Annotated in this window: 43 protein-coding genes and 2 pseudogenes; 27 read left to right on the forward strand and 18 right to left on the reverse strand. The window is 71.4% G+C overall.

Going from position 1 to position 46,117, the window contains the following annotated elements; all coding sequences use genetic code 11:
* Positions 1–66 precede the first annotated feature (66 nt).
* Together mmsA and chvE are read right to left on the reverse strand one after the other, a co-directional pair.
* Positions 67–1,599 carry a multiple monosaccharide ABC transporter ATP-binding protein gene (gene mmsA / locus HF577_RS15700; protein WP_169396602.1) on the reverse strand — a complete coding sequence of 511 codons (1,533 nt, stop codon included), beginning with the start codon at positions 1,597–1,599 and terminating at the stop codon, positions 67–69.
* Between the two features lie 2 nt (positions 1,600–1,601).
* On the reverse strand, positions 1,602–2,729 hold the full coding sequence (gene chvE / locus HF577_RS15705) for a multiple monosaccharide ABC transporter substrate-binding protein (protein ID WP_169396603.1): 1,128 nt from the start codon (positions 2,727–2,729) through the stop codon (positions 1,602–1,604).
* A gap of 737 nt (positions 2,730–3,466) precedes the next feature.
* Here chvE and HF577_RS15710 point away from each other — a divergent pair.
* The 4 genes from HF577_RS15710 (at position 3,467) to HF577_RS15725 (ending at position 6,737) form a co-directional block, all read left to right on the forward strand.
* Complete coding sequence (locus HF577_RS15710; protein WP_312859159.1) at positions 3,467–4,267, forward strand: ABC transporter ATP-binding protein; 801 nt, start codon at positions 3,467–3,469, stop codon at positions 4,265–4,267.
* 24 nt (positions 4,268–4,291) lie between these two features.
* Positions 4,292–5,332 carry an aliphatic sulfonate ABC transporter substrate-binding protein gene (locus HF577_RS15715; protein ID WP_169396604.1) on the forward strand — a complete coding sequence of 347 codons (1,041 nt, stop codon included), beginning with the start codon at positions 4,292–4,294 and terminating at the stop codon, positions 5,330–5,332.
* A complete protein-coding gene (locus HF577_RS38345) occupies positions 5,329–6,168 on the forward strand; it encodes an ABC transporter permease (RefSeq protein ID WP_169396605.1) in 840 nt (279 codons plus the stop codon). The genes HF577_RS15715 and HF577_RS38345 overlap by 4 nt, the downstream gene beginning before the upstream one ends.
* 221 nt (positions 6,169–6,389) lie before the next feature.
* Positions 6,390–6,737: a histone-like nucleoid-structuring protein Lsr2 gene (locus tag HF577_RS15725; RefSeq protein ID WP_169396642.1), complete on the forward strand. Its 348-nt coding sequence runs from the start codon at positions 6,390–6,392 to the stop codon at positions 6,735–6,737.
* On the opposite strand, the gene HF577_RS15730 is transcribed toward HF577_RS15725, so the two are convergent.
* A complete protein-coding gene (locus HF577_RS15730; protein WP_169396606.1) occupies positions 6,738–7,514 on the reverse strand; it encodes an alpha/beta fold hydrolase in 777 nt (258 codons plus the stop codon).
* 718 nt (positions 7,515–8,232) lie between these two features.
* On the opposite strand from HF577_RS15730, the gene HF577_RS15735 reads away from it, so the two are divergent.
* Positions 8,233–8,835: a TetR/AcrR family transcriptional regulator gene (locus HF577_RS15735; protein WP_169396607.1), complete on the forward strand. Its 603-nt coding sequence runs from the start codon at positions 8,233–8,235 to the stop codon at positions 8,833–8,835.
* A gap of 241 nt (positions 8,836–9,076) precedes the next feature.
* Here HF577_RS15735 and HF577_RS15740 read toward each other — a convergent pair whose 3' ends face one another.
* Complete coding sequence (locus HF577_RS15740) at positions 9,077–10,720, reverse strand: L-lactate permease (protein WP_312859160.1); 1,644 nt, start codon at positions 10,718–10,720, stop codon at positions 9,077–9,079.
* A 422-nt stretch (positions 10,721–11,142) separates the two neighbouring features.
* On the opposite strand from HF577_RS15740, the gene HF577_RS15745 reads away from it, so the two are divergent.
* From HF577_RS15745 to HF577_RS15755, 3 genes are all read left to right on the forward strand, one after another.
* Complete coding sequence (locus HF577_RS15745) at positions 11,143–12,588, forward strand: APC family permease (protein ID WP_169396608.1); 1,446 nt, start codon at positions 11,143–11,145, stop codon at positions 12,586–12,588.
* Positions 12,585–13,895: a D-arabinono-1,4-lactone oxidase gene (locus HF577_RS15750; RefSeq protein ID WP_169396609.1), complete on the forward strand. Its 1,311-nt coding sequence runs from the start codon at positions 12,585–12,587 to the stop codon at positions 13,893–13,895. The genes HF577_RS15745 and HF577_RS15750 overlap by 4 nt, the downstream gene beginning before the upstream one ends.
* A 143-nt stretch (positions 13,896–14,038) precedes the next feature.
* On the forward strand, positions 14,039–14,233 hold the full coding sequence (locus HF577_RS15755; protein ID WP_169396610.1) for a hypothetical protein: 195 nt from the start codon (positions 14,039–14,041) through the stop codon (positions 14,231–14,233).
* 6 nt (positions 14,234–14,239) lie between these two features.
* Here the strand turns inward: HF577_RS15755 and ppk2 are convergent, their stop codons facing one another.
* Positions 14,240–15,223: a polyphosphate kinase 2 gene (ppk2, locus tag HF577_RS15760; protein WP_407692210.1), complete on the reverse strand. Its 984-nt coding sequence runs from the start codon at positions 15,221–15,223 to the stop codon at positions 14,240–14,242.
* A gap of 237 nt (positions 15,224–15,460) precedes the next feature.
* On the opposite strand from ppk2, the gene HF577_RS15765 reads away from it, so the two are divergent.
* The 3 genes from HF577_RS15765 to HF577_RS15775 all read left to right on the forward strand — a co-directional run bounded on the left by HF577_RS15765 (position 15,461) and on the right by HF577_RS15775 (position 17,222).
* Complete coding sequence (locus HF577_RS15765) at positions 15,461–16,078, forward strand: CBS domain-containing protein (protein ID WP_169396612.1); 618 nt, start codon at positions 15,461–15,463, stop codon at positions 16,076–16,078.
* 100 nt (positions 16,079–16,178) lie between these two features.
* Positions 16,179–16,637 carry a universal stress protein gene (locus tag HF577_RS15770; RefSeq protein WP_169396613.1) on the forward strand — a complete coding sequence of 153 codons (459 nt, stop codon included), beginning with the start codon at positions 16,179–16,181 and terminating at the stop codon, positions 16,635–16,637.
* A gap of 99 nt (positions 16,638–16,736) precedes the next feature.
* Positions 16,737–17,222: an SRPBCC domain-containing protein gene (locus tag HF577_RS15775; protein WP_169396614.1), complete on the forward strand. Its 486-nt coding sequence runs from the start codon at positions 16,737–16,739 to the stop codon at positions 17,220–17,222.
* A 59-nt stretch (positions 17,223–17,281) separates the two neighbouring features.
* Here HF577_RS15775 and HF577_RS38350 read toward each other — a convergent pair whose 3' ends face one another.
* Positions 17,282–17,965, reverse strand: a complete 684-nt coding sequence (locus HF577_RS38350) for a TetR/AcrR family transcriptional regulator C-terminal domain-containing protein (RefSeq protein ID WP_169396615.1) — start codon at positions 17,963–17,965, stop codon at positions 17,282–17,284.
* A 67-nt stretch (positions 17,966–18,032) separates the two neighbouring features.
* Here HF577_RS38350 and HF577_RS15785 point away from each other — a divergent pair, with 67 nt between their 5' ends.
* On the forward strand, positions 18,033–19,292 hold the full coding sequence (locus HF577_RS15785) for an NADH:flavin oxidoreductase/NADH oxidase family protein (protein WP_169396616.1): 1,260 nt from the start codon (positions 18,033–18,035) through the stop codon (positions 19,290–19,292).
* A 65-nt stretch (positions 19,293–19,357) separates the two neighbouring features.
* On the opposite strand, the gene HF577_RS15790 is transcribed toward HF577_RS15785, so the two are convergent.
* Positions 19,358–20,107 (reverse strand): PDC sensor domain-containing protein, encoded by a 750-nt coding sequence (locus tag HF577_RS15790; protein WP_169396617.1) that lies wholly within the window; start codon positions 20,105–20,107, stop codon positions 19,358–19,360.
* Positions 20,108–20,136: 29 nt separating this feature from the next.
* Complete coding sequence (locus HF577_RS15795; protein WP_211174344.1) at positions 20,137–20,946, reverse strand: FadR/GntR family transcriptional regulator; 810 nt, start codon at positions 20,944–20,946, stop codon at positions 20,137–20,139.
* 147 nt (positions 20,947–21,093) lie between these two features.
* Between HF577_RS15795 and HF577_RS15800 the strand changes: the two genes are divergently transcribed.
* The 6 genes and pseudogenes from HF577_RS15800 to HF577_RS15825 all read left to right on the forward strand — a co-directional run.
* The gene (locus HF577_RS15800) at positions 21,094–22,506 is read left to right on the forward strand and encodes a (Fe-S)-binding protein (RefSeq protein ID WP_211174345.1); all 1,413 of its coding nucleotides are present in this window, start codon (positions 21,094–21,096) and stop codon (positions 22,504–22,506) included.
* A complete protein-coding gene (locus tag HF577_RS15805) occupies positions 22,503–24,059 on the forward strand; it encodes an FAD-binding oxidoreductase (protein WP_169396618.1) in 1,557 nt (518 codons plus the stop codon). The genes HF577_RS15800 and HF577_RS15805 overlap by 4 nt, the downstream gene beginning before the upstream one ends.
* Entirely contained in the window at positions 24,056–24,343 is a 288-nt protein-coding gene (locus HF577_RS15810; RefSeq protein WP_169396619.1) for a hypothetical protein, read from the forward strand. The genes HF577_RS15805 and HF577_RS15810 overlap by 4 nt, the downstream gene beginning before the upstream one ends.
* A gap of 22 nt (positions 24,344–24,365) precedes the next feature.
* A complete protein-coding gene (locus HF577_RS15815; protein ID WP_169396620.1) occupies positions 24,366–25,412 on the forward strand; it encodes an LLM class flavin-dependent oxidoreductase in 1,047 nt (348 codons plus the stop codon).
* A 262-nt stretch (positions 25,413–25,674) separates the two neighbouring features.
* Positions 25,675–26,574 (forward strand): DMT family transporter, encoded by a 900-nt coding sequence (locus HF577_RS15820; protein ID WP_169396621.1) that lies wholly within the window; start codon positions 25,675–25,677, stop codon positions 26,572–26,574.
* Positions 26,575–27,139: 565 nt separating this feature from the next.
* Positions 27,140–27,472, forward strand: a pseudogene (locus HF577_RS15825) (histone-like nucleoid-structuring protein Lsr2); the annotation flags it as partial.
* Between the two features lie 175 nt (positions 27,473–27,647).
* Here HF577_RS15825 and HF577_RS15830 read toward each other — a convergent pair.
* Positions 27,648–28,775 (reverse strand): phospholipase D-like domain-containing protein, encoded by a 1,128-nt coding sequence (locus HF577_RS15830; protein WP_169396623.1) that lies wholly within the window; start codon positions 28,773–28,775, stop codon positions 27,648–27,650.
* A 120-nt stretch (positions 28,776–28,895) separates the two neighbouring features.
* Positions 28,896–30,185: an MFS transporter gene (locus tag HF577_RS15835; protein ID WP_169396624.1), complete on the reverse strand. Its 1,290-nt coding sequence runs from the start codon at positions 30,183–30,185 to the stop codon at positions 28,896–28,898.
* A 102-nt stretch (positions 30,186–30,287) separates the two neighbouring features.
* Here HF577_RS15835 and HF577_RS15840 point away from each other — a divergent pair, with 102 nt between their 5' ends.
* Positions 30,288–31,160, forward strand: coding sequence for a LysR family transcriptional regulator (locus tag HF577_RS15840; RefSeq protein ID WP_169396625.1), 873 nt, complete (start codon positions 30,288–30,290; stop codon positions 31,158–31,160).
* Between the two features lie 2 nt (positions 31,161–31,162).
* On the opposite strand, the gene HF577_RS15845 is transcribed toward HF577_RS15840, so the two are convergent.
* Positions 31,163–32,728, reverse strand: coding sequence for an FAD-dependent monooxygenase (locus HF577_RS15845; protein WP_169396626.1), 1,566 nt, complete (start codon positions 32,726–32,728; stop codon positions 31,163–31,165).
* Positions 32,729–32,763: 35 nt separating this feature from the next.
* Between HF577_RS15845 and HF577_RS15850 the strand changes: the two genes are divergently transcribed.
* Positions 32,764–33,501 (forward strand): TetR/AcrR family transcriptional regulator, encoded by a 738-nt coding sequence (locus tag HF577_RS15850; protein ID WP_211174346.1) that lies wholly within the window; start codon positions 32,764–32,766, stop codon positions 33,499–33,501.
* Between the two features lie 139 nt (positions 33,502–33,640).
* Here the strand turns inward: HF577_RS15850 and HF577_RS15855 are convergent, their stop codons facing one another.
* Positions 33,641–33,994, reverse strand: a complete 354-nt coding sequence (locus HF577_RS15855; protein WP_169396628.1) for a YybH family protein — start codon at positions 33,992–33,994, stop codon at positions 33,641–33,643.
* Positions 33,995–34,054: 60 nt separating this feature from the next.
* On the opposite strand from HF577_RS15855, the gene HF577_RS15860 reads away from it, so the two are divergent.
* The 3 genes from HF577_RS15860 (at position 34,055) to HF577_RS15870 (ending at position 37,321) form a co-directional block, all read left to right on the forward strand.
* Positions 34,055–35,035 (forward strand): helix-turn-helix transcriptional regulator, encoded by a 981-nt coding sequence (locus tag HF577_RS15860; RefSeq protein WP_169396629.1) that lies wholly within the window; start codon positions 34,055–34,057, stop codon positions 35,033–35,035.
* 212 nt (positions 35,036–35,247) lie between these two features.
* Positions 35,248–36,414 (forward strand): glycoside hydrolase family 16 protein, encoded by a 1,167-nt coding sequence (locus HF577_RS15865; protein ID WP_169396630.1) that lies wholly within the window; start codon positions 35,248–35,250, stop codon positions 36,412–36,414.
* An 82-nt stretch (positions 36,415–36,496) separates the two neighbouring features.
* Complete coding sequence (locus tag HF577_RS15870) at positions 36,497–37,321, forward strand: enoyl-CoA hydratase/isomerase family protein (RefSeq protein WP_169396631.1); 825 nt, start codon at positions 36,497–36,499, stop codon at positions 37,319–37,321.
* 29 nt (positions 37,322–37,350) lie between these two features.
* Here the strand turns inward: HF577_RS15870 and HF577_RS15875 are convergent, their stop codons facing one another.
* The 6 genes and pseudogenes from HF577_RS15875 to HF577_RS15895 form a co-directional block, all read right to left on the reverse strand.
* Complete coding sequence (locus HF577_RS15875) at positions 37,351–38,346, reverse strand: Acg family FMN-binding oxidoreductase (protein WP_169396632.1); 996 nt, start codon at positions 38,344–38,346, stop codon at positions 37,351–37,353.
* A gap of 391 nt (positions 38,347–38,737) precedes the next feature.
* Complete coding sequence (locus HF577_RS15880) at positions 38,738–39,817, reverse strand: acetamidase/formamidase family protein (RefSeq protein ID WP_169396633.1); 1,080 nt, start codon at positions 39,815–39,817, stop codon at positions 38,738–38,740.
* Positions 39,814–40,284 carry a RidA family protein gene (locus HF577_RS15885; RefSeq protein ID WP_169396634.1) on the reverse strand — a complete coding sequence of 157 codons (471 nt, stop codon included), beginning with the start codon at positions 40,282–40,284 and terminating at the stop codon, positions 39,814–39,816. Before HF577_RS15885 ends, HF577_RS15880 begins: the two co-directional genes overlap by 4 nt.
* A 2-nt stretch (positions 40,285–40,286) precedes the next feature.
* Complete coding sequence (locus HF577_RS38360) at positions 40,287–41,069, reverse strand: amino acid ABC transporter ATP-binding protein (protein WP_407692211.1); 783 nt, start codon at positions 41,067–41,069, stop codon at positions 40,287–40,289.
* 168 nt (positions 41,070–41,237) lie between these two features.
* Positions 41,238–41,855: pseudogene (locus tag HF577_RS38365) on the reverse strand (amino acid ABC transporter permease); the annotation flags it as partial.
* Positions 41,855–42,775: an ABC transporter substrate-binding protein gene (locus HF577_RS15895; protein ID WP_169396636.1), complete on the reverse strand. Its 921-nt coding sequence runs from the start codon at positions 42,773–42,775 to the stop codon at positions 41,855–41,857. The gene HF577_RS15895 and the pseudogene HF577_RS38365, both read right to left, overlap by 1 nt.
* Positions 42,776–43,003: 228 nt before the next feature.
* Here HF577_RS15895 and HF577_RS15900 point away from each other — a divergent pair, with 228 nt between their 5' ends.
* From HF577_RS15900 to HF577_RS15915, 4 genes are all read left to right on the forward strand, one after another.
* Complete coding sequence (locus HF577_RS15900; RefSeq protein WP_169396637.1) at positions 43,004–43,684, forward strand: FadR/GntR family transcriptional regulator; 681 nt, start codon at positions 43,004–43,006, stop codon at positions 43,682–43,684.
* A gap of 84 nt (positions 43,685–43,768) precedes the next feature.
* Positions 43,769–44,932 (forward strand): NAD(P)/FAD-dependent oxidoreductase, encoded by a 1,164-nt coding sequence (locus tag HF577_RS15905; RefSeq protein WP_169396638.1) that lies wholly within the window; start codon positions 43,769–43,771, stop codon positions 44,930–44,932.
* Positions 44,929–45,207 carry a (2Fe-2S)-binding protein gene (locus HF577_RS15910; RefSeq protein WP_169396639.1) on the forward strand — a complete coding sequence of 93 codons (279 nt, stop codon included), beginning with the start codon at positions 44,929–44,931 and terminating at the stop codon, positions 45,205–45,207. The genes HF577_RS15905 and HF577_RS15910 overlap by 4 nt, the downstream gene beginning before the upstream one ends.
* Positions 45,188–46,117: NAD(P)/FAD-dependent oxidoreductase (locus HF577_RS15915; protein ID WP_169396640.1), on the forward strand; the 930-nt coding region annotated here is incomplete at its 3' end. The genes HF577_RS15910 and HF577_RS15915, both read left to right, overlap by 20 nt.

Genomic DNA, 46,117 nt, shown 5'->3' on the forward strand with positions numbered 1-46,117 from the left:
GCGGGGGAGTCCCGCCCTCCGCGGTGGCCCCGACGTCTGCGGAGGTGGTGGTGGACATGGGGTCGCCTACTCCTGTTCCGTGGTCATGTAGTGCATGAGCCGCTCCTGGGTGGCCTCCTCGCGGCTCACCTCACCGGTGATCCGGCCGCTCGACAGCGCGTAGATGCGGTCGCAGAGGCCCAGCAGCTCCGGCAGCTCCGACGAGATGACCAGCACGGCCTTTCCCTCGGCGGCGAGCGCGTTGATGATCGTGTAGATCTCGTACTTCGCGCCGACGTCGATGCCGCGGGTCGGCTCGTCGAGAATGAGCACGTCCGGGTCGGAGAAGATCCACTTCGCCAGCACGACCTTCTGCTGGTTCCCGCCGCTGAGCTTTCCCGTCACGCTGAGGACGGTCGGCGCCTTGATGTTCAGGCTGCGCCGGTACCCCTCGGCGACCTTGTACTCCTCGTTGTCGTCCACCCAGCCCCGGCGGGCGAGCTTGCCCAACCGGGCCGCGGAGACGTTGCGCTTGATGTCCTCGATGAGGTTGAGGCCGTAGCGCTTGCGGTCCTCCGTGACGTAGGCGATCCGGTGACGGATCGCGTCCTGCACGGAACGCACCTGGATCTCCCGGCCGTCCTTGACCAGCCGCCCGGAGATGTTGGTGCCGTAGGACCGGCCGAACACGCTCATCGCCAGCTCGGTGCGGCCCGCGCCCATCAGGCCGGCCAACCCGACGATCTCGCCGCGGCGCAGGGTCAGGTTGGCGCCCGAGACCACGGCCCGGTCGGGCTGGGTGGGGCTGTGCACCGTCCAGTCCTCGATCCGCAGCACCTCCTCGCCCACGTGCGGCTCGTGGGGCGGGAAGCGGTTCTCGAGGTCGCGGCCCACCATCAGCGAGATGATCCGGTCCTCGGTCACCTCGTCGGTGCGCATGTTCAGCGTCTCGATCGACCGGCCGTCACGGATGATCGTGATCGAGTCGGCGATGGCCGCGATCTCGTTGAGCTTGTGAGAGATGATCACCGACGTGATGCCCTCCTCCCGCAGCCCGCGGAGCAGGTCGAGGAGGTGCGCGGAGTCGTCGTCGTTGAGCGCCGCGGTCGGCTCGTCGAGGATGAGCAGCCGCACCTCCTTCGACAGCGCCTTCGCGATCTCCACCAGCTGCTGCTTGCCGACCCCCAGGTCGAGCACCTGCGTCACGGGGTTCTCCGCGAGCCCGACCCGGGCCAGGAGAGCCGCCGCCGCGTGGTTGGTGCGGTTCCAGTCGATCAGGCCGCGGGTCGCCTGCTCGTTGCCGAGGAAGACGTTCTCGGCGATGGAGAGCTGGGGGCACAGCGCCAGCTCCTGATGGATGATCACGATCCCGCGCTGCTCGCTGTCGCGGATGCTCGAGAAGGTGCAGAGCTCGCCGTCGAAGTGGATCTCGCCCTCGTAGGAGCCGTGCGGGTACACCCCGGACAGCACCTTCATGAGCGTCGACTTCCCGGCGCCGTTCTCACCGCAGATGGCGTGGATCTCCCCGCGGCGGACCGACAGGTTGACGTCCTCCAGCGCTTTCACGCCGGGGAACGTCTTGGTGATGCCCCGCATCCGCAGGATCTCGTCGGCGGTCATCACTACCTCAGCTGGTCGGCGGTGTAGTAGCCGGAGTCGACCAGCACCTTCTGGTAGTTGTTCTTGTCGACGACCACCGGCTGCAGCAGGAACGAGGGCACGACCTTGTTGCCGTTGTCGTAGTCGGTGGTGTTGTTCACCTCGGGCTTGGCGCCCTTCAGCACGGCGTCGGCCATCTTGACGGTGACGTCGGCGAGCTGGCGGGTGTCCTTGTAGACGGTGGAGTACTGCTCACCGGCGATGATCGACTTCACCGAGGCGACCTCGGCGTCCTGGCCCGTCACGATGGGGTAGGGCTGACCCGCGGTGCCGTAGCCGTTGCTCTTCAGCGCCGACAGGATGCCGATCGACAGGCCGTCGTAGGGGGAGAGCACGCCCTGGACCTTGGCACCGCTGTAGGTGGAGGTGAGCAGGTCCTCCATGCGCCGCTGGGCCGTGGCCGGGTCCCACCGCAGGATCGCCACGGTGGTGAAGTCGGTCTGCCCGCTCTTCACGACCAGGGTGCCCTTGTCGATGTAGGGCTTGAGCACCGACATCGCACCGTTGAAGAAGAAGGTGGCGTTGTTGTCGTCGGGCGAGCCGGCGAACAGCTCGATGTTGAACTGGCCGGTGGCCGTGCCGTCCGTGCCGTCGGCGTTCTTGAGCCCCAGGCCGGTGAGCAGCGAGTTCGCCTGGTCCACGCCCACGGTGAAGTTGTCGAAGGTGGCGTAGTAGTCGACGTTCGGGCTGTTGCGGATCAGGCGGTCGTAGGAGATCACCGGGATCTTGTTGTCGGCGGCCTCCTGCAGCTGCGTGGTGAGCGCCGTGCCGTCGATCGAGGCGACCACCAGCAGCTTCGCACCCTTGCTGATCTGGTTCTCGATCTGGTTGACCTGCGTCGGGATGTCGTTCTCCGCGTACTGCAGGTCGACCGAGTACCCGAGCTTCTCCAGCGCGCTCTTGATGTTGTCGCCGTCGTGGATCCAGCGCTCGGACGACTTCGTCGGCATGGTGACGCCGACCAGGCTCCCGGCGGCCGGGGTCGCCGCACCGGCGTTCTGGTCGACGGTCTTCTCACTCGAACCACAGGCCGCGAGTGCCGTGGCGAGCACGATGCTCCCGGCCACTGCGGCCAGCCGTGCCAGCTTCATCTTCTCTCCAGTGAATAGATGGGTCCGTGAGCCGGCATCGCGTACACGTCGAGAAACCCTGAGGTCAGGGCGTGCAGTCGGTGCCGGTACCGATCACGCGGGGGGATGTCCGCCGGGCACCCGGCGCCGCAGGAAGCGGACAGCCGTGCTCGGCGGGGCGGGACTTCGCTGGTCGTCGGCGCGCGGCCGATCACACCACGGGCGTGCCGGGTGACGACGCAGCGGGTGACGGCGCAGCCGGACGTCGTCCCTGCGGCGGCGCGGCCACCCGTGTGCGGTCCGGACAGCCACCCGAGGTCCACGCTCACGGTGGCCGTGAGGTGCTGGGTGAATCGATGCCATGGGACACCTTCGTCCGGGAGCAGGCGGAGCCGTGAAGACCCGCGGCGGCGAATGTTAGCGCTCACATCTTGGCGGGGGCAAGCGCTGCGCCGCAGCGGGCCGGCCCGGTCGAGCCGGGCAGCCCGACCCGCGGGCGTCGTGGCCGTCCGAGTGTCCACACGGGCCTGGCGCTCACCAGGCGCGTCGTGCCCCGGCGGCGGTTCCGGACCCGGGCCGGTCGCCTTGCGCGAGCCGGTGGGCGCCCCATAGCGTTGGCCCGTGGCGCAGACGGATCACGGTATCGGCGACGAGCTCGCCGAGCGGCTGTGGCTGGATCTGGGCTACGCCGCCAGCGCCGCCTGTCGGGCCTGAGGAACGCCGCCGCACCCTCCGCGCCGCCCGACAAGGACATATTCGTGCAGACCACCGCCACGCGAGTGGCCGCTGTCCCCGTGACGCTCCGAGACGTCGACCGGGTGTTCGGCACCGGCGACGGCGCCCATGTCGTCCTGCGCGGGATCGACCTCGACGTCGCGGCGGGCGAGGTGGTGGCGTTGCTCGGGGCGTCGGGCTGCGGGAAGTCCACCTTGCTCCGCCTCGTCGCGGGCCTCGACCGGCCCACCGGCGGCGAGGTGGCGATCGACGGTGCCCGGGTCGACGGGATCGAGCCGAGGGCCGCGGTCGTGTTCCAGGAACCGCGCCTGCTGCCATGGCGCACCCTGGCCGAGAACGTCGCCTTCGGCCTGCCGGACGGCGCAGCGCGGAGCACGCGGCGCTCCGCGGTGGCGCACGCGCTCGACACCGTGGGGCTCGCGCCGTTCGCGGCCTACCGCCCGCGTGCCGTCTCCGGCGGAATGGCCCAGCGCACCGCACTCGCGCGGGCGCTGGTGCGACGACCCGGTGTGCTCCTGCTGGACGAGCCGTTCGCGGCGCTCGACGCGCTCACCCGCCTGCGCATGCAGGATCTCGTCGACGACCTGCAGCGTTCCTCCGGGGCCACCGTCCTGCTGGTCACCCACGACGTCGACGAGGCACTCCAGCTGGCCGACCGCGTCGTCGTGCTCGCCCCCCGCGCGGACCGTGGCGCCGGGTCCGGGATCGCGCACGTGCTCGACGTGCCCGGCGCGCGCCCGCGGGACCGCGCCGACCCCGTGCTCGCCGCGCTGCGTGTCGAGCTGCTCGACCGCCTCGGCGTGCCCCGCCACCGCCCCGCCTGACCCACCTCGTTCCAGGAGACCGTGATGCCCCCTGCCCTGTCCGCCGTCGCCCGGATCGGTGCGCTCGCCGCCCTCGTGGGTGTGCTCGCCGGCTGCGTCTCGGGCGAGAACGCCGACGGCTCCGTCGGTGCGCCCGCGGCCTCGGGCGTCCAGGTGCGCCTGGACTACGCCTACTACAACCCCGAGAGCCTGGTGATCAAGGAACAGGGCTGGCTCGAGCAGGAGCTCGGCCCCGGCTCCGTCCAGTGGGTCCTGTCGCAGGGCAGCAACAAGGCCAACGAGAACCTGCGGGCCGACGCGATCGACATCGGCTCCACCGCCGGCACTCCGGCGCTGCTGGCCAGGGCGAACGGTTCCCCGATCCGCGCGATCGACGTCTTCAGCCGTCCCGAGTGGTCGGCGATCGTCGTCGCGAAGGACTCGCCGATCAGCGACCCCGCGCAGCTGCGCGGGCAGAAGATCGCGGCCACCCAGGGCACCGACCCGTACTTCTTCCTGCTGCAGACCCTGTCGGCCGCCGGCCTCTCCGCGTCCGACGTCGAGATCGTCAACCTCCAGCACTCCGACGGGAAGATCGCGCTCGAACGCGGGGACGTCGCAGCATGGGCCGGGCTGGACCCGTTCATGGCCCAGACCGAGCTGGAGGCGGGCTCGCGCCTGATCTACCGCAACCTCGACTTCAACTCCTACGGCCTGCTCAACGCCAACGAGGAGTTCCTCGAGCAGAAGCCGCAGGTCGCCCAGACCGTCGTCACGGCGTACGAGCGGGCCCGCGCCTGGATCACCGAGAACCCCGACGCCGCCGTCCAGACCCTCGCGGCCGCCGCGAGCATCAAGCCCGAGATCGCGCGCCAGCAGCTGCTGACGCGCACGGATCTGGGCATCGACCCGGTGCCCGGCGAGCCGCAGCGCGCGGTCCTGTCACGGCTGGTGCCGTTGCTCGTGTCCGACGGGCTGGTGCGCTCGGAGCCGGAGGCCACCACCGCGCTCGCCACCCTGTTCGAGCCACGGTTCGCCGAGCAGGCCAAGGGCACCACGTCCGCTGGCCGAGCGGCCGGGTCGTGACGGTCACCGATCCCGACACCGAGGCCCGGGCGGACCCGACCTCGCCCGCCCGGCGCCCCGGCCCGCGGCGGCTCGGCGGTGTCCGGCGGCTCGGCGGTGCGGTGCTGCTCGGGCTGCTCGTCCCGGTGCTCTTCGTGCTGGGGTGGCAGCTGCTGGCGACGTCGGGGGAGTTCTCGCCGTCCCAGCTGCCCACCCCGGGAGCGGTGCTGGCCGCGCTGGTGGAGCTGGTGACGCGCGGCGAGCTCTGGCAGCACATCGGCATCAGCACCCAGCGGGTGCTCCTCGGCTTCGCCGCGGGTGCCGGCTCCGGTCTCGTGCTCGGCGGTGTGATCGGGCTGTCCCGTCCGGCGCGGGCGCTGCTGGCGCCGTCGATCCAGGCGCTGCGGGCGGTGCCGTCGCTGGCCTGGGTGCCGCTGTTGCTGCTCTGGCTCGGCATCGGCGAGACCCCGAAGATCACGCTGGTCGCGATCGGGGCGTTCTTCCCCGTCTACACCACCGTGTCGGCCGCGCTCGCCCACGTCGACCGCCACCTCGTCGAGGTCGGCCGGGCCTACGGCCGCACGGGCGTGCGGCTGTTCGTCCAGGTCCAGTTGCCGGCGATCGCCCCTGCTGCATTGTCGGGACTGCGCCTCGGTCTGGCCCAGGGATGGCTGTTCCTGGTGGCCGCCGAACTCATCGCCTCGTCGATCGGACTCGGGTTCCTCCTGATCGACAGCCAGAACACCGGACGCACGGACATTCTGCTTCTCGCGATCGTGCTGCTCGCGGTACTGGGGAAGATCACCGACGGCATCCTCGGCCTCGCCGAGCGCCGGCTGCTGCGCAGATGGAACTGACACTCCAGAACGCATTACCGGGTGGGTGACACGCCGCACGTGGCCGAGAAATCTGTGGTTCCTTCCGCGGAGATCGCCCCCTGTCAACAGGACGAATCGTTCTCGGCGGCCGGCCATCCGGAAGTTCCCGTGTCTCTCTCCGGCGGGCCAACTTGACGTTCACGGTGTTTTTTGGAGAGTATCGGCCGGCCCGCCGAGAACTCATCGAATGGAAGTGCACTGTGGCCCAGCAAGTTCAAACCCGGCTCGTCGACGACCTGGACGGTTCGGAAGCCGACGAGACGGTGACGTTTGCTCTCGCCGGACGCCAGTACGAGATCGACCTGTCGGGCGAGAACGCCGCGCGACTCCGGGACTCCCTGGCTTCTTTCGTCGCCGCGGCCCGTCGGGGCGGTAGCGGTCGCCAGTCCTCGGCCACCGCCCGTTCCGCACGTCCGGCCGCGAGCGACCGGGAACACACCGCAGCGGTGCGGGAGTGGGCCCGGCAGAACGGGCACGAGATCTCCGACCGCGGACGCATCCCCCACTCCGTTCTCGAGGCCTACGCGCAGCGCGGTTCGGCTTCCTAGCTAGCTTCTTTCCGGATCCGGCAGCTCTGCCCAGAAGTTCGTCAGAGCCTCAGCAACCGGCGCCGGTGTCTCCTCGGGCCACCAGTGGCCCACGCCCTCAAGATGCGCCATCCTCGCGCCCGATTGCCGCGCTGCCCACTCGTGCTGCACCAGCGTCCCGCTAGCTCGCTCGAAGTCGTCAACGGCGATGAGAGCGAGCCCCGGACTTTCTGCGGCGCTCGGCAGCAGCCGTCCCGCTTCGGCCATCGCCGGCTGTCGTGCCGACCGCAACAGCGTGAGGACGGCGCGTCCCATCTCGGGATCCATGCCTGCCGCGACCCGCTCCGCCATGCGCCCGGTCATACCGAGGGCCGACGTCACCGCGAGTCGCTGCTCCAGATCGCCTCCCCACAACTCCTGCACCGAGGCTTCCCCTGGACCCTCCTGCTGCCACACCTGTGCCCGCGGATGCCAGACGTAGTCGGGCGCGAACACGCCGAGTGCATCGGAGGCCCAGCTGCGAATCAGATCCGGACGGCTCATGGCCAGCGCCGCGACGTGGATTCCGCCCCAGTCGTGACCCACGATGTCGACCGGAGTGCGGAACAGCTCCAGCTGGGACGCCAGCCAGTCTCTATAGGCCGTCGTCGACGAGTTGAAGCTGCGGGGCGCGGGGACGCCGAACCCGGGCGGGGACAGGACTACCGCGTCGGCCCGATCGAGCTCCCCGATGAGCGGTCCCCAGATGGCCGCTGTCTCGGGGTTGCCGTGGACGAGGACGAGTGGAGTGTGCGGCACAAGGCCACCTCTCAGATACTTGTTGGTTGCAATAACGTGACAGTTCGTTCCACCCGGGCCGCTCGCCCGGCTCGCCCCGCGTGTCGTCGACGGGACTGACGCGCAGAACCGGCGGACCACATCGCCGTGCCGAAAAGGCCCTGTCCGCAGTGGTCGCCACCTGTTCGGTGCGCTCGTGGGCACGACAGCGGTCGTCGCTGATCCGGTGCAGGCAGCGAGCCGAGCGATGCTCTTTGCGTGGCAGGGAAAGGCTGCGGCGGCGGTTCGTGCCGGGCGAGGCAACTGCGTCCTTCACGAGATCGCCACCACGCAGTGGCAGGTACCGGCTACGTGGGTGACCTGGACAGGATCGGCCGCCGAAATCTCTCTGTGGCCCTCGCCCTCGAAATCTATCCGCCGGATCGAGCTCGTCGAAGACCAGGACGCGGTCGCCCTGGGCGAAATGGTTCCGGTAGCTGCCCTCGAGGGTGCTCCCGCCGGTTGTGAGCTCCTGCTGAACCGACGCGAAGTCCGCCCCCAGCGCCGCCGCCAACCGCAGTAGAACGGTCTTCGACGGGGGCATCACCACCGACCGCCCGGGTCGTCGACCAGAGGGCGTCACGCTCGCGGTCGTCGATTTCGATCATCAGGAAACCTCCCGGAGCCGGCGCTTGTTACGCCACTCACTCTACACATACTTGTTGGTCAACACGCAAGTATCATTGCTAGACTCCGACGCATGGCCAGCACCCGCCGCACCCAGCAGGAACGCCGAGACCAGGCCGAAGCCGCGCTGCTGACGGCCGCCGCCGAACTGGTCGTCGAGCAGGGGGTTCGTTCCCTGACCCTGGCGCGAGTCGGGCAACGAGCCGGCTACAGCCGCGGCATCGTCACTCACCACTTCGGCGGCAAGCAGGCGCTGGTGGAACGGCTCGCACGGGCGACGCAGGCCGCGTTCGTGCCGGGCCGAAACGATCTGCCGCCTGGGCTGGACCGCCTTCTGCGACTGGTCGACGGTTACCTCGGTGAACTTGCTCGCCTCGGCGTGTTCAACCAAGCCTTTCTGCTCCTGTGGGCCGAGGCCGCCACGCAACCCGACCTGGCCCCGATCTTCCGCGAGCGCGACGAAGCCTTCCGTGCTGACCTGCGCGACGACATCAAGGCCGGCATCGCGGACGGTGTCGTCGACCCCGGTCTCAAGCCCGACGATGTCGCGATCGCCATCGTCGGACAGCTACGCGGGATCGCCCTCCAACTGCTGTTGGACCCGCGTGGTGTCGACGTCGAGCAGGTGCGCCGCAGTGTCACCGGCTACTGGCGCCGGGTTCTCGCCCCGACATGAGGACTGCCGCCTCTGGACGTCTCCGGCCTGGCCGCCCGAACGATTCCGAGGGTGCCGCAGCATGGGGGGAGATCGGCGGATCGTCAACCGCTCAGGAAAGCGGTCACCTCGCCATCATCGGGGGCCCGAGCCGGTCGGGCAGGGCCGGCTCGTTCCCGCACAGCAATCAGAATCCGCAACGAATACGCGAGGGCGCCGCGATCGCCCCAGGAGTGGGAGTGACCGACTCCGGTACCGGCGGTCAGGGCAGCATCCAGCCCAGCACCGGGGTGGCCTGCAGCGCGATGAGGACGGCAAGCACGAGCAACATCCCCAGGCTCCAGCCGATCACCTTGCGCAGGAGCACGCCCTCCTGGCCCTCGAGCTTCACCGCGACGGCGGCGATCGTGAGGTTCTGCGGGGAGAGCATCTTGCCGAGCACACCGCCCGAGGAGTTGGCCGCCGCGAGCAGCTCGGGAGGCAGTCCGGTGCTGCGCGCCGCGGTGACCTGCAAGGCCCCGAACAATGCGTTCGACGACGTGTCCGAACCCGTGACGGCCACGCCGAGCCAACCGAGCACGGGGGAGAAGAAGGCGAGCGCACCGCCCGCGGAGGCGATGATGAGAGCGATCGCCGTGGTCTGCGCCGACGCGTTCATGACGTACGCCAGCGCGAGCACCGAGGCAACCGTGAGGATCGCCCAGCGGAGATCGACGATCGTGCGCACCCACGTGCTGGCGGCGCGCTTCGCCCCCACACCGAGCAGCGGCGCCACGATCAGCCCGGCGACGACCATCAGCGTGCCCGCCGTGGAGAACCAGGTCAGGGAGTACTGCGTGGTGCTGGACATCAGGGGCTTGCCGTTGGTCCCGATGATGTCGAGGAACGGCCAGTTGAACGCGAGCTTGAGGGAGTCGAGCACCGGCTTGAGGCCGGGCAGCTGGTCCAGCGCGAACACGATCACGATGATCACGTACGGCGCGTAGGCCTTGCGGACGTCAGCGGGCGAGTCCGGCGTCGCCACCGTGCCGGGGCCACCGGAGGCCGCCAGCGCGGGCTCCCGCGCTGCCCAGACCGCGTCGGGCCGGGCGCGCGCGAGCAGGATCACCGCGACCGCGGCGAGCAGCGACGCGAGGATGTCGGTGAGCGGCACCGACACGTAGTTCGACACGGCGAACTGGGTGATCGCGAAGACCACCCCGCACCCGATGGCCGGCACCCAGGCCTCGCGCAGACCCCGCCTGCCGTCGACGAGGAACACGAGCACGAGCGGGACGAACACCGCGAGCACCGGGGTCTGCCTGCCGATCGTGGACGCCACCTGGGTCAGTGGCAGGCCGGCGACGCCGGCCAGGGTGATGACCGGGACGCCCATGGCCCCGAACGCCACCGGCGCCGTGTTGGCCACGAGAGCGACCACGGCGGCCTTCATCGGCCGGAACCCCAGCGCCACCAGCATCACCGAGGTGATGGCGACGGGGGCGCCGAACCCGGCCAGTGCCTCCAGCAGGGCGCCGAAGCAGAACGCCACCAGGATCGCCTGGGTGCGCTGGTCGGTCGACAGCGCGCCGAAGCTGCGGCGCAGGATGTCGAAATGGCCGGTGGCCACGGTCATGTTGAACACCCACAGCGCGCTCACGACGATCCACATGATCGGCAGGAGCCCGTAGAACGCCCCGTGCGCCGCCACCGAGAGCGCCATTCCGGTGGGCATCCCGAACCCGAGTATCGCGACGAGCAACGCCGCCGCGAGACCGGCGAGAGCGGCCCACTGGGCCCGGACCCGCAGCACTCCGAGGAGCACGAGTACGACCGCGAGCGGGACCACGGAGGCCAGCGCGGACAGGCCGAGGGAATGGCCGACGGCTTCGGGATTCTGACGATAGGCGGCGAGGACGAAGGTCACCGGACGGGACGGTTCCAACGGCACCGGCAATGCTGACGCGGACCACATGATCGCGAATTTTGCCATCGCCGCACCCGTTATCGGAGTAGGCCGTTCGAGCAGCCGCACCCGATTGTCGGGCAGTGCGTCCGGAATGTCCGGGAGGCCGCGATCGCGCATAGTTCGACCGATGGGGCCCGACTCGATACCCATGCCTGCCGAATCGGACGATTACCGGTCGCACCGCACCCGAGTTGAACGGTGCCGGATCATGGTTTCTCCGCCAATGCGGCGTGGTGCACATCACTACAGATGCCGGTCGCCCCGCGCGGGTGTCCGTCCGTTTTGCGCAGCTCGTCCGGTGCGGGGCAGCCCGTCGCCCTGACGATTGACAGGCGTGATCGCCCGTCGCAGTCTGTGATCCACCTGACACAGGGGGCGCGATGGGCGAGTTCGGGTACGCGGCGCAGTTCCCGCGGGTGCTCCGCCGGTTCGCCCTCTTCGCGATCGCGTTCTCGATCGTCTCCATCACCACGGGGATCTTCGTCAACTACGCCTACGGGCTCACCCAGCTCGGCCCGGCGGCGATCTGGCTCTGGCCGGTCGCCGCGGTCGGGCAGTTCCTCGTGGTGCTCGTCCTCGCCGAGCTGGCGGGGTATTTCCCGCTCGCCGGCGCCAACTACCAGTGGACGGCCCGGCTGGTCGGATCCCGCTTCGGCTACGTGGTGGGGTCCCTCGGCGTGCTCTACGGCGCCGTCGGCCTGCCCGGGATCGCACTGATCGGGCTCGCGCCGCTGACGGCCACCGTCCTCGGGCTCGACGCGGGGAACGTCCGGCTGCTGCTGTTCATCGCGGTGCTGGCGCTCGTGGTCGCCTACCTCGTCAACATCGTGCGGGTGCAGCTGGCCGCGCGGGTCAACAACGTCGCGGTGTTCGCCGAGATCATCGGCACCGTCGTGCTCAGCGTCGTGGTGTTCCTGGCGTGGGTGCGGGGCGGGGCGGACGTCCCCGGCGGCGGCCACGGGTTCGGCTTCCTGTTCACCACCGCCACCGACGCGCCGCTGGCCGACGCCCTCGTCGGCGGTGCACTGATCGGGATCTTCACCCTTGTCGGCTTCGAGGCGGCGGCCGACATGGCCGAGGAGGCCGTCGACGCCCGGCGCGCGGTGCCCCGGGCGATGATCCTGTCCGTCGTGGTCTCCGGCGTGCTGGGGATGTTCGCGCTGGTCGGGTTCACCCTCGCCATCCCCGACCTGGCCGCGGTCCAGGCGTCGCCGGTGCCGCTGGCCGCGATCGCGCAGTACTGGCTCGGCCCGGTGCTCACGAAGGTCTTCCTCGCGATCGTCGTGTTCTCGATGTTCGCCCTGATCGTGGTGGCGGCCGCGTCGAACTCCCGGCTGATCTTCGCGATGGCGCGCGACGCGATGCTGCCGTTCTCCACCGCGCTGGCGCGGGTGCACCCCCGTACCGGCACGCCCGTCACCGCGCTGGTCGTGTCGCTGGTGGTCTGCCTGGTGCTGCTCGCCTACGGGACGGCCGACGGCAACGCCTTCGCGGTGCTGGTGGGGGCGACGGCGCTCGTGCCCTACCTCGTCTACCTGCTCACCATCGGTGGGTACCTCGGGCGGCGGCGGTCCCTGGTCGACGCGGGGGAGGGCGGCTTCCGGCTCGGGGCCGCCGCCCTGCCCGTGGCGGGGCTCGCCGTGCTGTGGCTCGTCGCGGTGGTGGCGGCGCTGACGCTGCCCGAGGCGTTCCGCTCCGCCGACTACGTCGTGCTCGCCGCGCTGGCGCTGGCAGGGCTCTGGTACGTCGCCGTGCTCCGGCGCCGGCTCCGGGACGGCACCGCCGGGCTGGGATCCACCCGGACCGACCCCGTGGAGATTCGATGACCTGGCGGAACTGGGCGGGCAACCAGCGCACGGACCCGAGGCGCACCGTCGTCGCGCGGGACGCGGGCGACGTCGTCGAGGCGGTGAAGGGTGCCGAACGCGACGGGCTGCGGGTCAAGGCGCTCGGCTCGGGGCACTCGTTCACCGCCATCGCCGTGCCCGAGGACATCGCGTTGCGGCCGCCCGCCGACCCGGGCCTGCTGCTCACCGACAGCACGACGGGGCTGGTCACGGCCCCCGCCGGGTTGCCGCTGCACCGGCTCAACGCGCTGCTGTGGGAGCGTGGGCTCGCCCTGCCCAACCTCGGTGACATCGAGGCCCAGACGGTGGCGGGCGCGATCTCCACCGGCACCCACGGCACCGGTGCCACCCACCGCGGGCTCGCCGCCCAGGTGCGGGCGCTGGAGATCGTGCTGGCCGACGGGTCGCTGATCACCTGCTCGGCCACCGAGCACCCCGAGGTCTTCGCCGCCGCACGGATCGGGCTCGGTGCGCTGGGAGTGCTCACCCATGTGACGCTGCAGGCCGTCCCGGCGTTCCGGCTGCACGCGGTCGAGACCGCGATGCCGCTTCCCGACGTGCTCGCCGGCCTCGACGAGCTGGTCGCCGCCCACGAGCACTTCGAGTTCTACTGGTTCCCGCACACCGACATCGCCGCCACCAAGAGCAACAACCGCACCGAGGCGACGGGCCCGACCCGCGGCCGTGTCGCCGAGTGGGTGGGCGACGACCTGCTCGGCAACGGCGCCTTCGGCCTCGCCTGCCGGCTCGGCGCGGCGGCGCCCCGGCTCGTGCCGCCGATCAACCGGCGGATGGCCGCGCAGATGGCCGCCGCCGAGTACGTCGACCGGTCCTACCGGGTGTTCACCAGCCCGCGGCGGGTGCGGTTCCTGGAGATGGAGTACGGCGTCCCGCGGGAGGCGATCCACGAGGCGCTCGCCGGGCTGCGCGCCGCCGCCGCGCGCCACGCCCGCGCGGTGACGTTCCCGGTGGAGGTGCGCTTCGCCGCCGCCGACGACATCCCGCTCTCGACCGCCGCCGGCCGCGACAGCGCCTACATCGCCGTGCACGTGTACCGCGGGCAACCGCACGAGGCGTACTTCGGAGCCGTCGAGACGGTCCTGGCCGGGCTGGGCGGCCGGCCGCACTGGGGCAAGCTGCACACACAGACGGCGGCGACGCTGCGCGAGCGCTACCCGGCGTTCGACGGCTTCGTGGCGGTGCGCGACCGGCTCGACCCGCAGGGCCGGTTCACCAACGCCTACCTCGACCGCGTGCTCGGGGCACCGGGCAGCTCCGCGCGCTGACCTGCCCGTCGCGCCGACATACCAGAGCAGGCGCCCGGCGTCGCCGGCCGGGAAAGCTTCGTCACACCGTGCAACGGACGCCCCGGCGGTGCCGATCAACCGGTTGCGTCCACATCAGCACGTGGACCGACGACGTGGAGGCGATGGTGCGACCCCTGGTTGCGACGCGGTTGCTGCAGAACCCGCTGGGCATGCCGGCGGAACCCGGGACCAGGGGCGACATGGTCCGGGTCAGCGACGGGCGGGCCTCGGTCTACCTGCTTCCGCACGAGTACGACGCCGCCGACGAGCGGAAGCTGCGCTGGCTGCTGGCGAAGGCGTCGGTCCCGGTGTCCTGACGGGGATCAGTGCCGTTCGCTCGCCTCGTAGACCCGGGCGGGCGGGCCGACGATGAGCGGGTCGGGTGTGCCGATGACGTCCGCGTCCTTCGTCGGGTAGTCCAGAGTGGACAGCACCCAGCTGAGCGCGGCGATCCGGCCCCGCTTCTTGTCGTTGCTCTTCACGACGGTCCACGGGGCGGTCGGGCTGTCGGTCCGGGCGAACATCTGTTCCTTCGCCCGGGTGTAGTCGTCCCAGCGTCCCAGCGCGGCCAGGTCCACCGGGCTGAGCTTCCACTGCCGCAGCGGGTCGATGACCCGGACGGTGAACCGGGTGCGCTGTTCGGCCCGCGACACCGAGAACCACAGCTTCACCAGGTGGATGCCGCTGTCGACCAGCGCCGACTCGAGCCCGGGGGCCTGCGCCATGAACTCCTGGTACTCGTGGTCGGTGCAGAAGCCCATCACGGGCTCGACCACGGCCCGGTTGTACCAGGACCGGTCGAACAGGATGATCTCCCCGGCCGCGGGGAGCTGGCTGAAGTAGCGCTGGAAGTACCACTGGGTCTGCTCGCGTGACGTCGGTTTCTCCAGCGCGACGACCCGGGCGCCGCGTGGGTTGAGATGCTCCATGAAGCGCTTGATCGTGCCGCCCTTGCCCGCGGCGTCGCGGCCCTCGAACAGCACGACGACCCGTTGCCCGGTGTCCTTGACCCACGACTGCATCTTCAGCAGCTCGATCTGCAGAGCCCGCTTGCGGGTCTCGTACTCGTCGCGGCTCATCCGCTCGTCGTAGGGGTAGTCCTGCTGCCAGGTGGAGATCTCGTGCCCGTCCGGGCCCAGCAGGAGCGTCTCGTCGTCGTCGAGCTCCTGAACCGTCATCCCGTCGAGGCCGTCGAGGAGGTCCGCGGATGCCAACGCCTCACGCAGTTCCCGGCGGGTGCGCTCCGAATGGCCTACGCCGCGTGGAGTTCGCCGGAACGAGCTCACGACCTGGTCGACAGAAGTCATCTCGATACCCGTCTCTGCATGCATTCACCCGGTGACGCTCACCGGCCCGTCTCGCGTTCAGTGCCATTCGTACCCCGTGCCGGTGCCCGGCCGGGGCCACGGGGCCGGGTCGGGGGCGAATGTTCAGACTCCGGATTCGGGTCCTTGGTCCGTGCGGGAGGAGCCCGATGCCTCCAGATGACCCGGGGCGGCGTGCCTAGCGTCGACGGGGAGCTGCATCACCAGGAGGAAGAGACCATGCGGATCCACGAGATCATGTCCAGTCCTGCGGTCACCGTCGCGCCGCAGCTGCCGGTGAAGGACGCCGCTGCCGTGCTCGACACCCACGGGTTCACGTGTCTTCCCGTGGTCACGGGGGACGGCCGGTTGGTCGGCGTGGTCGGTGAGAAGGAGCTCGTGGCCGACCGCTTCCCGCCGGACCCGCGCCTCCCCCTCGCCGAGCGCGTGACCCGGAGTCCCGGCAGGCTCGTGGCGGACGTGATGGACCGGGACGTGCTCCTCGCCCATCCACAGGAGAGCGTGGCGGACCTTCTGACCGTGATGCGCTCGGCGGAGACCAGGTCGCTCCCCGTGGTGGAGGACGACGAGGTGGTCGGGATGGTGACCTATCGGGACCTCGTGCATGCCCTCGCCCGTGACGACGCTCTGGTCGAGGCCGATGTCCGGCGCCGGCTCAACCTGTACGGAGGGGTCGGGCGATGGATGGTGAGCGTGCGGGACGGCGAGGTGACCCTCCGCGACGACCGCGACGACCCCGTCGAGCGGACCACCGCCGTCCGGCTGGCCGAAGCGGTCATCGGGGTCACGGGATGCCAGGTGGTCGAGGCGACCTCATCGGCGACGTGGCCAGGCTGACCGAGCTGGTCGGCGGATCCGGCCGGCGAGGGGAGACTCGAGCTCGTCAGGGCGTCCGCCGGATCGTGCGGGGGCGCCGGCCGGAGCGAGGAGGAGACGCATGAGCACAGGGACCGGTTCGGAGCGCGGCGCCGTCGCCGTCGGGGTCGACGGGTCGCCGTCGTCGGTGCAGGCGTTGCGGTGGGCTCTCGGGCAGGCCCGGCTCACGGGCGCGGCCGTGCGTGCCGTCACCACCTGGGACTTCCCGGCCTCGTACGGGTGGGCCGTGTCCGTCGACGACGTCGACTGGGAGGGCACCGCGCGGACGGTGCTGGAACGCGCGGTCAAGGAGGCGGTCGGGGCCGACACCACCGTCCCGGTCGAGCAGGTCGTGGTGCGCGGACACCCGGCGCAGGTGCTGGTGGAGGTGGCGGCCGGAGCCGACCTGCTCGTGGTCGGGAGCAGGGGGCACGGCGGGTTCGCCGGCCTGCTGCTCGGCTCGGTCAGCCAGCACGTCGTGGCACACGCCTCGGGCCCCGTCGTCGTCGTACACGACGCGCCGGAGCCGACCGCCGGCTGACCGTACCGTCGCAGGCCGGTTCGGCTCCTCGCAGACGACGGCGGCCCCGCGAGGCGTGTTCGAGAGGGACCTGAGGCCCCCGCACTAAGGTCGCCGGACATGTACTCGACGCAGGTCTCCCGCCACGTGAGGGCGCCTCGCTCCGAGGTCTATCGGGCGCTCCTGGACGCGGACGCGATCGCGAGGTGGCGCGTCCCGACCGGGATGAGTAGCCAGGTCCACGACTTCGACGCCCGCGAAGGCGGCTCGTTCCGCGTGTCACTCACCTACGACGCACCGGGTGGAGCAGGCAAGTCGGACCCGGACACCGACACCTATCACGGGCACTTCGCCAAGCTGGTGCCGGATGAGCAGGTTGTCGAGGTGTTCGAGTTCGAGACCGCGGATCCGGCGCTCGGCGGGACCATGACCATGACCATGACGACCACCCTCCGCGATGCCGACGGCGGAACCGAGGTCACCATCGTGCACGAGGGGATCCCCGACAGCGTGCCCGCCGCCGACAACGAGACGGGCACGCGGATGGCGCTGGAGAAACTCGCAGAGCTCGTCGAGGAGAGGAAGGCTGCGCCTCGGGGGCGTTGACCTCGGCGTCGGACACTGCCGACGCCCTGAACCGTGGGGGGTGTGGGTGTCTCGCCCCCTCACCCCTTGCCGGGGTGCAGTCCTTGCACACCGGCGATGAGCAGGTCCAGCCCGCGCGAGAAGTAGGCGTCGTCGTCCGCGCAGGAGGCGAGCGCGTCGGCGGCGGCGACCACGTGCGGGTAGTCGTGCGGCGCCAGCGAGAGCAGGGTGGCCCGCTGGGCGCGTACCGCGGCGTCGCGGACCTCGGGGTCGGGACCGTGTCCTGCGCCGGGTTCGGCGGTCACCAGTGTCACGACGGCGGCGACGAGGTAGCCGCCGACCTCGGCGGCCTCCTCGGTGCCGAACCCGGCCTCGTCGAGCAGGCCCAGTGCGCGCTCGGCGAGGGCGAGCCCTGCATGGCTGGAGAGGATCCGGGTGCGGGTCAGGGCGGCGACCGCCGGGTGCGGCCGTAGCGCCCCCATGAGCGCGGCGAGGGTCGCGCGCAACTGCTCGGCCCACCCTCCCTCCTGGGCGTCCGGCAGTCGCACCGATCGGAAGAGATGCTCCGCGAGGGCGTCGAGCAGCTCGTCCTTGTCGCGGAAATGCCAGTAGAGGGCCATCGGCGTGACGTCGAGGTCGGCGGCGAGGCGGCGGATGGTCAGGGCGTCGAGGCCCTCCGCGTCGGCCACTGCCAGTGCCCGGCCCACGACGACCTCGCGGTCCAGCCGTGCCCGGCGCCCGCTCCCCGCCCTGCTGCGTTCCACATCACGACTCTACGACGTACAAGTGACTGTACCTTGTACTTGTACACCGTATAGCGAAAGGATCGCCATGCCCGACCAGACCAGCACCCCGGCGCCCCCGGCTCTCTCCACCGAGCTCCGGCTGGGCAACGGGATCGTCCTGCGCAACCGGCTCGCGAAGGCCGCGACCAGCGAGCACCTGGCGGATCGCCACGGGGCACCCACCGCCCAGCTGATCGAGGCCTACCGGCGGCTCGCCGCTTCCGGGGCCGGCCTGCTGATCAGCGGGAACGTCATGGTCGACGGATCATCGCTCGAGGCTCGGCGCAACGTCGTGATCGAGGACGAGCGCCATCTGACCGCGCTGCGCCGATGGTCCGCCGCAACCGACGGAACCGATACCCGGTTCCTGCTGCAGCTGTCCCATCCCGGACGCCAGACCATGCGCGGGCTGTCCGTCGCGGGACGGCGCCAGGACGTCGTCGCGCCGTCCGCCGTTCCGCTGGCCGTCGGAGGACGGATGTTCCGCCCGCCGCGGGCATTGGCCGAGCCGGAGATCCTCGACGTGGTGGGGAGGTTCGCCACCGCCGCGCGCGTCGCTGCGGACGCCGGCTTCGCCGGGGTGGAGCTGCACGCTGCGCACGGCTACCTGATAAGCCAGTTCCTCTCGCCCTTGACCAACCGGCGCACAGACGGATGGGGCGGACCGCTCTCGAACCGGATGCGCTTCCTGCTCGAGATCGTCCGCGCCGTCCGTGCGCAGACCGCCGAGTCCTTCCTGGTCGCGGTCAAGCTGAACTCCGCGGACTTCCAGCGGGGCGGGTTCGACGCCGACGACGCGCGGAACGTCGCCGTCGCGCTCGAACAGGAGGGCGTACACATCATCGAGCTCTCCGGCGGCACCTACGAGAACGTCTCCGTGGTGGAAGCCCGCCGAGCGTCGACGACCTCCCGCGAGGCCTACTTCCTGGAGTACGCGGAGGAGCTCTCGCGCACGCTCACCGTGCCGCTCATGCTGAGCGGCGGCTTCCGCACCCGCAGCGGCATGACCGCCGCGCTGGAGAGCGGCGCCGTCGACATCATCGGGCTGGCACGGCCCATCGCACACGAGCCCGACTTCCCCCGGCGCATTCTCGACGGGAGCACCGGAACGAGCCTGGCCCGGCCCCAGCGTGTCGGGGTGAAGATGGTCGACGACCTGTTGAACAGCGCGTGGCACCAGCAGCAGATCGCCCGCCTCGGCCGTGGCAAGCCCGTACGCCCGAACCGCAAGCCCGCTGTCGCCCTGGCCATCGCGATGCTGACCGAGCTTCGCGACGGCATGTCGGCGAGGTTCCCCCTGTCCTGATCCGTTCCCGGTCACCGGCTCGTCCTGGATGTGGCACATCCCGACACCTCAGGACTGCGGCGCACTCAGCCGGGGGAGACCACGATGCGCCACGGAGGGTCGGGCAGGCTGATGATGCGGACCTCGCCCGCGTCGTCGCCCGCATCCGCGTCGAGGATCATGAGCGATCCGGCGAGCGACCGTGCCGAGGTGGAGAGCACCACGCGGTCCTCGGGGTTGACCACGACCACGTCGACGGCCAGGTTGCCCAGCTCCCGGAGCACGAGCGTCTCGAACCGCGCCACCGGGACGTCCGCGCCCGCCACGCCGAGGAACTCGCCGTCGGCGACGACCGGGACGGTGAGAGTCAGCAGATACCGGTGCGTGCCGTGCACGTCGACGTAGGGACCGACGACGTGCCGGCGGCCCGTGCGACGCGGGACGACGAACCACTCGGCGGCGGCGTAGTCGTAGAAGCCGACGCTGTGCGGGTTGAGGTCGACCTCCAGCCGCACCGGGTGGTGCCGGTCCGGCTCGGACTGCCACCACTCCAGGTGCAGCGGCCGGTCGGCGAGCAGCCCCGGCGCGGTGATCACGCCCATGCCCACCGCGACCTCGCGTTCCCCCGTGAGCAGGTCCAGCAGCCGCCCGCGCATCGCCGTGATGTCCCGGTCGCACATCGGTTCGCCGCGCTCGCGCGCGGCCCGGTGGGCCGCCAGCAGGGTGTCGCGTACGGCCGTGACCGAGTGGAAGACCTGCTCGACGACGCCTTCGATCACCGTCGCCGCCTGCGCGGCGGGCCGCCCGTCGACAGGACCGTCGACGGGGCCGTCCACCGGCCTCGTCGCGTCCGGACGCCGCGTGCTCACGAGCCGGCCCCCGCCGCGGCGTGCGGCAGCACCGCCGTGTCGGCGCCGGGGCGCTGCTGTCCCCGGCGGGTCAGGTCGAGATGCACGTCGATCAGCCGCGCGGTGACCTCCCCGATGTGCGTCTCGGTGAGCTGCCGCGCGAGCGCGCCGTCCCGGCTCTCGATCGCGTCGACGACCTGGCGGTGGCTCGCGATCGTCGTGGCCAGTTCGGCGGCCGTGCGCGGGGTGCCCCACAGCAGCTGGCCCAGCTCGGCCTGCAGCTCGATCTCCTGCAGCGTGAGCCGGACGGACTGGGCGGCGGCGGCCACGTCGATGTAGTAGCGGCTCTCGATCCGGCGCTGCCGGGTGCCCTCGTCCACGGCCGCCAGCCGGTCGAGGATCTCGCGCAGCCGGGCGATCTCACTCGCGGTGGCCCGGTCGGCGGCGAGCCGTGCCGCGGTACCGCCGACCGCCGCGCGGATGTCGCCGAGCTCCCGCAGCTCGGTGCTGCCGATCTCCCGGAGCCGGCCGAGCGACAGTTCGGTGAGGGCGTCCTCCGAGGCGCGCACGAAGCTGCCCCCGCCCCGGCCGCGGCGCGTGTCGACGAGGCCGCGCCCCCGCAGATCCGCCAGCGCGTCACGCAGCGTCACCGTGGAGACGTTCAGCAGCGCGGCCAGGTGGGATTCGGACGGCAGCTGCTCGCCGTCGACGATGATGCCGAGCGCGATCGCGCTCCCGAGCCGCCGCGCCACCGCCTCGCTGCGGCCGGATCCGTCGTCGAGCGGCGCGAAGACCGCCCGCCGCGCATCACCGGACAGCAGCCGCATCAGCGCACCTCCCGGACCTTTCCCCGCGCTCCACCGAGTCTGGCATGCCCGCGCCGGGCAGCAGGGGGCCCGCCGCCCCTTGACCTTAGAAATGTGATCTCATAGGTTTCGCCATCGCAGTGTCCTACCTCACATCGTGGAGACCTCGTGACTCGTGCCGATCCCGATGCCGGCTCCGGCGGCGACGCGCTCACCCGCCCGTTCACCCCCGGGATGGCGTCCAACGACCCGGGCCTCGCCGAGCTCACCGAGACGGTCGCCGGGCGGGTCGACATCGAGATCGTGGACCGGGAGACGCGCGAGTTCGTCGAGGAGTGGCGCAACGCCTCGTACAACTGCTACTCGTCGGGGCACAAGTTCTGCCGCGAGGTCTGCCCGGTGATGCAGGTGACCCGCAACGAGTCCTGGACGCCCACCGCCTTCCACGCGAACGTCGTCGCGATGGAGCGCGGTGAGCTCGACGTGGCCGACGTCGCCGCGGACTACGTCAACTGCACCCAGTGCGGGGCGTGCGAGCTGCGCTGCCCCAACACGCTGTTCACCGGCGACTTCTACCGGTTCCGCACGCGCACCGTGGACGTCGTCAAGGCGGTGCGCGCGCTGGCGGTGGACAAGGGGGTCCACCAGCCTCAGTGGCAGAGCTGGAACGCGCGGACCGACGAGAGAACCCACGAGCCCGTGCTCGGGGAGGTCGCGGTCAGCCAGGACACCGTCCGCGACTGGGCCGAGGGCCTCGACATCCCGGTCGGCGGCGAGACCGTGCTGTTCGTCGACTGCGAGGCCGCGTTCTACCGCACGTCCGTACCCCGGGCGGTCGCGCAGATCCTGCAACGGGCCGGGTTCGAGTTCGGCCTGATGGGCGAGCAGTGGTGCTGTGGCGGCCCGGCCGCGGAGATGGGCTACGTCGAGCAGGCCAAGCGGTTCGCCCGGCACAACCTCGACAACTGGCGCTCCACCGGCACCCGGCGGGTGCTCGTGCTCGACCCGCACGACTACATCTCGTTCACCGAGGACTACCCGAAGTACTTCGGCGACGAGTTCGACATCGAGATCGTGCTGGTGGTGGAACTGCTCGCCGAACTGCTGCGCGACGGGCGGATCACGCCGTCGGTCCCGGTGGAACGCACGGTCACCTACCACGATCCGTGCCGGCTCAACAAGAGGAAGGGGATCTGGGAGGAGCCGCGCGAGATCCTGCGCGCGATCCCGGGACTCTCCTTCACCGACGTCGATCGCGTGACCCAATGGTCGTACTGCTCCGGCGGGGGTGGGGGCCTGCCGGTGGAGAAGCCCGACCTGACGGCCGCGATCAGCGCACGGCGTGTCGACGCCGCGGCAACGCTCGGCGTCGACACGCTGGTGAGCGCCTGTCCCTGGTCGGAGCGCCCGCTCTCGGCTGCCGGGGACGCCCGCGACATCGATGTCGTGGACATCCACGAGCTGCTCGCCGAGTCGCTCGGCATCACCGTCGGCGGCAGCCGCGGCGAGGTCGGCGACCGGCGCTCGGCCGGCGGGTGCGGCGGCGGGAGCTGCGGTGGCGGCGGGGGGTGCGGATCGTGACCATCACCCCGGAGCGCCTGTCCACCGAACAGGTCGACCGCGTCGTCGAGCGGCTGCGCACCGTGCTGCGCGACGAGCAGATCCTCACGTCCAAGACCGACCGCTACAACCGCGCCCGCGTGCCGGCTCCCTTCCCCGTGCACCGGTGGGCGGAGCGGGTGCCCGACCTGGCCGTCCTGCCGACGTCCACCGACGAGGTGGCGGCGGTCGTCCGGATCGCCAACGAGCTCAGGGTCCCGATCGTGCCGCGTGACGGCGGCACCGGCCTGACCGACGGGGCCGTCCCGCTGCGCGGCGGCATCGTCGTCGACGTCAAGCGGATGAACGAGATCCACGAGCTGGACCTGGAGAACCGCACGGTCACCGTCGGCACGGGCATCAACATGCTCAAGCTCAACGAGCAGCTGGCCCGCCACGGCCTCATCTACCCCGACGACCCGGCGTCGTACCCCTGCTCGCTGGTCGGCGGCCGGATCGGCACGTCGGGCTGGTCGCTCATCGGCGCCCGCTACGGGCACACCCGCGACCTGGTGCTCTCCTTCGACCACGTCCTGCCCACCGGGGAGGTCATCCACGTCGGCGACGGCATCGGCGGCAAGATCTCCAAGTCCTCCAGCGGCTACCAGCTCAAGCACCTGTTCATGGGGCATCAGGGCACGCTGGGCATCGCCACGAAGGCCACCCTCAAGCTCTACCCGCAGCCCGAGGCGGAGCTCTCGCCGTTCTGGGCGTTCGACAACTACGACGACGCCTACCGGTGCGTGGGGGCGCTGGCCCGGGCGGGGGTCGCCACGTTCGCCGGCGCGGTGCTCTTCGACGAGTGGAAGGTCGCCTACCTGCGCCGCGACGACGAGGCGTACATCCCGCAGCCCGCCGACGTCCGGGCGCTGGTGTGCGCGGTGATGTACGGCTACGAGGACGAGGTGCGGCCCGCGGGACGGCGGCTCTTCCGGATCGCGAAGGAGCACGGGGCGCGCTACCTCGGCGACGAGATCTCCGAGGGGGACTGGGCCGCGCGCCACGACCGGTACGCCACCCCGCTGCACGGGCGGACCAAGGCCGGCCAGGTGGTGCCGATGAGCTGGCACTGCGAGGACGCCGCCGTCAGCTACACGCGGGTGCCCGCCGTCACGAAGGCCTGGCACGAGATCGTGGCCGGCCTCCGGCGCAGGACCGACGTGTTCGACGACTGGGGGATGTTCGCCTACACCTCGGCCGACACGGGGGTGGACTACCTGACGGAGATCGACATCGGGATCTGGGAGCAGCAGCTCGGCGACGAGGCGTGGGAGCTGTGGGTGCAGGCGAAGCGGGACATCGCCGCGGCCGCGCTGCGCCACGGCGGGTCGATCAGCGCCTGCCACGGCTCGTGCCGGGAGGGGGAGGTCGACCTGGTGCCGCAGGAGCTGGGCCGCGGCTTCGAGGTGATGCTCGACGTCAAGCGCACCCTCGACCCCAACAACATCATGAACCCGGGCAAGTACCTGCTGGACCTCGCGTACGAGCCCGGTGCCGCCACTGCGCTCGCCGCACTGAGAGGAGGGTCAGGATGAATCGGACGAACGGTTACCGCTACGGTGAGCAACACACCCCACCCGCCCCGCAACGAGTGAGTGATGTCGCGCTTACCACTTTCGAGCACGTGTACGAGGTCGACCCTCGGCTCATGGAGCGGTGGGTGCTGCAGCAGACGTTCCCCAACTGGGACTCGCTGCGGATCATGAATGCCCGCCACGACCACCTCGACTGGATGCACCGACACTTCGCAGAGAAGGTCCTCACCGGATCGGAACTTCTCGCCGAGGTCGACGCCGCCGACAGCTCCCCTGATTCCTGACCAACCCCACCAGGAGTTCATCGTGAAGTTCAGCTACGTGATGCTGCCCGACTATCCCCTCACCGAGTCGCTGGCATCGATCCAGCTGGCCGACGAGCTCGGCTTCCACGCCGTCTACGCCGCGGACGAGACGTGGCACAAGGACCTGTGGCTGCTGTTCGCCGCGGCCGCCGACAAGACCACGAACATCCGCATGGGCCCGAGCGTCTCGGCCGTCGTGCTGCGTGAGCCCACCCTCATCGCGCAGGCCGCCGCCACCCTCGACGAGCTCACCGGTGGTCGCGCGGAGGTCGTGCTGTCCTCGGGCAACTTCGGCCTGCTCGCCCAGTACGGCATGGACTGGACCACCCAGAAGCCGCTGTCGCGGGTGAAGGAGGGTGTCCAGGTCATCCGGACCCTGCTGGACGACGGCGCGATCACGTTCGACGGTGAGTTCTTCACGTACAAGGGCCTGTTCAGCTTCGCCCGCCCGGTCCAGGACCACCTGCCGGTCAAGATGGGCGCGATGCGCGGCCCGAAGTCGTTCCAGGTCGCTGCCGAGTTCTCCGACGGCTGCCACCACGCCCTGAGCTACACCAAGGGTGCGTACGACTACATGTACGAGAACATGAAGATCGGTGCCGACCGGGCGGGCAAGAACGTCGACGACCTCGACATCGGCGCCTGGGTCGTGTTCTCCACCGGCGAGGACTCGGCGGTCGCCAAGGACGCCGCCCGGTCCATGGTCGGCCTGTACGCCTCGGCCATGCCGAACGAGCAGCTCGAGCGCAACGGCGTGTCCCCCGAGTCGATGAAGCCGATCATCGACGCGCTGGGCGCGGGTGACCTCGCCGGGTCGATCGACGCCACCACCCCGGAGATCGGCGAGACCCTCTCGATCGCCGGCACGCCCGAGGAGTGCGTGGCGAAGCTCAAGGAGATCGAGGCCGCCGGCGTCAACCACATGATCCTCGCGATCACCGACGCCACCCTGGTCAAGACCTTCATGGGCCGCGACATCGAGGGTGTCGCCGACGTGGACACCCAGCTGCGGCTGATCCACGACCGGATCATGCCCGAGTTCTCCTGACCCACGGCTCGATGGGCGGCATCCCTTCCCGGGATGCCGCCCATCGGCGTCTCCCGGCTACACACCGACGGTCATCTCGTCGCGGCGAGATCGACGGGGGAGTGGTGGGGGAGCGGCCGCGGCCACGCTGACGTCGATGTCGGGGCCGCTCCGAGTCCGCGGCGAGCTGGTCACATTCCGTTCGAGCGACGTGCGCAGCGGGAAGCGGACAGGACGTGAAGACCTGCGCGCATGATCCCCGGGCACATCGCGGCGGTGTCCGGTGCTGAGCATCGCGCTGGCCGTCCTCGCGGCGGTCGGCAACGCCGTCGCGTCCGTGCTGCAACGCCGGGCCGGCGCCGATCAGCCGGAGGAGCAGGGCGGTCCGATCACCCTGCTCTGGCGGCTCGCCCACCGCCCCGACTGGCTCGGTGGCATCGCCGCCCTCATCGCCGGGTTCCTGTGTCAGGCCGCGGCGCTCGCGACCGGGCCCATCGCGCTGGTCCAACCGATCCTGGTGCTGGAGCTGGCGTTCACCCTCGTCCTGGCCCAGGCGGTGTTCCGATCGTCGCTCCACCTCCGCGAATGGGGGGCGATCGCCGGGATGTCCGCCGGACTCGCCGCCCTCCTCTACGCCCTCCAGCCCAGCGGCGGCGACCCGGCACACGCCTCCGCCATCGCCTGGATCCTGGGCGTCGCGGCCGCGCTCGCGCTGAGCGTCGTGTTCGCCGTCGTCGGATACCGGTCCGCCCACAGCCGCCGTGCCGCGTTCCTCGGGCTCGCCACGGGCGTCGGGTTCGGGCTCACCGCCGTGCTGCTCGCCGGGATCAGCGCGATCTACGCCCTGTCCGGCGCCGGAGGTGTGCTCGCTGCGCCTCAGACCTACCTGTTGGTCGTGCTCGGCCCCGTCTTCTTCTTCCTGCTGCAGAAGAGCCTGCAGGCGGGCAGCCTCGTCGCTGCGCAGCCGGCGCTGACCCTGTCCAACCCGGTGATCGCCATCGTGTTCGGGATCGTCGTGTTCGGGGAGCAGGTCCACACCGGCGGTTGGGTCGCCCTGTCCGTCGTCGGGGCCGCCGCCATCGCCGCCTGCACCGTGGCGCTGACCCGCTCTCCGCTCCTGCAGGACGGTGAGAGCTCCGGGTCCGACGTCGCCGCGGGCGACGCCTCCCGGTGTTCCCCGTGATCCGGAGGTGGACTGTGCGCGGGGGCGCGGAGCCGGTACGGCAGAATGCCGGGCAGGGACGACGTCGAGAGCGCGCCTGCACAGTCGGATCACGGCCGGTGTCGGTTGTTGTGCCGCTCCCCACGGAGTTCCGGAACGGTGATCACCGCAGGTTCTGTGTAGTTCTGCCATGGCTGCAGTTATTCGTGGTGCGGACGCCGGAACCTGTCGAGGCGGTTGCTCGTTGTTTCGTCGCGGGGTGGGGCAGCGTTCGCGCATACCCTTCGTCCGGATTTGCGTGACCAACTTCATTCAGTGCACGGCCGGTCCGCGCGAGCGAATCCGGCTTCGGGACCGGTGTGTTTTTCCGCGGCCCGCCCGACCGGAGGGTGACGCGCCGGTCCCGCGGATCATGGACGTCACCTCGGCATCCTCCCTCCGCCACCGTGATCGCCGGTGGGAGGTGGTCGAGTTCGCGTGCCCGGCGGGTCGTGTGCACCACCTGTAGCTATGCCAACTTGACGTTGTCGTTGTTTTCTGGAGAGTATCGGCGCGTCTGGACAGAACTCACCGAACGGAAGTGACTGTGGCGCAGCACGTTGAAACCCGGCTCGTCGACGACCTGGATGGATCGGAAGCCGAGGAGACGGTGACATTCTCTCTCGCCGGGCGCCAGTACGAGATCGACCTGTCGGGCAAGAACGCGGCCCGGCTGCGGGAGTCGCTGGCGTCCTTCGTCGCCGCAGCCCGGCGCAGTGGCAGCCGTCCGCCCTCGGCGCCCGTCCGCTCCGCGCGCCCCGTTGCGAACGATCGTGAGCACACCGCCGCCGTTCGGGAGTGGGCTCGGGAGAACGGCCACCAGGTCTCCGACCGTGGACGCATCCCGAACTCCGTGCTCGAGGCCTACGAGCGCCGGGACTCGGCGCCTGCCGCCCCGGTCGAGGCGCAAGCGCCTGCCGCCCCGGTCGAGGAGGCGCCGGCCAAGCGGCGGAAGGCGGCGCCGCCGGTGGCCAACCCGTTCGCGCTCAACTAGTGCGGCGGTGGTCGAGGGCCGGGTTCCGCCGGGCCCTCGACCGGAGACGCCGTGCCGCAGATCAGACCGGTTCGGCGAGGTCGTCGACGATCCGGTCGATCTCGGAGCGTGCGTAGGCGGCGAGGCGGCGCTGGTCGGCCTCGGCGTCGGGATCGGCTTCCTCGAGGTCCCCGATCACCACGATGTTCTCGTCGTTGAGGGTGGTCGCCGGAGCGGTGTAGTTGAAGCTGCCGATGATGACGAGCCGGTCGTCGATCACCATGAGTTTGTGGTGGACCTTGCGGACCCCGTTGCCACGGACGTTGTGGAACAACTCGACTCCGGCGGCTTTCAGCGCGGCGGTGGCGGCCCACTTCTGGGCGCCCTGGCCGCGGTCGAGCACTCCGCGGAAGCGCCGGGTGGGGCCGACCAGGCGGACCATCGTGTCATCGATGCCGCTGGACCGGGCGAAGGTGAACATGGCGAACTCGACGCTGTGTTCCGCCTTCAGCATCTGCTTCATGATCTCCATCTCGGGCCCGTGCCGCGGCGCGAACAACGGCTTGATGCGGACGCTGCCGATCCGCATCTCCCGGGGCCGCGGCTCGTGGCGTTCGTGGAGGTCACCGAAGGTGCCCGAGCGCAGGCGCTCGAACTCGGCGAGGTACTGGTCGGTGATCTTCTTCCCGTGCAGGACGACGACGTGGTTGAGGTTGTTCCCCGCCTGCCCGCTGCCGGGGCCGTTGGTGCCCGTGTCGGTGCGGGTGAAGTTCGTCGATCCGGTCAGGACGGCCGCCGTGGGGGTGCCCGGATCCCGGACCACGAACTTCTGGTGGAAGATCTCCGGGTTCAGATCGGTGATCACGTCGATTCCGGCGCGCAGCAGCGCGGCGTAGATCGTGCGGTTCGCTTCGTTGTCACCTGCGCCCGTCCAGGGATCGGCAAGCGGTTTCTCCTCGGTGAGGTAGCTCGATTCGAGGATCACCTGCACACGGATCCTTGTCCCGCGGGCGGTCGCCGGGGTTCTGGGCCGTGCGGCCGCCGCGAGGAGGGCCTCGGCGATCGGGCGCGAGTCCAGTTCCTGCACCGCGACCAGTAACCGCTGCTGCGCACCGTCGATGAACGCGCGGATCACCGCGTCCAGGTCGTCGGGGGCGCCGAGTACCGATGGGCCCAAGTGCAGCTCGACGCCCCGTAGCGAGATTCCCACCGTGTCGTCCCCCCGGGCTGCGGAATCAGCGGGCCCAGTATGGGTGCGACGACTATCGGTAGATACCGCTGAACGAATCCCCCAGAAATGATCATCCGCACCGGCTGTGCATTTCCTGCGCTACGTCATGGCCTGCGCGACGCGGCGCTGCCCGATGATCCGGCCCCCCGAACGGCGCCACAGCACGACGCCCACGGTCGTCGCGGCCAGCGCCGGGACGACCCCGCAGAACGCCATGCCGACGCGTGGCCCGAACTCCGTGGTGACCCAGCCGACCACCGGAGCGCCCAACGGTGTTCCCCCCATGAACACGAGCATGTAGAGGCCCATCACGCGGCCACGCACCGCCGGGTCCACCCAGGACTGCACCGACGAGTTGGCCATCGCCTGGAAGGCGACGTTGACCAGGCCCATCGCGATGAGCGCCCCCAGGAACATCACGAGGCCGGGGGCCAGCGCCGCGCCGACCTGAGCGAGGCCGAACGCCACTGCCGCCACGACCAGCGTGCGCAGCCGGGTGCTGGTCCGGCCGCCCGCGAACAGCGCGCCCGAGACCGAGCCGACGGCGAGCATGACGTTGAACAACCCGTAGAGGTCGGCGCCCCCGTGGAACGTCGAGTCGGCCATCCCGGTGAGGACCACGGGGAAGTTCAGCCCGAAGGTGCCGATCACGCCGACGAGGAAGATCGTCCAGCCGACGTGCGGCCGTCCGCGCACGTACCGCAGGGCCGAGCGGAGCTGGCCCTTGGCGCGCTGCACGGCGGGAGCGGGCACGAGCTCGGCCGAGCGGATCAGCATCAGCCCGATCAACGGGGCGAGGTAGGAGGCGGCGTTGGCGGCGAACGCCCACCCCGTGCCGACCGTGCCGATCAGCACCCCCGCGATGGCGGGGCCGAGCAGCCGGGTGGTCTGGAAGACGGCCGCATTGAGCGCGATCGCGTTGCGCACGTACCGCGTCGGCACGAGCTCGTTGACGAACACCTGCCGGGTCGGGTTGTCGACGACGATCACCAGGCCCTGGACCAGCGCGAACGCGTAGACGTACTCGACGCGGGCGTGGCCGGTGAGCGTGAGGACGGCGAGCGCCGCGCTGAGTGCCCCGTTCAGCGACTGGGTGATCATGAGGATCGCCCGCTTCGGGTAGCGGTCGGCGATCATCCCGCCGTGGATCCCGAGCAGGAGCATCGGCAGGAACTGCAGTGCCATCGTGATGCCGACGGCCGCGGAGCTGCCCGTCAGCTCGAGGACCAGCCAGTCGAGCGCGATGCTCTGCATCCACGTGCCCGTGCTCGCCACACCCTGGGCGGCGAGGTAGATCCGGAAGTTGTGCACCCCGAGGGCGGCGAAGGTGCCCCCGCGGCGCGTCGTAGCGGTTTCACTTGCAGCTATGTCGGCCGTAGCCGTTGTCACAGAAAGCCCTTCGTAGCGGCGAGAAGATCTCTACCCCACTCTGCAAGCCGGACGAGATATTCTGAACACCGATCAACCGACTAACTGCTATTGCGGAGGGCTATGACCGTCACCTACGACCCGGTCCAGCTCCAGACCTTCCTCGCCGTCGCCCAGACCCGCAGCTTCACCCAGGCCGCGGCCCGCCTCGGCATCCGCCAGCCCACGGTCAGCCAGCACGTCCGCAAGCTCGAGGAGGCCACCGGCCGCGTCCTCGTGCACCGGGACACCCACACCGTCACGATCACCCCGGACGGCGAGGCCATGATCGGCTTCGCCCGGTCGATCCTCGCCGCGCACGAGCAGGCCGCAGGCTACTTCAGCGGCGAGCGCCCCCACGGCCGCCTGCGCATCGGCATGTCCGACGACCTCGCGCTCACCCGGCTGCCGCAGATCCTGCGCGACTTCCGCCGCGACCACCCGCTCGTCGACCTCGACCTCACCGTCGACCAGAGCGGCACCCTGCACCGCCGGCTCGAGAACGACCGGCTCGACCTGTTCGTGGGCAAGCGCCCGCGCGGTGAGCACCGCGGCCAGCTCGTGAAGCGCGACCGGATGGTGTGGGTGGGCAACCAGTCCACGCGGCTGGACTTCGGCAGGCCGCTCCCGCTCGCGGTCTACCCGACACCCAGCCTCAGCCGCACGGCGATGCAGAACGCACTGGAGCGCACCAACACCGCCTACCGCAGCGCGTGCATCTGCCGCGGTGTCAACGGGCTCATCGCCGCCGTGGCGGCGGGCATCGGCATCTCCGCGCTGGCGAGCAGCCTCGTCCCGGTGCAGCTCACCCCGCTGGGGCCCCAGCACCGGCTGCCCGAGCTGGGCTACATCGACCTCGTGCTGCTCACCAACCCCCGCACCGAGCAGCGCCCGGCCACGAAGGCGCTCGCCGCGGCCGTGCTCGCGAGCGGGCCCACCAGCCTGGCCACGGCCTGAGGTCAGGCGCGGTCCGCCGTCCCGATGGCCGACAGCGGGGGAGCGGCGCCTGCGGGGGCGCCCAGCAGGACGCGCACGACGTCAGGGAGCTGCGCGGGATCCGGGCCGCGCCACGCGACGACGTGGTCGGGTCGGAGCAGCAGGGCGCAGCCCGCCGGGAGGAACCCGGCCTCGACCCGGTGCACGGGTAGCGGCACCGGCGAGTCCGCGGCGCAGCGCTCCCACGGCGCCGGATCGCCACCGACGACGAGGGCCCACCCGGGGCCGGCCAGGTCGAGCGTCGAGCGGGTGCGGGTGGCGTCGAGCCACCGGTGCGGCACCCGGGTGCCGACGCGCCCCGCGGGCTCGAACACGTGGACGGGCTCGATCTCGCCGCCCTGGTCCGGTCCTCCGACGAGCGCTCCCGACGGGTACTGGAAACCACCGGCGGCCAGCACGTACGGGTGCGCGAGAGCGTCGTCGGGAGCGGCCGAGCGCAGGTCCGTGGAGCGTCGGCTCGACTGGTCGGCCGCGAACCACCCGGCGGGGCGCCGCTCGGCGTCGTAGCTGTCGAGGAGTGCGGGCGCCGCGGTGCCCGCGAGGACCGCCGCGATCTTCCACCCCAGGTTGTGCACGTCGGCGATGCCGGTGTTGGCCCCGCTCGCCGCGAACGGGGGCATGACGTGCGCGGCGTCCCCCGCCAGGTGCACGGGGCCTGCGGAGTAGCGGTCGGCGACGAGCATCTCGGGCTGCCAGGCCAGCACGCTGAGCACGTCGAGATCGGGAGCGGCCACACCGAGCGCGGCGCGCAGCAGCGCGGGCCAGTCCCTGTCGGTCTCACCGCCCGCTGCCATGAACACCCACCGCGCGCGTCCGTCCACGGACGCGAGGGCGCCGGGGGCGTCCGGATGCTCGATCTGGCAGAGGTTGAACTCCCGGCCTCGCACGACGTCGGCGAGATCGGCACGGAAGTAGACGTTCACCCCCGGGCCGCCGATCGCACCGCGGCCCGAGCGGCCGATGCCGAGCGCGGTGCGCACGGGGCTTCGCGCGCCGTCGGCCGCGACGAGGAGCGGGACCTGCAGCCGTTCGTGCCGGTCGCTCGCCAGGTCGTGGAGCTCGGCCACCACGCCGTCCGCGCCGGAGGTGAACCCGGTCATGGCCGTGCGGAACCGGACGTCGGCGCCCGCGTCGAGCGCCGCGCGGCGGAGTACGGGTTCGAGAACGTCCTGGGCCACGAGGCACGGCAGCTCGGGGCTCGGTTCGACGTCTTCCCCGGCCGGCCCCGATGGCTGCCACAGCGGCAGCTGCTCGGCCTCGGCGAGCGTCCGACCGGCGGCCATGTGGTAGTGCCCGGCGAGGTCACGAGCGGCGTCGTGCACCAGTTCGGCGGCCCCGAGCTCGCGGAAGACCTCCATCGTCCTGGTGTGGAACCGGCGCGCCTTCGGCTGCGGCGACGTGGTGGCGTGCCTCTCGACGAGTGTGACGTCGACGCCGTGGTGGCGCAGGAGGAGTGCAGCGGTCAGCCCGACCAGCCCGCCGCCGACGACGAGCACTCCGGCGCGGATGCGTGTACGTAGTACATTCACGGTGTACTTAGTACACGACGGCTATGCTCCTGGCAATGTCCTCGTCGACCGACCCACAGCCGGTGCCGGGCGGGCTGGTCTGGTTCGACGAGCCCCCACCTCCGCGCGCCACCGAGCAGCTCAGTCGCGAGAAGGTCGTGGCGGCGGCGATGGCGGTGGCGGACGCCGACGTGCGCGGCGAGGTCACCATGCGGGCGATCGCGGCCCGTCTCGGCGTGCGCAGCCCGATGGCCCTCTACCGCTACGTCGGCAGCAAGGACGGGCTGGTCGACCTGATGGTCGACGAGGTGTACGGCGAGATCCGCGTCCCGGCGTCCGGTGACTGGCGGGAGTGCCTGCGTGGGCTGGGCCTCTCGGCCTGGGAAGCCGTGCAGCGGCACCTCTGGTTCGCCCGGCTCGCGTTCAGCCGCCCGCCGCTCGGACCGCACGCGCTCGCCACGTACGACGCGGCGCTCGCCGGGCTCGCCGGGCTCCACCAGGGGCCGACCGTCCGCATGGGGTTCATCGACACCGTGCTCGGCCAGGCACTGGGGTCCGGGCTGGCCATGCTCGAGGAGCGCGCCATGCGCGAGCGCGTCGGCCTGCTCACCGAGGAGCAGCTCGCGGCCGCCGCCCGCCCCTACCTCGAGCGGATCACGGCGGAGGGCCGGTACCCGCACTTCATCGAGTGGGCCAACGATCCCCGGCGCTTCGACCCCCCGCCGCACTCGTTCGAGCAGGTACTGGAATGGCTGCTCGACGGCCTGGCCCGGCGCGTGGCCGACCGCACCTGACATAGGGTTCAGCGAGGCCGGACGGCGCGTGCAGGCGTTCCTGCGGGACGGTGAGGGAAGGGTGGCGCGGCCGGGCGGAGGTCCGTGACCGGCAGGCCGCGCCACCCCCCTCGCCGGTGAGCTTCTCGAACCCGCCCCGCTACGGCACGAGTACCGGCTGGTCCACGGCCCACAGCCACGAACCGTCCGGCTGGCGACGGGCGATCTCGACGGTGACCTCACCGGTGGTCAGCGTGCACATCGTGAGTGCCAGGTCGCCGCTCACCAGCGCCGGATGCTGCCGACCCGGCGCGAGCACCGGCGCGGCCGCCACGAACTGCTCGTACACCTTGCGGATCTCCGCATGCCCGGTCGCGAGGTTTCCCGGCGGGAACGCCAGCACGGCGTTCGGCTCGTACAAGGCCACCAGCCCGTCGACGTCGCCCGCGTTGCCGCGCTCGATGAAGAATCTGCCCAGGTCGTTCGGTTCGGTGGCAGCTGTCTGGTTCGTCATGCCGATGAGCCTCCCGGTAAATCACGACATCCCGTGTCGTGTATCTCGTAGGCTTCTCGCATGCGCGCGGACCGGTTGGTGGCGCTGGTGCTGCTGCTGCGCCGGCACGGCCGGGTGTCCGCGACCACGCTGGCCCGCGAGCTGGAGGTGTCCACCCGCACTGTGCTGCGCGACATCGACGCGCTGTCCGCTGCCGGGGTCCCGGTCTATGCCGAACGCGGCCGGCGCGGCGGTTTCGCACTGCTGCCCGGCTTCCGGACCGAGCTCACCGGGCTGAACCACGACGAGGCACTCGCCCTGCTGGTCGCCGGATCGCGCCGCGGCGCGCAGGCGTTCGGCCTCGGCTCGGCGCTCGCGTCGGCCATGCGCAAGGTGGTCGACGCGCTGCCCGAGAGCTATCGGGCCACCGCGGCGGGCGCAGCCCGACGACTGCTCATCGACCCGGAGACCGACCTCCTCGCACGTCGGCTGGTCCCCGAGGAGGTGCCCGACGCCGTGGTGACCGAGGTCCGGCGCGCGGTGTTCGCCGGACACAAGCTGCGCATCCACTACGCGGCCGTGGACCAGGCGCCGAAGTGGCGCACGGTGGACCCGATCGGCCTGGTCACCGTGCGCGACCAGGTCTACCTGCTGGCCGCGCGGTCCGGCGCGGACCGCACCTACCGGCTGTCGCGGGTCCTGGCCGCCGAGGAGCTCGCCGAACCGGCAGAGCGACCGGAACTGGTGGATCTGGACCGGGCCTGGCAGGAGCGCAGCACGCGGTTCCGGACCGGCGGCGACCAGGTCACCGTGCTGCTGCGGGTGAACGCCGCACGGCGGGAGGAACTGCTGCGCACCGCGCTGGCCGTCCACGCCGAGGAACCCGACGGGGACGGCTGGCTGCGGCTGGAGGTGACCTTCAGCGATCCGCGACACGCCGAATGGGCCCTGTGGCAGCTCGCCACGAGCGCGGAGGCCCTGGCCCCGCAGTGGTTGCGCACCGCACTGCGCAACCGCGCCGCCGCGATCGCCACCTGCTACGGAGTGCGTCCCGAGAGCTGACGGACGGGGGCGGGATGATCGGCAGCGCACGTCAGCACCGGCCGACCTCTAAGGAGACGCACGGATGAGCGAGCTTGCGAGCGAGTCAGTGTCACAGCGCCTTCGCGAAGCGCCGCTCGAGCGCAGCGAGGGCGAGCGATGAGCGAGCTTGCGAGCGAGTCAGTGTCACAGCGCCTTCGCGAAGCGCCGCTCGAGCGCAGCGAGGGCGAACGATGAGCGGCAGGACGTTCGCCGACGGGTGCGGCAACCCGGTTCTGGCCGAGGGGCTGCACGGCTGGGGCAGCCTGGACGGCGCGGTGCTCGCGCGGACCGCGATCGGTGACCACGCGGCGGCCCGGCACGCCGCGCGGTCGGTCGCCGTCGCGCCCGTGACCGGCTGGTACCTGCCGGAGCTGGCGGTGCGCGCGGGGGAGCGGTGGGCCGTCGGCATCGACGTCCGGGTGGACGCCGGCGGCGCGGCCCGGGTGGAGATGGACTGGTACGACGCCTCCGGGCAGTTCCTCTCCTCCACGTCCGGGGGAGAGATGCGCCTCGGCGCGGGTGCGGTGTGGACGCACGTCTCCGCCGTGTTCACCGCGCCGGCCGGGGCGGTGAACAGCCACCCGCTGCTCCGGATGCGCTCCGCCGCCGGTGGGGCGCACTGGTGGGCGACCGCCGCCACGTACCGGCCGCTCGCGCCGGCCGTACCGGCGGGCGGCGACGACGGTGTCCAGGCGGCGGTCGTGCACGGCTGGGGTCCCGTCGTCGACGGCGACGAGTTCGACTACACCGGCGCGCCCCGGGCGGATCGCTGGTCGACCTACGACGGCCCGGGGCACGCGGGCAACGGCCGCCGGACCCCCTCCGCGTTCTCCGTGGCGGGTGGTGTCCTGACCAACCACGGCGCCGCCGACGGCAGCACCGGTGGCATGGCGTTCCGATCCGGGCGGGGCAGCCGCCACTACCGCATGGAGGCCAGGATGCGCCTCTACAACGTGGGTGCGGCAGCGGGCCACCAGTACCACCCCGTGCTCCTGTGCTGGCCCGACAGCGAGCGGTGGCCCCACGGGGGAGAGGACGACTGGGCCGAGACCGACATCGGCTCCGGGCGGATGGAGGCGTTCATCCACTGGCCCGGGGACGACGGCAGCGCCCAGTCGTGCGCCGCGGAGCAGGTCGACATCACCAGGTGGCACAACTACGCCGTCGAGCGGGCCGCGGGCCACGTGGCGGGGTTCATCGACGGCGTCGAATGGTTCCGCTTCACCGACCGGCGGGTGCTCCGTATCCCGGGACCGATGCACCCCGTCGTCCAGCTGGACTGTTTCCACCGTCGCGCCGTGATGCAGCCCGCGAACCAGGACCTGCGGTGGTTCCGGATCTACGCGCCACCGCGCTGAGCTGCCGGCCGGACCATCGGAACGGGTGACCCACGCCATCTGAATATAAGAAAGGTACTAAGATCGGCCTACCATCCGACGCATGACAGAGACCGTGGCGCCTGTGCGGATCACCGAGGTGTCGGCGGGGTACTGGCGCGTGACCTTCGACAATCCACCGCTGAACCTGGTCGATGCCGCTCTGTTCACCGGGTTGCAGGAGGTGCTCGCGCGGATCGAGGCCAGCGACGACCTCCGCGTGGTGGTGTTCGAGAGCGCTGACGAGGACTACTTCCTCGCTCATTTCGACATGAGTGGCGAGGCCACCCCCGCGGTGCGGGCGGCCGGTCCCTCGGGTCTGCCGGGCGTACCTGATCTGGTCACCCGCCTGGCGAGGAGTCCCGTGGTGAGCATGGCCAAGATCCGTGGCCGGGTGCGGGGCCTCGGCAGCGAGTTCGTCCTCGCCTGCGACATGCGCTTCGCCAGCAGGGAGAGGGCGGTGCTCGGCCAGCCGGAGGTGGGTGCTGGCGTGACCCCGGGCGGTGGCGGCACGGAGTGGCTGCCCCGGCTGGTCGGCCGGGGCCGGGCGCTGGAGATCATCCTCGGCGCCGACGACTTCGACGCCGAGACCGCCGAGCGCTACGGCTACGTCAACCGGGCCGTGCCGGACGTCGAGCTGGACGCGTTCGTCGACAACCTCGCCCGCCGGATCGCCTCGTTCGGCCGCAAGCCGCTGGCACTGGCGAAGTCGCTGGTCAACCGGGGCTCCATCCCGCCGGACGAGGAGCTGGTCGAGGGCGGGACGGCGTTCAACACCGCGCTCACCTGGCCGGAGACCCGCGAGCGGGTGGGCGACCTGCTCGGGCGCGGGCTGAACCGGCCCGGCGATGTCGAGCTCGATCTCGGTCGGCACGTCGGCCCCCGCTGAACCCGGCGGCCCGACGATCCGGGGGGGTGTCAGTCGGGCAGCAGCACCGAGCGGAGCGCGCGGCGCGGCGTCTCCACCAGGTCGAGGGCGCCGGTAGCGGGCCAGCCGATGCGGATGACGAGCTGCGGCTGCTCCGGGATCCCGAGGATGTCGGTCTGCACCCGCCGCCTGCTGCCGTCGATCTCGAGCGCCTGGCTCAGCGGTGTGGTGGCCAGCCCCTTCCGGGTGGCCGCGAGCAGGACGGCGCTGGTGGCCTCGCCGGCGCGCAGCCGGTCGAGGACGTCGTCGCCTGCGGTGGCCAGCACCAGGAGCTGGGCGGCGTCGTCCGGCGGGCCTCCCGGCCCGAGGGCCGCCTGGGCGAGCGTGGCCTGCCCGAAGCGGCGCAACCCCGTTGCCTTCACGAGACCCAGCGGCGGTGCCGCGACGTCGGCCGCGGGAACGCCGTCACGGGAGCCGGGGAGACGATGGGTCCACAGCCGCAGCTCGGCGGCATAGCCCGGTTCCCGGCACTGCTGCTGGGCGGCGTCGGTCAGCACCGCGACGAGGCGCTCGCGGACGTGCGGGTCGGTCACCGGCACCAGTACCGCCCCGGCGCCCCGCGCGTGCTCCTGCAACGACTCGATGTGCTTGCGCGCCACCTCGCGGTGGCTCATCCGCCGCCGCTCGGTGCGCCGCGCGGCGATCGCGGGGAAGAGCGAAGCGGCGGCCACGTCGGGCGTCCCCGTGCCGGGAGCACCCACGGTCACCGTGGCGAGATGGGTGCAGTCCTCCGGGTCGGGGAGTCTCCGGACGTCGGTGGCGAGGCCGCGGGCCGCGAGTGCCACCTGCAGGTGGTGCAGGGCGGCGCCACAGCTCAGGACGAGGTCGCGCCGGTCGGGATCGGTCACGTCCAGGTGGCGGTCCTCGTCGGCGTACAGCTCGACGGCGCCGGGACGGATCCGCCACCGCCACGGCTGGGTGTTGTGGACCGAGGGCGCGCGCAGGGCGTCCGTGACCGCCCCGGACAGATCGGCGTGGCTGGTCATCGCGGTCCTCCTGCAGCTCGGGCGTCCGGAGTCGAGCCTGCGCCTCCGCGCCCGCTCCGACGAGGGCCACACGGCTACCCGGGAACGGGACGTTCGACCTGATACGGACTTCGCAGACGCCACGAGCAGCGAAGACGGGACTTTCGCCCCTGCCCGGCGCGGGTCGGACCAGCAAGTCTCATCGGGCCGGACGGAGGGGAGGTATCCGCTGCCGACGACCGATGGGACGGGGGTTCACGGTCGGCACGGCGCGAGCTTCCGTGCGGAGAGCGGGCAACCGTAACGGACGGGTACCCGCGCCCGCGCTCCACCGGTACGGCCCGGGGGTCGTCGTCCGTGCTGGGGAGCGATGGATGGCGGCCCCCGGGCCACTACGGCTCGGGGCCGAGCGTCAATACCACTGCGCGAAGTCGGCCTTGCGGATCATGCAGTGCACGCCCTTCGTCGCGTCCACCACCTGGCTGACCTCGAAGTCACCGGCCGCGGACAGGTACGCCATCGCGGTGGACCGGTCGAACCCGAAGCGCTCGACCAGGAACGTGATCGCGTGGCGTACGCACTTCTTCATCGCCTCGCCCAGGTCCTCGTCCATGCCGGTGGGGATCCAGTACCCCGGGGACTCCAGCAGCGGGTTGCGCAACGTGCCCGTCGCAGCGCTCGCCTCCGCCCCCGTGAGCACCGTGAGCCGGAGGGTGGCGCGCAGCGACGCCTCCAGTGCGGTCAGCGCGACCTCGCCGTTGCCCTGCGCGTAGTGCGGGTCGCCCGTGAAGAAGAGGGCGCCGGGCACCGTGACCGGCAGGTAGAGGGAGCTCCCGACCTGGGCCCACTTCACGTCGATGTTGCCGCCGAAGTCACCGGGCGCCACCGAGTGCACCGGTTCGCTCGTGGCCGGGGCCACCCCCATCAGGCCGAGGAAGGGGTCGAGCGGGAACCGGGCCTGCCGGCCGTCGGTGGCGGCCATCGAGCTGACCATCCGCCCACCGGACAGGCCGACGCGGCAGAACGTGAAGACGCTCTGCGTGCCCTCGGGCAGCTCGCCCGGCAGCGCGCCGTAGCCGTGCCGGCTGCTCACGAAGCCGTAGGGCGTTCGGGGGGTCAGCTCCAGGACGTCGATCCTCAGTACGTCGCCCGGCTCGGCCCCGGCGACCTCGATCGGGCCGGTCACCACGTGCGGGCCGTCGTCCGGTCCGTGGCGGATGGCGCTGCCGGCGATCGCCTTCGCGTCGTGCAGCACCTCGCCGGGCGCGACTCCGTGATGACCCAGGAAGTCGACCGGGTCACGACCCTGGTCGGGCATGATCCCCTCGTGGCTGAGGGTGTCGATCGTGACGGTGTCGCCGGAGCCGATCGTCAGGCAGGGAGCGGACTTCTCGTTCGGCAGCCAGCCCCAGCTCACCGTCTCCGGAGTCGAGGTGAGCAGGTGCCTGCCGGGGATGGTGCCCTCGCCCGGTTGCAGCAAGGTCGGGTTCATGCGGGGTCTCCTGTGTCTTCAGCTGCGTCGTCTTCCGCCGGGTCGTCCACCGTCGGGTCATCGGTGGCGTGGGGCAGGCCGACGATCAGGTCGATCTCCACCTGGGCTCCCACGGCGAGGCCGGTGGTGCCGACGCAGGTACGGCTGGGCAGTGCAGCGGTGAACCAGGTGCGGTACACCGCGTTGAACGCCTCGAACTCGGTGAAGTCGGTGAGATAGACGCGCACCATGAGTGCGTCGTCGAGGCCCACCCCGAACGGGGCGAGACAGGCGAGCAGGTTGAGCCGGACCTGCTCGGCCTGCTCGACGAGACCGCCGGCCACGAGCTCGCCGGTGGCCGGGTCGGTGGGCATCTGCCCGGTGACGAAGAGCAGCGACCCCCACTGGGTCACGTGCGAGAACGGAGCGACGGCGGGGGGAACGCCCTGCTCGGGGGTGAAGCTGAACGATCGGCGCCGTTGACTCATGGCTATACCTCCACCGTGTGTACCGCCCGGAGGAACCGGACGGCCGTCGGATGCTGCGGGTTGTCCAACACCTGCTGGGGCGACCCCTGCTCGAGCACCCGGCCCTCGGCCATGAAGACCACCCGGTCGGCGACCTCCCGCGCGAAGCCCAGCTGGTGGGTGGCGATCAGCATCGTGAGGCCCTCGTCCAGAGCCAGCGAGCGGACCACCTCCAACACCTCCTGCACCAGCTCCGGGTCGAGCGCGGAGGTCGGCTCGTCGAGCAGCAGCACCTGCGGCCGACCGGCGAGCGCCCTGGCGATGCCGACGCGCTGCTGCTGGCCGCCCGACAGCTGGCGGGGCAACGCGTGCGCCCTGGCGCTCAATCCGACCCGGCCCAGCAGGCGGTCGGCCTCGGCGAGCGCCTCGTCCTTCGGGACGCGGTGCACCCAGCGCAGCGGAACTGCGACGTTCTCCCGCGCGGTGAGGTGTCCGAACAGGTTGAAGTGCTGGAACACCATGCCGACGCCCGCCTGGACCCGCTGCCGGGCGACTTCCCGCTCCGGCAGCGCCGTGCCGCCGTCGCGGTATCCCACCTCGATGCCGTCGAACGAGATCGTGCCCGCGTCCAGGGTCTCCAGGTGGTTGATCAGCCGCAGCAGCGTGCTCTTGCCCGATCCGCTGGGGCCGAGCAGCGCGACCACCTCGCCCTTGCGGATCTCCATGTCGATGCCGCGCAGCACCTCGTGCTCGGCGAACGCCTTGTGGACGCCGGTGATGGTCAGCGCGACCCGGGCCCGGCGCACGGCCTCGGCCCGGGACACCGCGCTCGCGACCTGTGCGCCGTTCACCCTCGCGGCGGTCACCGGCTCGGCCGCCGGAGCCGTGCCCTCGACGGGGGCCGTGCTCGCCTCCGACGGGCGGCCCCGGCCGCGTTTCCCGACGCGGCTGAGGTCGAAGGTCCGCTCGATGGCGAGCTGCAGGCCGGTGATCGCACCCGTGAGCACCAGGTACATCACCCCGGACGCGAAGAAGATGCTGAAGTAGTCGAACGTCGCCGACGCCAGCTGGTTGCTGCGCAGGGTCAGCTCCGGGACGGCGATGATCGACGCCAGCGCGGAGTTCTTCATGGTGGAGACGGCCTCGCTGCCGATCGCGGGGATCGCCGCTCGCGCGGCCTGCGGCCCCACGATGCGACGCAGCACGGTGCCGGGCCGCAGCCCGACCGCGCGGGCCGCGTCGGTCTGTCCCTTGTCGACCCCGATCACGGCGGAGCGGAAGATCTCGGCGAAGAAGGTGGCCTCGTTCGCGGCCAGCGCGACCCCGGCCGCCATGATCGGGCTCAGCACGATCCCGGCGTGCGGGAGCGCGGTGAACACGAACACGAGCTGGAGCACCAGCGGCGTGCCCCGGAAGATCACGCTGTAGGTGCGCGCGACCCCGGAGACCACACGGTTCCTGCTCAGTGCCATGCCGGCGAGCAGCAGGCCGAGCGCGAACCCGCCGAAGAAACCCAGTGCCGTCGCCTGGAGGGTGATCAGGATCCCGTCCAGCAGGTAGGGCATGGACAGGTAGTGCAGGAAACTACCCATCAGCTCGCTGTGACCAGCGACGGCGCCTGGATCGCGGACTTGTCCAGCTGCCACTTCTGGGCCAGCTGGGTCTGCAGGCCGCTCGTCTGGATCTGGGTGAGCGCCGCGGTGAAGGCGTTGCGGATCGGGAGCTGGCCCTTGGGCACGCCGATGCCGATCGAGTACGGCAGGTGCAGGGTGCTGGCGTTGGCCAGCTTGCCGGACTGGTCCTTCACGAACCGGTTCACCGTGTTGACGTCGTTGATGTAGGCGTCGGCCCGGCCGGACAGGATCGCCTGCACGCAGTCGGCGTTGTTGTCGAACAGCGCGGTCTGGGCGGGCGGCTTGCCTTCGGACCCGCACTTCGTGTTCTGCGCGTCCACCAGCGGCACCTCGACGAAGCCCTTGTTGAGCGCCGTGGTGGTGCCGCAGAGCGAGTCGTCGATGCCGGTGATCTTCTTCGGGTTGCCCGCGGCGACCAGCACGCCGTCGAAGACCTTCGAGTAGGTGATGAAGTCGGCCGACGCGGCCCGGTCCTTGGTCGCGTAGATGTCGGAGATGATGAAGTTGGCCTGTCCGCTCTGCAGGGTCGGCAGCAGCGCGTCGAAGGCGACCGGCAGGTAGCTGACCGTGAAGCCGAGGCACTCACCGAGGGCCTCGCTGAGGTCGACGTCGAAGCCCTCGTACTTGGTCGGGTCCGACACCGAGATCGACTCGTACCCGGGCGTGTGCGGGTTGATCGCGTTGGTCAGCGTCTTCCCGGCCAGGTTCGGGTTCTGCGAGCGCAGCTGCGTGCAGGCCGGCGACGACGCCAGCGCCGGATAGGCCGGGGCGCTGCTGGTCGAGGAGGCGGGCGAGCTGCCGCCGCAAGCGGATGCCAGCAGGGTGATGGCACCGGCCGCGGCGAGTAGCGCGGCGGGCCGGAGCAGCCGGTTCAGCATGGTGGAGGGTTCCTTCGAGGGCGCCGTTGGATCAATAGTCCGTTGGTCGGACCAGCGCACTGTAGGTCGGTGCTGGGACGCAAATCGGGCACCTCAGGGGATCTGACCTCTTGTTTACCGCTCAGAAACGCGGCTGCAAGTGCCTGAAACTTTGGTCGGACAAAAGAACCACGAACGGCGCACGACGGGCTCTATGCTCAGACGGTGCAGCCAGCCTCGGTGCCCCCCATGCCCCAACGAGCCCGCAGTGTCAGCGTCCAGCTCGCGGCGCACTTCGAGCGGTTGATCGCCACCGGTGTGCTGCGGCCGGGTGAGCGGCTGCCCCCGGAGCGGGAGCTGGCCGCGAGCCTGTCGGTGTCGCGCGGCTCGCTGCGGGAGGCGATGCACGAGCTCGAGGCCAAGAACCTGGTGGAGCGCCGCACGGGGCGGGGCACGATCGTCGCCGAGCAGACGGAGTCGGTCAGCCAGCTCTACTCCGAGCTCGACGGCGACACGGACGCCTCGCTCGACGACGCCACGGAGCTGCGGCTGATCGTCGAGCCCAAGATCGCCTCGGCGGCGGCGCTGCGGTCGGCCCCGTCCAACCTCGTGCAGCTGGAGGACGTGCTCACGCGCTCGGCCCTGCGGCTCGACGCGGAGACCTCCCTGCAGCTGGACGTGGAGTTCCACCTGCTGCTGGCGCACGCGGCGCAGAACCCCCTGCTCGTCGCGCTGTGCACGATGACCAGCCGATGGACCGAGACGGTGCGCCGGCACTCGCACGCCACCCCGGAGGGGCGGCTGCGCTCGCTGGAGGGGCATCAGGCGATCTACCAGGCGGTGCTCGCTCGCGACCCGGACGCTGCGGCGGCGGCGATGAACGAGCACCTCAGCGTGGTCCGCGACGTGATCGCCCGGCGCACCAGCTAGCGCGCGGCTCCGAGCAATCCGGTCAGGTGTCCGATCCGGAAAACGGGGCCGCATCGGACTGTGCAATGTGACATAGTACTCGTCGTGGCTGGTGGGGGACCCGTCGACGTGCTCGTCATCGGGGCGGGCATGGTCGGCGCCGCGTGCGCGTACTCCTGTGCCGCGGCCGGTCTGCGGGTCACGGTGCTGGAACGCGGGGCCGTGGGGAGCGGAACCACGAGCGCAGGCGAGGGCAACATCCTGGTCTCGGACAAGGAGCCGGGCGCCGAGCTGGAGCTCGCGCTGCTGTCGGTGCGGCTGTGGGCCGGGCTTGCCGAGCGGATCGGGGCGGAGCGGCTCGAGTTCGAGGCCAAGGGCGGCGTGGTGGTGGCCCGGACCGCCGAGGCCGCCGAGGGGCTGGCGGCCCTCGCGGCCGCGCAACGTGACCGCGGCGTCGAGGTGGTCGACGTGACCGCCGCCGAGCTCGCCGAGCTCGAACCGAACCTCACGCGCGAGGTGAGTTCCGGGGCGTACTACCCGCAGGACATGCAGGTCCAGCCGGTGCTGGCCGCCGCCGAGCTGCTGCGCCGGTCCCGGCTGCTGGGGGCGACGGTGCACACCGGCTGCGAGGTGCTCGGGCTGCAACGGGGCCGGGACGGCGCGGTGGTCGGCGCCACCACCAGCGCGGGCGAGTTCGCTGCGCGGTTCACCGTCAACGCGGCGGGCACCTGGGGCGGCGACGTCGCGGCGATGGCCGGGGTGCACGTGCCGGTGCTGCCGCGCAAGGGGTTCATCCTCGTCACCGAGCCGCTGCCCCGGGTGGTGCGGCACAAGGTCTACTCCGCCGACTACGTGGCCAACGTGGCGAGCGGGGACGCCGGCCTCGAGACGTCCGTCGTCGTCGAGGGCACCCGGGCGGGCACGGTGCTGATCGGGGCGAGCCGGGAGCGGGTGGGCTTCGACCGTCAGGTATCCCTCCCCGTGCTGCGCAGGCTCGCCGCGCAGGCGATCGACCTCTTCCCGTTCCTCGCCGACGTGACCCTGCTCCGTAGCTACCTCGGGTTCCGCCCGTACTGCCCCGACCACCTGCCGGTGATCGGTGCGGACCCGCGGGCCCCCGGCCTGGTGCATGCCTGCGGCCACGAGGGCGCCGGCATCGGGCTGGCCGCGGCCACCGGGCACCTGATCGCGCAGACCCTCACCGGTGCGGTGCCCGACCTCGACCTCACCCCGTTCCGGCCCGATCGCTTCGCCGAGGACGCCGCGTGAGCGCCGGGTACCGGTTCGCGTTCGACGGCGACGAGATCGACGCCGAGCCGGGACAGAGCATCGCCGCCGCGCTGATCGCGGCCGGGCACCGGTCGTGGCGCAGCACCCGGGGCCGCGGCGAGCCGCGGGGGGCGTTCTGCGGGATCGGCGTCTGCTTCGACTGCCTGGTGACGGTGAACGGGCGGCCCAACGAGCGGGCGTGTGTCGTCGAGGTGGGTCCCGGCGACCGCGTCGAGCGCCAGGAGGGGACCGGCCGTGGCCACCTCGACCACTGACGCCTACGACGTGGCCGTGCTCGGCGCGGGCCCGGCCGGCCTCGCGGCGGCGGCCGCCGCCCGGCGGTCCGGGAGCCGGGTGGTGCTCGTCGACGCCGGGAGCCGGGTGGGCGGGCAGTACTGGCGCCACCGCCGCGGCGACGGCGGCGCCGGGCACCACCAGTGGGCGACGCTGCGGCGGCTGCGGGCCGTGGCGGAGGGCCCGGACCTGCTGAGCGGGCACTCCGTCTGGCACGCCGAACGCACCGGGGTCGGGTTCACGCTGCACACCACCACCCGGGCAGACGGCCGCGAGGTTGCGCGCGAGGTTTCCTGCCGGCGCCTGGTCGTCGCGACCGGTGCCTACGACCGTCAGCTCCCGTTCCCCGGCTGGACCACGCCGGGCGTCTACACGGCGGGCGGAGCGCAGGCGCTGCTCAAGGGCCACGGGGTCCTGGTGGGCAGGCGGGTCGTGGTGGCCGGCACCGGGCCGTTCCTGCTGCCGGTGGCGGCGGGGCTCGCCGCGCGCGGCGCGGAGGTCGTCGGGGTGTTCGAGGCCGGACGCCGCACCGGCCTCGCCCGCCGTCCCCTCGCGGTGCTGGGCAGCCTCGGCAAGCTCGGGGAGGGTGCGGGGTACGCGCGCACCCTGCTGCGCCACCGCGTGCCCTACCACGCCCGCACCGCCGTGATCGCCGCGCACGGGGACGACGCCGTGCGCGCGGTGACCGTCGCCCGGCTCGATGCGGGATGGAACGTCGTGCCGGGCACCGAGCGGGTGCTCGACTGCGACGCGGTGGCGGTCGGCTACGGGTTCACCCCGCAGCTGGAGATCCCGCTGCAGCTGGGCTGCGCTACCCGGCTGGACGCGGACGGGGGCCTGGTGGGAGTGGTCGACGAGCGGCAGTGCTCGTCGGTGCCGGGTGTCCACCTC

The organism is Pseudonocardia xinjiangensis (assembly GCF_012911925.1).
Lineage (GTDB): Bacteria > Actinomycetota > Actinomycetes > Mycobacteriales > Pseudonocardiaceae > Pseudonocardia > Pseudonocardia xinjiangensis.

Coding starts and splice junctions, on each gene's coding strand:
- HF577_RS15900 (WP_169396637.1), top strand. CDS start 43,004: ATGCCCCAACGAGCCCGCAGTGTCAGCGTCCAGCTCGCGGCGCACTTC.
- HF577_RS15850 (WP_211174346.1), top strand. CDS start 32,764: ATGTCCTCGTCGACCGACCCACAGCCGGTGCCGGGCGGGCTGGTCTGG.
- HF577_RS15885 (WP_169396634.1), bottom strand. CDS start 40,284: ATGAGTCAACGGCGCCGATCGTTCAGCTTCACCCCCGAGCAGGGCGTT.
- HF577_RS15750 (WP_169396609.1), top strand. CDS start 12,585: ATGACCTGGCGGAACTGGGCGGGCAACCAGCGCACGGACCCGAGGCGC.
- chvE (WP_169396603.1), bottom strand. CDS start 2,729: ATGAAGCTGGCACGGCTGGCCGCAGTGGCCGGGAGCATCGTGCTCGCC.
- HF577_RS15770 (WP_169396613.1), top strand. CDS start 16,179: ATGAGCACAGGGACCGGTTCGGAGCGCGGCGCCGTCGCCGTCGGGGTC.
- HF577_RS15765 (WP_169396612.1), top strand. CDS start 15,461: ATGCGGATCCACGAGATCATGTCCAGTCCTGCGGTCACCGTCGCGCCG.
- HF577_RS15745 (WP_169396608.1), top strand. CDS start 11,143: ATGGGCGAGTTCGGGTACGCGGCGCAGTTCCCGCGGGTGCTCCGCCGG.
- HF577_RS15870 (WP_169396631.1), top strand. CDS start 36,497: ATGACAGAGACCGTGGCGCCTGTGCGGATCACCGAGGTGTCGGCGGGG.
- HF577_RS15895 (WP_169396636.1), bottom strand. CDS start 42,775: ATGCTGAACCGGCTGCTCCGGCCCGCCGCGCTACTCGCCGCGGCCGGT.
- HF577_RS15795 (WP_211174344.1), bottom strand. CDS start 20,946: ATGCGGCTGCTGTCCGGTGATGCGCGGCGGGCGGTCTTCGCGCCGCTC.
- mmsA (WP_169396602.1), bottom strand. CDS start 1,599: ATGACCGCCGACGAGATCCTGCGGATGCGGGGCATCACCAAGACGTTC.
- HF577_RS15880 (WP_169396633.1), bottom strand. CDS start 39,817: ATGAACCCGACCTTGCTGCAACCGGGCGAGGGCACCATCCCCGGCAGG.
- HF577_RS15840 (WP_169396625.1), top strand. CDS start 30,288: ATGACCGTCACCTACGACCCGGTCCAGCTCCAGACCTTCCTCGCCGTC.
- HF577_RS15785 (WP_169396616.1), top strand. CDS start 18,033: ATGCCCGACCAGACCAGCACCCCGGCGCCCCCGGCTCTCTCCACCGAG.
- ppk2 (WP_407692210.1), bottom strand. CDS start 15,223: ATGACTTCTGTCGACCAGGTCGTGAGCTCGTTCCGGCGAACTCCACGC.
- HF577_RS15735 (WP_169396607.1), top strand. CDS start 8,233: ATGGCCAGCACCCGCCGCACCCAGCAGGAACGCCGAGACCAGGCCGAA.
- HF577_RS15875 (WP_169396632.1), bottom strand. CDS start 38,346: ATGACCAGCCACGCCGATCTGTCCGGGGCGGTCACGGACGCCCTGCGC.
- HF577_RS15715 (WP_169396604.1), top strand. CDS start 4,292: ATGCCCCCTGCCCTGTCCGCCGTCGCCCGGATCGGTGCGCTCGCCGCC.
- HF577_RS15810 (WP_169396619.1), top strand. CDS start 24,056: ATGAATCGGACGAACGGTTACCGCTACGGTGAGCAACACACCCCACCC.
- HF577_RS15865 (WP_169396630.1), top strand. CDS start 35,248: ATGAGCGGCAGGACGTTCGCCGACGGGTGCGGCAACCCGGTTCTGGCC.
- HF577_RS15755 (WP_169396610.1), top strand. CDS start 14,039: ATGGTGCGACCCCTGGTTGCGACGCGGTTGCTGCAGAACCCGCTGGGC.
- HF577_RS15855 (WP_169396628.1), bottom strand. CDS start 33,994: ATGACGAACCAGACAGCTGCCACCGAACCGAACGACCTGGGCAGATTC.
- HF577_RS15775 (WP_169396614.1), top strand. CDS start 16,737: ATGTACTCGACGCAGGTCTCCCGCCACGTGAGGGCGCCTCGCTCCGAG.
- HF577_RS15860 (WP_169396629.1), top strand. CDS start 34,055: ATGCGCGCGGACCGGTTGGTGGCGCTGGTGCTGCTGCTGCGCCGGCAC.